57 protein-coding genes and 1 pseudogene (2 of these 58 running past the window's edge) are annotated in these 57,671 nt (G+C 44.4%); 31 read left to right on the top strand and 27 right to left on the bottom strand.

Going from position 1 to position 57,671, the window contains the following annotated elements; translation table 11 throughout:
• On the bottom strand, positions 1-3,286 hold the 5' portion of the coding sequence (locus GJQ68_RS13425) for a hypothetical protein (RefSeq protein ID WP_162417760.1). The gene continues 203 nt to the left of window position 1, outside the view; only the first 3,286 of its 3,489 coding nucleotides appear in the window; its start codon is at positions 3,284-3,286; its stop codon lies off the left edge, out of view.
• 1,249 nt (positions 3,287-4,535) lie between these two features.
• Here GJQ68_RS13425 and GJQ68_RS13420 point away from each other — a divergent pair.
• From GJQ68_RS13420 to GJQ68_RS13385, 8 genes are all read left to right on the top strand, one after another.
• The gene (locus tag GJQ68_RS13420) at positions 4,536-4,754 is read left to right on the top strand and encodes a hypothetical protein (protein WP_162417759.1); all 219 of its coding nucleotides are present in this window, start codon (positions 4,536-4,538) and stop codon (positions 4,752-4,754) included.
• 396 nt (positions 4,755-5,150) lie between these two features.
• Complete coding sequence (locus tag GJQ68_RS13415) at positions 5,151-5,498, top strand: PadR family transcriptional regulator (protein ID WP_202927935.1); 348 nt, start codon at positions 5,151-5,153, stop codon at positions 5,496-5,498.
• Complete coding sequence (locus GJQ68_RS13410; RefSeq protein WP_162417758.1) at positions 5,495-6,106, top strand: hypothetical protein; 612 nt, start codon at positions 5,495-5,497, stop codon at positions 6,104-6,106. The genes GJQ68_RS13415 and GJQ68_RS13410 overlap by 4 nt, the downstream gene beginning before the upstream one ends.
• A gap of 51 nt (positions 6,107-6,157) precedes the next feature.
• On the top strand, positions 6,158-7,801 hold the full coding sequence (locus tag GJQ68_RS13405) for a serine hydrolase domain-containing protein (protein ID WP_162417757.1): 1,644 nt from the start codon (positions 6,158-6,160) through the stop codon (positions 7,799-7,801).
• Positions 7,802-8,074: 273 nt separating this feature from the next.
• Entirely contained in the window at positions 8,075-8,962 is an 888-nt protein-coding gene (locus tag GJQ68_RS13400) for a dienelactone hydrolase family protein (protein WP_162417756.1), read from the top strand.
• A gap of 440 nt (positions 8,963-9,402) precedes the next feature.
• On the top strand, positions 9,403-10,848 hold the full coding sequence (locus tag GJQ68_RS13395; protein ID WP_162417755.1) for an MltF family protein: 1,446 nt from the start codon (positions 9,403-9,405) through the stop codon (positions 10,846-10,848).
• A gap of 164 nt (positions 10,849-11,012) precedes the next feature.
• The gene (locus tag GJQ68_RS13390; protein WP_162417754.1) at positions 11,013-11,327 is read left to right on the top strand and encodes a hypothetical protein; all 315 of its coding nucleotides are present in this window, start codon (positions 11,013-11,015) and stop codon (positions 11,325-11,327) included.
• 43 nt (positions 11,328-11,370) lie between these two features.
• Positions 11,371-11,520 (top strand): hypothetical protein, encoded by a 150-nt coding sequence (locus GJQ68_RS13385; RefSeq protein WP_162417753.1) that lies wholly within the window; start codon positions 11,371-11,373, stop codon positions 11,518-11,520.
• Between the two features lie 505 nt (positions 11,521-12,025).
• Here the strand turns inward: GJQ68_RS13385 and GJQ68_RS13380 are convergent.
• A complete protein-coding gene (locus GJQ68_RS13380; protein WP_162417752.1) occupies positions 12,026-13,471 on the bottom strand; it encodes a M48 family metalloprotease in 1,446 nt (481 codons plus the stop codon).
• A gap of 287 nt (positions 13,472-13,758) precedes the next feature.
• Here GJQ68_RS13380 and GJQ68_RS13375 point away from each other — a divergent pair, with 287 nt between their 5' ends.
• Together GJQ68_RS13375 and GJQ68_RS13370 are read left to right on the top strand one after the other, a co-directional pair.
• Complete coding sequence (locus GJQ68_RS13375; RefSeq protein ID WP_202927940.1) at positions 13,759-15,078, top strand: M20/M25/M40 family metallo-hydrolase; 1,320 nt, start codon at positions 13,759-13,761, stop codon at positions 15,076-15,078.
• A gap of 200 nt (positions 15,079-15,278) precedes the next feature.
• The gene (locus tag GJQ68_RS13370) at positions 15,279-15,779 is read left to right on the top strand and encodes a tail fiber domain-containing protein (RefSeq protein ID WP_162417751.1); all 501 of its coding nucleotides are present in this window, start codon (positions 15,279-15,281) and stop codon (positions 15,777-15,779) included.
• Positions 15,780-15,838: 59 nt separating this feature from the next.
• Here the strand turns inward: GJQ68_RS13370 and GJQ68_RS13365 are convergent, their stop codons facing one another.
• Together GJQ68_RS13365 and GJQ68_RS13360 are read right to left on the bottom strand one after the other, a co-directional pair.
• The gene (locus GJQ68_RS13365; RefSeq protein ID WP_162417750.1) at positions 15,839-17,440 is read right to left on the bottom strand and encodes a S1 family peptidase; all 1,602 of its coding nucleotides are present in this window, start codon (positions 17,438-17,440) and stop codon (positions 15,839-15,841) included.
• Positions 17,433-18,299 carry a hypothetical protein gene (locus GJQ68_RS13360; protein ID WP_162417749.1) on the bottom strand — a complete coding sequence of 289 codons (867 nt, stop codon included), beginning with the start codon at positions 18,297-18,299 and terminating at the stop codon, positions 17,433-17,435. Before GJQ68_RS13360 ends, GJQ68_RS13365 begins: the two co-directional genes overlap by 8 nt.
• A gap of 218 nt (positions 18,300-18,517) precedes the next feature.
• On the opposite strand from GJQ68_RS13360, the gene GJQ68_RS13355 reads away from it, so the two are divergent.
• Complete coding sequence (locus GJQ68_RS13355; RefSeq protein WP_162417748.1) at positions 18,518-18,820, top strand: YciI-like protein; 303 nt, start codon at positions 18,518-18,520, stop codon at positions 18,818-18,820.
• 49 nt (positions 18,821-18,869) lie between these two features.
• On the top strand, positions 18,870-19,112 hold the full coding sequence (locus tag GJQ68_RS13350; protein WP_162417747.1) for a hypothetical protein: 243 nt from the start codon (positions 18,870-18,872) through the stop codon (positions 19,110-19,112).
• A 40-nt stretch (positions 19,113-19,152) separates the two neighbouring features.
• Here GJQ68_RS13350 and GJQ68_RS13345 read toward each other — a convergent pair whose 3' ends face one another.
• The 8 genes from GJQ68_RS13345 to GJQ68_RS13310 all read right to left on the bottom strand — a co-directional run bounded on the left by GJQ68_RS13345 (position 19,153) and on the right by GJQ68_RS13310 (position 25,706).
• Positions 19,153-19,776, bottom strand: coding sequence for an MCP four helix bundle domain-containing protein (locus GJQ68_RS13345; protein ID WP_162417746.1), 624 nt, complete (start codon positions 19,774-19,776; stop codon positions 19,153-19,155).
• Between the two features lie 33 nt (positions 19,777-19,809).
• On the bottom strand, positions 19,810-20,202 hold the full coding sequence (locus tag GJQ68_RS13340; protein ID WP_162417745.1) for a GreA/GreB family elongation factor: 393 nt from the start codon (positions 20,200-20,202) through the stop codon (positions 19,810-19,812).
• A gap of 434 nt (positions 20,203-20,636) precedes the next feature.
• Positions 20,637-21,881 carry a hypothetical protein gene (locus GJQ68_RS13335; RefSeq protein ID WP_162417744.1) on the bottom strand — a complete coding sequence of 415 codons (1,245 nt, stop codon included), beginning with the start codon at positions 21,879-21,881 and terminating at the stop codon, positions 20,637-20,639.
• 28 nt (positions 21,882-21,909) lie between these two features.
• The gene (locus GJQ68_RS13330; protein ID WP_162417743.1) at positions 21,910-22,215 is read right to left on the bottom strand and encodes a winged helix-turn-helix domain-containing protein; all 306 of its coding nucleotides are present in this window, start codon (positions 22,213-22,215) and stop codon (positions 21,910-21,912) included.
• The gene (locus GJQ68_RS13325; protein ID WP_162417742.1) at positions 22,212-22,838 is read right to left on the bottom strand and encodes a hypothetical protein; all 627 of its coding nucleotides are present in this window, start codon (positions 22,836-22,838) and stop codon (positions 22,212-22,214) included. The genes GJQ68_RS13330 and GJQ68_RS13325 overlap by 4 nt, the downstream gene beginning before the upstream one ends.
• Before the next feature lie 145 nt (positions 22,839-22,983).
• Entirely contained in the window at positions 22,984-23,937 is a 954-nt protein-coding gene (locus GJQ68_RS13320) for an NAD(P)-dependent alcohol dehydrogenase (protein WP_162417741.1), read from the bottom strand.
• 54 nt (positions 23,938-23,991) lie between these two features.
• Entirely contained in the window at positions 23,992-25,347 is a 1,356-nt protein-coding gene (locus GJQ68_RS13315) for a M56 family metallopeptidase (RefSeq protein WP_162417740.1), read from the bottom strand.
• Positions 25,348-25,349: 2 nt separating this feature from the next.
• The gene (locus tag GJQ68_RS13310; protein WP_162417739.1) at positions 25,350-25,706 is read right to left on the bottom strand and encodes a BlaI/MecI/CopY family transcriptional regulator; all 357 of its coding nucleotides are present in this window, start codon (positions 25,704-25,706) and stop codon (positions 25,350-25,352) included.
• A gap of 531 nt (positions 25,707-26,237) precedes the next feature.
• Between GJQ68_RS13310 and GJQ68_RS13305 the strand changes: the two genes are divergently transcribed.
• Positions 26,238-26,486 carry a DUF6364 family protein gene (locus tag GJQ68_RS13305; RefSeq protein ID WP_162417738.1) on the top strand — a complete coding sequence of 83 codons (249 nt, stop codon included), beginning with the start codon at positions 26,238-26,240 and terminating at the stop codon, positions 26,484-26,486.
• Between the two features lie 8 nt (positions 26,487-26,494).
• Positions 26,495-26,917, top strand: a complete 423-nt coding sequence (locus GJQ68_RS13300) for a type II toxin-antitoxin system VapC family toxin (protein WP_162417737.1) — start codon at positions 26,495-26,497, stop codon at positions 26,915-26,917.
• 44 nt (positions 26,918-26,961) lie between these two features.
• Here GJQ68_RS13300 and GJQ68_RS13295 read toward each other — a convergent pair whose 3' ends face one another.
• The 4 genes from GJQ68_RS13295 to GJQ68_RS13280 form a co-directional block, all read right to left on the bottom strand.
• Positions 26,962-30,465 carry a sulfatase-like hydrolase/transferase gene (locus GJQ68_RS13295; protein ID WP_162417736.1) on the bottom strand — a complete coding sequence of 1,168 codons (3,504 nt, stop codon included), beginning with the start codon at positions 30,463-30,465 and terminating at the stop codon, positions 26,962-26,964.
• Positions 30,466-30,582: 117 nt separating this feature from the next.
• Entirely contained in the window at positions 30,583-31,614 is a 1,032-nt protein-coding gene (locus tag GJQ68_RS13290) for a Kelch repeat-containing protein (RefSeq protein ID WP_162417735.1), read from the bottom strand.
• 8 nt (positions 31,615-31,622) lie between these two features.
• Positions 31,623-33,035 (bottom strand): sulfatase, encoded by a 1,413-nt coding sequence (locus GJQ68_RS13285; protein WP_162417734.1) that lies wholly within the window; start codon positions 33,033-33,035, stop codon positions 31,623-31,625.
• An 80-nt stretch (positions 33,036-33,115) separates the two neighbouring features.
• Positions 33,116-33,862, bottom strand: coding sequence for a DUF6250 domain-containing protein (locus tag GJQ68_RS13280; RefSeq protein ID WP_162417733.1), 747 nt, complete (start codon positions 33,860-33,862; stop codon positions 33,116-33,118).
• 421 nt (positions 33,863-34,283) lie between these two features.
• On the opposite strand from GJQ68_RS13280, the pseudogene GJQ68_RS23675 reads away from it, so the two are divergent.
• Positions 34,284-34,502, top strand: a pseudogene (locus GJQ68_RS23675) (Uma2 family endonuclease); the annotation flags it as partial.
• Positions 34,503-34,896: 394 nt separating this feature from the next.
• Here the strand turns inward: GJQ68_RS23675 and GJQ68_RS13270 are convergent.
• The 5 genes from GJQ68_RS13270 to GJQ68_RS13250 form a co-directional block, all read right to left on the bottom strand.
• Complete coding sequence (locus GJQ68_RS13270) at positions 34,897-35,109, bottom strand: hypothetical protein (RefSeq protein WP_162417732.1); 213 nt, start codon at positions 35,107-35,109, stop codon at positions 34,897-34,899.
• Between the two features lie 134 nt (positions 35,110-35,243).
• Positions 35,244-35,591, bottom strand: a complete 348-nt coding sequence (locus tag GJQ68_RS13265; RefSeq protein ID WP_162417731.1) for a type II toxin-antitoxin system PemK/MazF family toxin — start codon at positions 35,589-35,591, stop codon at positions 35,244-35,246.
• Entirely contained in the window at positions 35,578-35,790 is a 213-nt protein-coding gene (locus tag GJQ68_RS13260) for a hypothetical protein (protein WP_162417730.1), read from the bottom strand. Before GJQ68_RS13260 ends, GJQ68_RS13265 begins: the two co-directional genes overlap by 14 nt.
• A gap of 48 nt (positions 35,791-35,838) precedes the next feature.
• The gene (locus GJQ68_RS13255) at positions 35,839-36,996 is read right to left on the bottom strand and encodes a hypothetical protein (protein WP_162417729.1); all 1,158 of its coding nucleotides are present in this window, start codon (positions 36,994-36,996) and stop codon (positions 35,839-35,841) included.
• Positions 36,997-37,353: 357 nt separating this feature from the next.
• Positions 37,354-37,791: a PH domain-containing protein gene (locus GJQ68_RS13250; protein WP_162417728.1), complete on the bottom strand. Its 438-nt coding sequence runs from the start codon at positions 37,789-37,791 to the stop codon at positions 37,354-37,356.
• Between the two features lie 265 nt (positions 37,792-38,056).
• On the opposite strand from GJQ68_RS13250, the gene GJQ68_RS13245 reads away from it, so the two are divergent.
• From GJQ68_RS13245 to GJQ68_RS23325, 7 genes are all read left to right on the top strand, one after another.
• On the top strand, positions 38,057-38,830 hold the full coding sequence (locus tag GJQ68_RS13245; protein WP_162417780.1) for an ATP-binding protein: 774 nt from the start codon (positions 38,057-38,059) through the stop codon (positions 38,828-38,830).
• A gap of 414 nt (positions 38,831-39,244) precedes the next feature.
• The gene (locus GJQ68_RS13240) at positions 39,245-39,844 is read left to right on the top strand and encodes an XRE family transcriptional regulator (protein ID WP_161993983.1); all 600 of its coding nucleotides are present in this window, start codon (positions 39,245-39,247) and stop codon (positions 39,842-39,844) included.
• Complete coding sequence (locus GJQ68_RS13235; protein ID WP_162417727.1) at positions 39,822-40,169, top strand: HepT-like ribonuclease domain-containing protein; 348 nt, start codon at positions 39,822-39,824, stop codon at positions 40,167-40,169. The genes GJQ68_RS13240 and GJQ68_RS13235 overlap by 23 nt, the downstream gene beginning before the upstream one ends.
• 321 nt (positions 40,170-40,490) lie before the next feature.
• On the top strand, positions 40,491-41,096 hold the full coding sequence (locus GJQ68_RS13230) for a Uma2 family endonuclease (protein ID WP_162417726.1): 606 nt from the start codon (positions 40,491-40,493) through the stop codon (positions 41,094-41,096).
• 917 nt (positions 41,097-42,013) lie between these two features.
• The gene (locus tag GJQ68_RS13225; protein WP_162417725.1) at positions 42,014-42,226 is read left to right on the top strand and encodes a hypothetical protein; all 213 of its coding nucleotides are present in this window, start codon (positions 42,014-42,016) and stop codon (positions 42,224-42,226) included.
• A 36-nt stretch (positions 42,227-42,262) separates the two neighbouring features.
• The gene (locus tag GJQ68_RS13220) at positions 42,263-43,384 is read left to right on the top strand and encodes a 6-bladed beta-propeller (RefSeq protein ID WP_202927933.1); all 1,122 of its coding nucleotides are present in this window, start codon (positions 42,263-42,265) and stop codon (positions 43,382-43,384) included.
• Positions 43,385-43,844: 460 nt separating this feature from the next.
• The gene (locus GJQ68_RS23325) at positions 43,845-44,024 is read left to right on the top strand and encodes a cysteine peptidase family C39 domain-containing protein (RefSeq protein WP_262888114.1); all 180 of its coding nucleotides are present in this window, start codon (positions 43,845-43,847) and stop codon (positions 44,022-44,024) included.
• Between the two features lie 122 nt (positions 44,025-44,146).
• On the opposite strand, the gene GJQ68_RS13210 is transcribed toward GJQ68_RS23325, so the two are convergent.
• A complete protein-coding gene (locus GJQ68_RS13210) occupies positions 44,147-44,938 on the bottom strand; it encodes an ATP-binding protein (protein WP_235941490.1) in 792 nt (263 codons plus the stop codon).
• Positions 44,939-45,525: 587 nt separating this feature from the next.
• On the opposite strand from GJQ68_RS13210, the gene GJQ68_RS13205 reads away from it, so the two are divergent.
• The 8 genes from GJQ68_RS13205 to GJQ68_RS13170 all read left to right on the top strand — a co-directional run bounded on the left by GJQ68_RS13205 (position 45,526) and on the right by GJQ68_RS13170 (position 53,893).
• The gene (locus GJQ68_RS13205) at positions 45,526-46,638 is read left to right on the top strand and encodes a BF3164 family lipoprotein (RefSeq protein ID WP_235941488.1); all 1,113 of its coding nucleotides are present in this window, start codon (positions 45,526-45,528) and stop codon (positions 46,636-46,638) included.
• A gap of 7 nt (positions 46,639-46,645) precedes the next feature.
• Complete coding sequence (locus tag GJQ68_RS13200) at positions 46,646-47,158, top strand: DUF3405 domain-containing protein (protein ID WP_162417724.1); 513 nt, start codon at positions 46,646-46,648, stop codon at positions 47,156-47,158.
• Positions 47,142-48,275 carry a 6-bladed beta-propeller gene (locus GJQ68_RS13195; protein ID WP_162417723.1) on the top strand — a complete coding sequence of 378 codons (1,134 nt, stop codon included), beginning with the start codon at positions 47,142-47,144 and terminating at the stop codon, positions 48,273-48,275. Before GJQ68_RS13200 ends, GJQ68_RS13195 begins: the two co-directional genes overlap by 17 nt.
• A complete protein-coding gene (locus tag GJQ68_RS13190) occupies positions 48,272-49,141 on the top strand; it encodes a carboxypeptidase-like regulatory domain-containing protein (RefSeq protein WP_235941486.1) in 870 nt (289 codons plus the stop codon). The genes GJQ68_RS13195 and GJQ68_RS13190 overlap by 4 nt, the downstream gene beginning before the upstream one ends.
• 334 nt (positions 49,142-49,475) lie before the next feature.
• A complete protein-coding gene (locus GJQ68_RS23670) occupies positions 49,476-49,745 on the top strand; it encodes a LytTR family transcriptional regulator DNA-binding domain-containing protein (protein WP_394351313.1) in 270 nt (89 codons plus the stop codon).
• A 335-nt stretch (positions 49,746-50,080) separates the two neighbouring features.
• Positions 50,081-51,247, top strand: a complete 1,167-nt coding sequence (locus GJQ68_RS13180) for a hypothetical protein (protein WP_235941483.1) — start codon at positions 50,081-50,083, stop codon at positions 51,245-51,247.
• Between the two features lie 230 nt (positions 51,248-51,477).
• Positions 51,478-52,581, top strand: a complete 1,104-nt coding sequence (locus GJQ68_RS13175) for a BF3164 family lipoprotein (RefSeq protein ID WP_162417719.1) — start codon at positions 51,478-51,480, stop codon at positions 52,579-52,581.
• A gap of 160 nt (positions 52,582-52,741) precedes the next feature.
• On the top strand, positions 52,742-53,893 hold the full coding sequence (locus tag GJQ68_RS13170) for an alpha/beta fold hydrolase (RefSeq protein ID WP_162417718.1): 1,152 nt from the start codon (positions 52,742-52,744) through the stop codon (positions 53,891-53,893).
• A gap of 230 nt (positions 53,894-54,123) precedes the next feature.
• Here GJQ68_RS13170 and GJQ68_RS13165 read toward each other — a convergent pair whose 3' ends face one another.
• From GJQ68_RS13165 to rpmB, 5 genes are all read right to left on the bottom strand, one after another.
• Complete coding sequence (locus GJQ68_RS13165) at positions 54,124-54,681, bottom strand: transposase (RefSeq protein ID WP_162417717.1); 558 nt, start codon at positions 54,679-54,681, stop codon at positions 54,124-54,126.
• A 553-nt stretch (positions 54,682-55,234) separates the two neighbouring features.
• A complete protein-coding gene (gene ftsY / locus GJQ68_RS13160) occupies positions 55,235-56,194 on the bottom strand; it encodes a signal recognition particle-docking protein FtsY (RefSeq protein WP_162417716.1) in 960 nt (319 codons plus the stop codon).
• A gap of 90 nt (positions 56,195-56,284) precedes the next feature.
• On the bottom strand, positions 56,285-56,437 hold the full coding sequence (locus GJQ68_RS13155) for a DUF4295 domain-containing protein (RefSeq protein ID WP_162341906.1): 153 nt from the start codon (positions 56,435-56,437) through the stop codon (positions 56,285-56,287).
• Positions 56,438-56,467: 30 nt separating this feature from the next.
• Complete coding sequence (gene rpmG, locus GJQ68_RS13150) at positions 56,468-56,650, bottom strand: 50S ribosomal protein L33 (protein WP_092174477.1); 183 nt, start codon at positions 56,648-56,650, stop codon at positions 56,468-56,470.
• A gap of 37 nt (positions 56,651-56,687) precedes the next feature.
• Positions 56,688-56,930, bottom strand: coding sequence for a 50S ribosomal protein L28 (rpmB, locus tag GJQ68_RS13145; RefSeq protein ID WP_162341904.1), 243 nt, complete (start codon positions 56,928-56,930; stop codon positions 56,688-56,690).
• A 219-nt stretch (positions 56,931-57,149) separates the two neighbouring features.
• On the opposite strand from rpmB, the gene rocD reads away from it, so the two are divergent.
• Positions 57,150-57,671, top strand: partial view of an ornithine--oxo-acid transaminase gene (gene rocD / locus GJQ68_RS13140; protein ID WP_317174434.1) — the beginning only. It continues 768 nt past the right edge of the window; the window shows 522 of its 1,290 coding nt (coding positions 1-522); the start codon lies at positions 57,150-57,152; its stop codon lies beyond the right edge, outside the window.

The following is a 57,671-nucleotide window of genomic DNA, read 5'->3' as shown; positions in this document are numbered from 1 at the left end:
GTAGTTCGTCGATCAAAACACCCTGCCCGGAAAGGGTAAGCTTGTCGCGGGTCACTTCTCTTTGAATCAATTGCCATTCATCGGTCAGCAGTACGGTTTCCCCCATAAAGCTCCAGTTCGCTGAAGTCCGGCTACTCGCTTTTTTTGCCCAAAAGGAAAGTAGAAATACATGATCTGGACTTGCCGGTATCTCCGTTTTGCTAATGGCTCCCCTTCCCAGATGGTACAGGTTTACTCCGGTTTTGGCACCTTTGCTTGTATAGGGTTCACCGGTGAAAGTCCATCCTCCTTTATCAGCCGTTTCAAATGAAGTATAGGCCATTTCCGGTGCCCCCGCATTTTGGACAGCGGCCGCCATCCACCTCCCCTCTTCAAACCAGAGAAAACTTTGCCTGGGCCCGGTCCGGGGCTTTTGCTCCAGAATATTCCCGAAGGAATCATAGGACAAAATGTGGAGGTCCTGGTATGCGGGATGGTCAGCGTGCTTTTTGAACAGTCCTGCCAGCAAAATTTTCCCATGGTACCTTTTCATTTGGACCTGTTGCTGCTCAACCTGTTGCCCGGCCATTTTTTTCACCTGGGCCAGGCTGGGAGTAATCCTATTGGCATCCATCAGGCTTGCAAGCACGGACCGGTCTCCGGAAGCATTCAAGGCCGAAGGAAGGTTGAAAGGGTAATAATAATATTCTTCCAGGCTAGTGTTTTGGGATAGGGAATGGGTCTGCTTTATCGGCAATAGGTAGTTCTCATCATAGCTTGTTGTGCTGGTTTTTTCAAAGCCCGCACCGGTCTGGATATCGAACCGAATCTCCTTTATTTCAATGCGAGGATTCCAGACCGTGGTATTGAAATATTTCAGGTACCGGATATCCTGACATCCTCCGGGCCCGTAACCCATGCAGGAAAAAACAACGTTTTCATGGGAAGCCCTTTCCGATGCTCGATAGGTATAGATCAATTCCCGGGATTTTTGGAAACCCTCTTTGGTTTGAACAAAATAAATCACTCCGGCGGGCACACCCCTTTTGGCTTCTGCGCTTCGTACGATTCCGAAAGGAGCCACATAGCGGGATTGATCCGGAAAATGCTTTGGGGATAGGTATTGATAATCTGTGCGCAGAATTTCCCCTTCCGCGTTTTCCCTGATCTCTTTGATGTTGGCATAGCCAAAGAAATCCGCACCCGAGGATAGCGGCAGCTGAGAATAAGACCGTAATTCAAATTTCAAACAATGGTCCACAGAAATATCATTTCTACCCGGAACCTTTTGGGTGACCGTATTGAAATGGATAAAGTCGTATTTTGGAAAGGTCGCCAGCGAGCCCGAGGAAATGTTTTCCTCCGCTTGCTCATAGCGATATTGGATCGTTTCGGTTTGGTGGCCAAAATCCTTGGTGATGGATTGGACCCGCAAGCCTCCCGTAGGAACTTCTATCTGACCGGTATCCTCCTGTTTTGGTGGATTTTTTCTACCTGAAACGGTAGCGGTCACTCCTGCCGTCACGCTGGCAGGACCCTCTACATGCAGTTGGTATTGGATGCCTGCTTTCAGCCAAATATCGCCGGTAATGCTCCCCTTTTTGATCGTATTGGAAAGCAAACTTACAAAGGACCTGTCTGCAGGGGAGTACAGGTATACATCCAGGGAGCCACGGCAATCTTTGCCTCGTGCATCACAATCCTTCAAATTACTCAGATGAACCGTATATTGGATCAATTTGTGTGTATCCTCCGTGGATTCCTGGGGTTCCACTTGGAAATAGGCTTTGGGGCGTTTGCTGTTTACCGACGCGGAATATAGAGGTTGATCCTTTTCCAGGACTACCGGACTAAAATAATTGTAATAATCATCTGAACGGACCACTGCGGTATTGCTTTCCATTTCATAGGTAATGGTCCCTCCGGTCGGATAGGAGATTTTTTTTAAGCAACCCATTGCGGCCTTTTCCGGAACGACCAGCCGGTTGGCGTTGGCTTGCCGGAATTTCATATACTGGGGAATAAGGCTCCGGTTGTCCTCTCCATTGTAAAAACCCCAATGGTCCTGGGCATTGGAAAACAAATGCGGTAAGGTATTGCCGTTATATTCCAGGAAATATTCCAGTTCCTGCTTTGTCGTATTTTCGGTGACTTTCGAAAGACGAAGCCGTTTCCTGGGCGTCGCCCTGGCTATGAAATCCGGAAGCTGTATGTGTCCGTTTGACAGGGTGGATTGGTAATAATCATGATCAAACGTAAACGATTTAATGAGCCGATCCCTATTATTAAACACCTTGATGCCTGATAGTCTTTTGGATGTAGCATCTTGCCGGTCATCTTTGCTTTCGATCAGTACTTTACCCAAACCAAATTGGATTGCTTGCAACTGTTTTCCCCGGATGGTCATTTCAGAAAATCCATTGGTCATTCTGTTGGTGCCGCAGACACCCCTTCCGGAACTTCCACTTAAAAAATAGGAAGCAGATTGGGTTGATCTGGAATAATAGGATTCGGTATAGTTTTCGTAAAGGAAGGTTATTTCCCTGCCACTATAAGTAATGATTTTACTCAGGTGCCAGGCCGAATGATAAATGGAACGGAAGAGTGCTGATTTGCCTTCGGAGATTGCTTCTGTGATGGTTCGTTCCGGGTCTTCAAAAATATACTGGTTGCCGCTTCCGTCCCATACCTTCCATCGGACAATGTTCCTGTTTACCTGATCAAATTGAATTTTTAAGTTGCTGGCATTCAGGAAGGCAACTTCACCATTTTTATCAAGCACAAATTTTCCGGAAAAATTGGCGAATGCAAAGTGAAAAATATCCTGCTCAAAATCGATGACTGCACTTTGTGTGCGGTTATAATAGTCCGCCAATTGACTGGTAGACAGTTTATCAGGTACCACATCATGCTGGATATAGCCACTGCTTGATTGGTTATGCTCATCCGGAAGCCCCTTCATGGTTCTGCTGATACTTCCACCTGCGATCAGGGCCCAACCCAGTCCTGCCCAGCCCGCACGCTCTTCCACGCGGATTCCACCAGCATGGTAACGTAGCAGCACCGGAATTTCCAGGTCTTGTTCTGCAATGGTATACAGGGGGATGGTGATATCCGGTAGCCCGGAATAATGGGATATGCGCGTGTCGGCAAATTTGGCCAGGGCACTCACCTCGGGAGAGGGTGGGGTGACCTGGGCTCTGAATGCCATTTCCTGCCCTAATGTGATTGCAGGCATCAGATTCATTTGCAGGTAGATGGCTACCCAAAGCCAACCGTGTGGGTTGCGTTTATAGATGGTTTTCATAGTAAAATTAATGAGGTTTTAAAAATTAAATTGGATTACTAACCGGTTACCGGACCGCTGGCATCATCGGCGATGGAGCCGTTTTTATGTTCCTTATTTTTGTCTCTAGCGAGGTGATTCTGTTCTTCGCACCGGATCAGGTAAAGGGTCAGGGCCCCTACCTTTTCCGGCTGTAGCCGGGTGGTTTCGACCAGGGGGATTCCACTTTATTGAAAAGGGGAGGCGGCTTGGATTGATTTTTTCCCGGGCATACGGTGGTTCCAGGCACAGTAATGGCAGCCCTGCTAGTAGGAATGAAAAAGGTTTCATAAGAAAAAAGGCATTCGTAGGTTAACACATAGTAATGCCGTAACCTGTTTACATGGTAAACACAAGCTCGATGAAACGAAAACCTTTAAGCATTAGGGTATTCAAAAAGTCACCAGGGACTGCGACGACACCTAAAGGTTGATAAGTAGGTAGATTTGTTTTTGAAAAAAGCTGTATACTGTCAACAGTTTTCGGCTTTGCAGTTGATTGAAAAACCTTTTTGCTCCAAAGTTCAACGGCATTGGAATCAAAAAGGACCCTTGACAAAACACTATGTCGGCAAAGAAAACGAAGTAGTTAAAATAGTGGTGTTGGTTTTTATGATAGTGAAGTTAATTAATTCGTGTAATTATCCAAATTTTTTTATGGATAAATTTTTGTTTGGGCTAAAATTTTGGGGAGTAGTAGAAAATTTCGCTGCCTTCCCCTCGATGGAATCAATGGGAATAACGATAACATAATCCAACCAATAGCTTCCTAACGGATACGAACGAAATTTTCCGATAAAGGAATGGGGGGGGGATTTTTGGTTCGATAAATCTAGTCTTAATCGTACTTTCAATCGAATCCGGTTCGTGTCTAGGGGGCAGCCAACGTTTTTCGCACCGGGGGCAGGACGCAGATGGAACTAAAACAGGCCTGTAGCTACTCCAGCAAGTACGGATACCGGCAAATTCGTCGTTCGGTACTCCTCCCATCCGATCGAAATAGAAACTATTTCGAGAACGTGTTGCATCCAAATCGGAAAATTTTGCTAGTTTTAGCAGCCTTCGGTTGGTGAGAAAGGAGGTAATGCAGGAGGTGGTTACGGGTAGGGTGCGCTCGGTACCGGCCGGTCGCCCGGAATGCCGATACAGAGGCGGGGAGCTGTGGCGTTTCCTTTGTCCTCCCTTACTTCTCCCGTTCAGAAAAGGCCTTAATTAAAAAACAGACCATTCCTATGAAAACAGTTGGATTAATCCTTGGCGTACTGGCCGCCTTGGGTATGTTGCTGGGATTTATTCCGCTTTTAGGATGGTTTAATTGGATCAATATCCCTTTCGCCATTCTCGGCTTGATCATCAGTGCTATCGGGAAATCCAATGAAGGCATGGTGCTCTGTGGCATCGCCGTGCTGGTGGGACTTATTCGATTGGTGTTGGGGGGAGGGATCCTTTAGAAAGGCGATCGCTTGGTAACATCCCTTATCCGGAAAAATCGGTAGTTTCGAAGGAAGTAGCCGAAGCAAAATTGCGCGGTTAACATCAAACTAAGAAACCGAAAGGAAAGCGCGATCAATCCCATGGTTTCCCCCTTCCTTTTGGAGTGCTTATGGGAAACCCATTTCATCAGAGGAATTACTGGACGACCTATTTGGAGAATTACCCAAGTTGTTTATCGAATTTCAGGAGCACCTGTACAATCAAAGCGTGGCCTTAGTTTCCGCTTCCATCTCTAGCCAATATACCACTCGCGATAACCAACTAAATCCCCTTTAGACGCAACGCACGGTTAAAGGGTGTAATAAACCATGCCTTTTGTTTTGATACATCGTATTATGATGTATATTTACCCTATGTATTCAAAAGAATTGTTAAAGGGCACCCTGGGGGTCATCATATTAAAGCTCCTGGAAGAAAACGGAAAAATGTACGGGTACGAAATCTGCCAGAAGGTAAAGGGCATTTCGGAAGGTAAAATCCTGATCAAAGACGGAAGCCTCTACCCGATCCTGCACAAGCTGCTAAGCGACGGGATGGTCACGACGGAAGAAGTCACCCTCGGGAAAAGGGTACGAAAATACTATACCCTGACACCCAAAGGCAAAGGCGAGCAGAAAATGGCCGTGCAGGAGTTGGCCGACTTTATGGACACGCTACACAAAATCATCTTTACCGACACGAAAACCACTCCAGCGGTATGATTTCCGAGCAACAATTTGAAATCATCAGCCGGGCCGTTCGGCACAGTGAAATTGCCGACAAAGCATTGCAGGATGACCTGATCGACCATTTTTGTTGCGTGGTTGAGGCGGAAATGCAAAGCGGGCAATCCTTTGAAAACGCCTTTCAAGCCGCCTATGCGCAAATCACGCCCAATGGATTTGGCGAAATACAGCAGGAAACCCTTTACCTACTCAACTATAAAAAGCGCCTGCGCCTAAACCAATGCACCTACCTTTCCGGCTATGTGTTTGCCCTTTCGGCTACCCTCGGCACCTTTTTTAAAATCATGTCTTTGCCGGGGGGCACTTCCTTACTGTATGCCGGAATGCTGGGCTTTGCCTTTGTTTTCCTGCCCTTGTTATTGGTAAACAAACTCAAAAACAGGCTGTTTTTACACCTTTCCGGAAAACTCCAATGGCTGTTGGGCTCCCTGAGTGGTATGGTATTGATTGCGGCATGCCTTTTCAAATTACTCCATTTACAAGGGGCCGGTGTATTGCTTGCGCTGGGCTTTTTGCTCTTTGGCCTGGGCTTTCTCCCCTTTTTCTTCTTCCGAATGTTTAAAGCAAGTCAGTCAGCAACCTAATACCTGCCTGGATTCCTCCCTTCTTAGAAAACCAGCTAAACACCTACCAAAATGAAATCCTTCTACCTCTTATTATGGATATTTACGGCTGTTCAGGTACATGCCCAGAACCCTGTGAAAAACAGCATCGATGCGCTGTTGTTGGAAGCAGTACCGGAGGAATCACATCCCGGAGTAACCGTTGGCCTGGTAAAAGACGGCCAAGTACTCTACCATGGCAGCAGGGGCAATATGAACCTGGAATACCAGCTCCCATTCAATGATTCCACGGTCTTTGGGCTGGCCTCGGTTACCAAACAATTTACTGCCGCCTGCATCCGTCTATTGGAAAAGCAGGGTAAATTATCCGTACAGGAAGATGTAAGGAAGTACATCCCGGAATTGGCGTTTTATGGGGACACGATCCGGATAAAGCATTTGCTCAACCATAGCAGTGGGATCCGAAACCACAACGTGCTACTGGATTTAAAAGGCTTTGACTACAGCCATCGGGGCTATACCAATGAAATGATTCAGGCGCTGATGTTCCGGCAAAAAGGGACCAATAACGCCCCGGGCGAAAAGATGCTTTATTCCAACACCAACTATGTTTTACTGGCCTTGATCGTGGAAAGGGTATCCGGGATGGGTCTTCATGAATTTTCAAAAAAGGAACTTTTCGACCCCCTGGATATGGAACAAACATTTTTTATCCAGGACCTGGAAACCCTTGTCCCCAACCGGGCCTATCCCTACTTTGCCACGGACAAGGGATACAAACAACCCAAATCGCTGACCCTTTGCGTCGGGGCCGGGGGCATGGAAAGTACCATTCCCGATATGCTCCGCTGGTCGGAACTATTCCTAAACCCTGCTCCTGAATATGCCTACCTGAAAGATTTCCTCACGGAACGGGATACCTTGAATAATGGCGAACGGATGAGCTATGGTAGGGGACTATTTGTTTCTCCCTATAAGACGCTCACCACCTACCATCACAGCGGACGAGATCGGGGCATGCGCAGCCAATTTATCGCCGTGCCGGCACTGAATTTGGCGGTGGTGGTATATGCAAACGACGAAAATATCAATGCGGTCAATTTCTCCTACCAGATTCTGGACCTGTTTGTACAGGAACCAACGGAAGCCGGTCAAAAGGCAACTTTTTCCCCTCATATGGCAGCGGAATTAAAGGCCTTTACCGGAACCTACCAGGAATTAAACAGCGATTTGCGCATGGCGATTTATGTGGAGAACGATACCTTGAAAGCGGTCAGCAGTAGGGGCAATACGGGGACACCCCTCCTTCCGGAAGGCCCGAATCGATTCTCCAGAATCGACAATCCGTATACTACCTACGCCTTTGGACAAGAAGATGCGGATGATGACCTACAGGTAGATTTTGGCGGTGCCATTTTCTATTTTGAGAGGATCCAGCTAGCGGATCAGCCCAATCAGCATCTGGAAGCCTATGCAGGTACCTACTATTCCAAAGAACTGGATGTAACCTATGTGCTAGAAGTAATCGATCAGCAACTGGTTTTAACGTACCCCAATAATCGCCTGGTCCTCAGCGAGGGGCAAAAGGGAGTATTTGGGGCGAATAGAAGAACGAAATACAGTTTTCATGGAAAAACGAAGGAGGACATCATGTATTTTGAGGTGGCATCGGAGGGCACGGTGAAAAATATTCTTTTTGAAAGAGCAGCGGAATAAAACTTCACCAATAAAATGGTGACGTAAGAAATGGAAAGACCAAGGTTATAAAATCCCCTCCTATTTTCCCCAGTGAATTTTCCAAGGCATCCCTCCCTAAAAGAAAAGTTTCGCCGGCTTTTTATCTAATTTTCGGAAAAATAGGGTACCTTATAACCTTAACTACTAATCCTTTTTACCCATGAAATCGAGCATGACGTAAGCAACCCACGGAGGAATGATTATAAAGCATGCGAGATTCCATATGGCCATTTAAAAGCAAATTATAATCATATGAAACCAATTGATAAAAAAGACCTGGACCAGGAAGTTTTTGACCTGTACGACGATTATGCACATAGCCGCATCGAGCGCAGGGATTTTGTACAGCGCCTTTCCAAGTTTGCCGTAGGCGGGCTGACCGTATCGGCCATTATGGGCTATCTGATGCCCAATTACGCCGCTGCCCGGCGCTATACCCAGGACGATCCCCGGCTGATCTCGGAATACGTGAGCTACTCTTCGCCCAAAGGCGCTGGTACCATGAAAGGCCTGCTCACCCGTCCCAAAGACCAAAGCGGGCCCCTTCCGGGCATATTGGTGGTGCATGAAAACCGCGGGCTGAATCCCTATATAGAAGACACCGCCCATCAGGCGGCGCTGGATGGCTTTATCGCCTTTGCCCCGGATGCATTGACCCCTTTGGGCGGTTACCCGGGATCGGATGACGAGGGCCGTACCATGCAGTCCAAACGGGATCGGGAAGACATGCTGCAGGATTTTATTGCCGGCTACGAAATGCTAAAGGGGCACGAGCACTGCACGGGCAAAGCCGGTGTGGTTGGGTTCTGCTTTGGAGGCTGGATTTCCAATATGATGGCCGTGCGCGTGCCGGACCTGGGAGCTTCGGTCCCTTTCTATGGTGGACAGCCCACCGCAGAAGAAGTGCCACAGATACAGGCACCGCTGATGCTACACTTTGCGGGGTTGGACACGCGGGTAAATGCCGGTTGGCCGGAATACGAAAAGGAGCTGAAAGCCCATGACAAGGAATACCAGGCCTTTATGTATGCAGACGTAAATCACGGGTTTCACAACCATTCCACGCCCCGCTACGACGAAGCTGCGGCCAAACTGGCCTGGGGACGGACCATTGATTTCTTTAAAGAGAAATTGGGCTAGTGCCTGAGCAGATACCTGCTGATTGTCAGTTTAAATGCCGAAATAAGGTAAGAAGGAGAAGCGAAAGCCTCTCCTTCCTGGCTTTTAGTCAGGTTTGCAAATGATCTGAATAGTAAGGTGGAGAAGCCATCAGAATTCCGTGAACAAATTCCCCCTTTTTAAGGGGGCAAGGGGGATTTTTTTGAGTATTTTAAATTTGTTATAATTTAATGATAGTTACGTGCTAAAATCCCTCCCAACTCCTGGTCGGGTCAGGATCTTACCTACTTGGTAAGAGGGATTTGAACTCGCCCAGATTAAGGATTATCGAACCCAGGAGTAAAAAATCAGCTCATAAACAGCATTTGCACCCTAAATCCCCAGCCTTATCCGGGTCAAAAAATGCAATGAATTAAACAATTCCTTGCTTCATTCATTTATTTCCATATATTGTATAGCTTATGGACCTACGAAAGAATACTTTATTTATTGTCGTGTTACTGATTTTGGCTGCCTGTTCCCAAAGCCCCGGTGAAAGTGAGCAGGTGATGGAGGCCGAGCTTGTACCTTATAACGTTTCAAAAGACCTGGAAAGCATCAAAGAAGATGGAGTGCTGCACGCCATCACCATTTACAGCTCTACGAGCTATTTTTTGTATAAAGGGATGCCCATGGGTTTTGAGTACGAGTTATTGTCTCGCCTGGCAGCGCACCTGGATCTGGAGCTGAAAATTACCGTCGCCGAGGACATCGATGATCTGTTTGATATGTTGAACAATGGGGAGGGTGACTTGATTGCCTATGGACTGACGATCACGGAGCCGAGAAAACAGTTAGTGAGTTTCACCGAAAATCATTACGTGACCCACCAGGCCCTGGTACAGCGGATGCCCGACAACTGGCGCTCCCTGCCCGGCTACAAAATCGATAAGGAAGTTATTTCAAATACGCTGGAATTGGAAGATGACACCGTTTGGGTGCGGGAAAACACCTCTTATTCGCAACGGCTTCAAAACCTGCAGGATGAGATCGGTGCTGACATTCCGATTAAACGGATCGATGGTAACGTACCTACCGACGAAATCATCCGAATGGTGGTAGATGGGGAAATCGACCGAACGGTGGCTGATTACAACATCGCAGCGATCAACAAAACCTATTATCCGATCCTCCATATAGATACCCGGATTTCCTTTTCCCAACGCATTGCCTGGGCGGTAAGGCAGAATTCTCCGGAATTGCTTCAGGCCATCAACGAATGGATAGCAGAAGAGAAAAAGAGCGATGATTATTACGTGATTTACAATAAGTATTTCAAAAATACCAAATCCTTCCGGGGCAGGATTCAAAGCGAGTTATACAGCAAAAACGGCAATAAAATCAGCCAATACGACGAGATCATAAAGGCCAATGCCCCCAAAATCGGATGGGACTGGCGTTTCCTCTGTTCCCAGGTGTATCAGGAGTCACGATTTGATCCCTGGGCCCAATCCTGGGTAGGAGCTAGCGGATTGATCCAACTCATGCCGGCCACGGCAAAAGAAGTCGGCGTTAGCAATAGCTTCAATCCGGAGCAAAATGTAAGTGGCGGGGTGAAGTATTTGGGCAAGATGCGTGATTATTTTGAAGCGGTAGAAGATTCTGTTCAGCAAGTAAAATTTACGCTGGCTGCCTTCAACTGCGGAGCAGGACATGTATTTGATGCCATGCGTTTGGCGGAAAAGCACGGCAAAGACCCGAATGTATGGGATGATAATGTAGAAGAGTATATTTTGAAGCTGGCCGATAAACAGTACTACCATGATGAGGTGGTGCGAAATGGCTTTGTGAGGGGAGCAGAACCCTACCATTACGTAAGGGATATGTTTTTACGGTACGAACATTATAAACAGTTTATAGAGCTATAAACGCCATGTACAAAAATGAGGGGCATATCGAGGAGATGAGCTTAAATCCGGTTGGTTATTTTTCCTAAAAAGAACAATACTACAAATGGAATCTTTCTCCGAAATCCTTAATTTTGCAGCGCTTAGAAAAGAGAATGAATACCTACCGCTCAAAGACTCAAATTATGTACAGAAAGCCGCTTACTTACCTATTCGTACTGACCTTAGCATTTTCCTCCTGTGCACCGGGTATTTTTTCTTCGCTCCGCAGTAATGATATGGAAGCACTGGAATTGGGGATGTCACGGGAGCATGTGACCGGGATATTGGGAAACGCTTATACCATCGCAGAGAAACGGATGGAAGACGGCATCCTTGTCGAAATCCTATCTTACCGAAACTTTCCAAATGACGACGAGTTTTACCTCTTTGTATTTAAAGATAATCGGTTGGAGGAATGGTATCGGGAATTATTGCCTCAATATGAATTCAGGGAATAAAAAAACTTCGTAAATTGGTATTGTACCTTTAATACATACTCCCATGAATGAAGAAAAAATAATGACCCTTCATCCTCAAGGGAAAAAAGGGGTAAACATCCAGCGTATTTTAATGCCCTTTTCTCGAACTCCTTACATCAACACTCCGAATCAGATTGCTTCGCTATCACTCGCAATGACGACGTTGGAGTAACCGCGACCCGTTTCCGTCACTCGCAATGACGCGGTGTGCTCACTGCAAACGCGACCCGTCACTGCGAGGGTGCTAATCTGACTCCAATCGTATTTCATCAACCGCCCTAGCACCCGCGGCAGTCTGTTGGAAGGCGTACACCTCTATCGTATCTAACTGACCTTCTCTTGAGCTCCTTACATCAACGCCCCGATTCAGATTGCTTCGCTATCGCTACCCATGACGTATTTTCACCACCCCCCGGGCCCCCTCCTGAAAACAGGAGGGGGCCCGGGGGGAGGTGATTTGATTGCCATTCTTTATTTTTTTAACATATTGATTTTTAGACTATTAAAACAAATACCGTCATCCCGATTTCTGCGTTTTTTTAAAATGTTAAGTCTCGCAATGACGACATCATCATTTCGACTTATCATCAAAAACCGCAGACCGGAGCACATCCCGACAGACTTCCACAAGGTACCGGATTGGAACCCTTTGAATTAAAGGGTAATTTTCAGTCTTCCTATTTTGGTACCTTAATTAAGGTTCCCGCACTGAGGGATTCGTTTAGGTCCATTCCGTTTAGGATGGCCAGTTCTTCCAGGCGGTCATCGGAAAAACCTTGCGCTTTCAAGGCTTGCTCCAGGCTGGTACTTCGGGAAAGGGTCACGATGCGCAGTCTTTCGGGTTGCCGGTTGAGTTTGTCCGCTTCTTTCAGTTCCCTGAAATTTTTCATGGTAGAAAGGAAGGCAGATTCATAGGTAGTATAGTTGGCTGATTGGGCCAATCCCATTAACTGGTAGCTAACATCACCTTGTTGGATAAAATAAACCAACAAGCGGATACCGGAACCGTTTTCCTGTTTTTGCTCCGCCAGCAGTTGAAGGGAAGTCAGACCGTTGACTTTTTCTTCGCTGACAGAAAGTACGTCTAGTTTGTATTGTTCCACCATCTGCTCCGCCATCTCCCGGAAATTATTGCCGGAAGCCAGCGTCATCGTGAGGACGGCTTCCCCGCTTTTGGGAGCCATCTGTACCTGCTGTGGGGAGTTTTGGAGGTTCCAGTCACCGGGTACCGGAAAACGAAATTTAAGTTCGGGATGGTAAAAGACACTGTTTTCTACAAATCCCTGGCGGGGATCTTCGCCGTACACCAAACCTTCTATCCGACGTAAATACGCTTCTCTGTTCACCTCGGTAGCTTCCAGGTTCAGCTTTTCCTTCCAGGTGGCGGCCAGTTGGGCTACGGTCTGGTTTCTCTCGGCCGGAGAGGGGTGGGTGGATAGGAATTCCGGTATTTCACTGCCACCGGCTTTTTCCTGCTTCCGTTCCAGGGTTTCAAAAAAACCGGCCATTTCGACGGCATCGTAACCGATTCTGGACGAATATTCCACACCCAATTCATCGGATTGACGCTCGGCATCCCTGCCAAAACTCAACAGTGCCAGTTGCATGCCCTGGGAAAGGGGCTCAATAAATTCCGACAACTGGGGCACGAGCACCACACCGGCGATCATTCCCAACTGCCCCAGCAGGTTGTTGCGCTGCTGTATGACCGAATGCCTGGCCGTCACATGGCCGATTTCATGGCCTAGCACGCCTGCAAATTCCGCCTCGTTGTTGAAGTGCGCCATGATACCCCGGGTAAAATACACAAATCCTCCAGGTACCGCAAAGGCGTTGATTACCGGTGAATCTACAATTTTGAATTCATAAGCCAGGTTGGGCCGGTGGGAAACGGCCGCCATTTCCTCACCCTTTTCGGTAATAAAAGCCTGCAAGTCCGGATCTTCGTACCTGCCAAAATAAGCCATAATTTCCGGGTCAGATTCCTTTCCCATTTGTATCTCCTGCTTTTCGGACATCAGGACCAGTTGCTTTTTACCCGTGACGGGGTTTCGTACACAACTTATCTGTATGAATACCAATCCAATCAGAAGAAAACGAACAAAAATCAAAAGATGCGGCATGGTAGTTTACGTTATAGGGTATAGAACTGGCTTACTTGATATCAAAACCTGTGCTAGAAAATAGGATTCCTGCTTATAGCTTGTTTCAGACAAAGAAGGTACTTCATTTGAGCTGCAAAAATAACTATCGGAATGGTAAAGAAAGCAGCCACCGGAGCTATTTTTTGAAGTAGATTTTCTAGCAATGGCTGCCAGAATCATTTTTCCATGGTTACTTTAGTAGCATGAAAAACCGAATCCACTTCTTTCCGATCATTTCTTTTGGCCTGCTATTCCAAGGCTTAGTTATGTTGTCAACCTTGCCGGGAATGGCTCAGGTTACTTCCATCCACCGGAAACCGGCACTTGAAGCAATGGTAAAAGCCGTTTCAAAAGACAGTTTGCAAAAATACCTGGAAGGCTTGGTGAGTTTTGGCACGCGTCATACGCTAAGCCAGGATCAGCAGGGACGTGGAATAGAAGCCGCCAGGCAATACGTCCTTTCCCGCTTTCGCTCGTTTGAGAGTACTTCCGGCGGCAGGCTGACAGCAGAGATCGATTATTTCCAGGTGGAAGCGGATGGCCGTCGGGTAGATCGGGATACCCGAATGGGCAATGTAATGGCTACGCTGAAAGGAGCGGATCCGGAGGATGACCGGATTTTTGTGGTGAGCGGGCACATCGACAGCCGGGTATCGGATATTATGAATGCCGAAGCCGATGCCCCGGGTGCCAATGACGACGGCTCCGGAGTAGTCGCGCTGATCGAAATGGTACGCATCATGAGCCAGCAATCCTTTCCTGCCACCATCATCTTTGTAGCTGTTTCCGGAGAAGAACAGGGCCTGATCGGGGCTGCCCACCTTGCCCGGAAAGCAAAAAACGAAAACTGGAACCTGGTGGCCATGATCAACAATGACATGATCGGAAACAGTACCTCCAGCGGCACGAATCTACGGGACAATACCAAGCTGCGCGTATTCAGTGAGGGCGTACCCCTTTTTGAAACCGAGCAGATGGCCTCTCTCCGGCGGTCTACCAATGCCGAAAATGACAGCAAATCCCGGCAACTGGCCCGTTACATTAAGGATGTGGGTGAGCGCTATGTGGATCAATTGGAAATTAAATTAATATACCGAAACGACCGCTTTTTAAGAGGCGGAGACCATACCCCCTTTTCCAGAGAAGGATTTACGGCCGTACGCTTGTGCGAAATGAATGAAAATTATTTCCATCAACACCAGGACATCCGGATGGAAGACGGGCAGCCATACGGAGATTTGATCGACTACATCGATTACGAATACCTCAGAAAAAACACCGCTGTAAATCTGGCAGTACTGACCAGCCTTGCCTCGGCCCCGGGGGTACCACAAGAGGTAGGCGTAGATATCAGCCGTTTGAGTAATGCCACCTTATTAAGGTGGAAAAGCCCTGCAAACGGCACCGCCAGCGGCTATTACGTGCTAATGCGGGAAACCAGCGATTCCATGTGGGAACGAAAGTTTTATACGGAGGAGCTGGAAATGGAGCTGCCTTACTCCAAGGATAATTACTTCTTTGCCGTACAGTCCGTGGGAGCCCATGGAGCAGAAAGCCTGCCCGTATTCCCCGGGCCGGTGCGCTAAAGGGCTAAACCGGGAGTTAAAAAACAAATCGGCAATTAAAAAAACAGTACTTCCTCGAATGGACACTGTTTTTCCGGTCATTTTTCAGTGGACGCTGCGGTGCATGAAAAAGGATCTAATAAAATAAAGGTAAAATCCTTTATTATAATAATATTTTTTATAAATTGGTTTTGTTTCAAAATAATAAAAGCGACTATGCCATGAAAACAAACATTCATTTTGTCCTTATCTTAATTCTATTTGTAAGTTTTTCCTCCTGCTCGTTAAACGATGATGACGGAGATATCAAAATAGAAATTTGTAACAATAATATCGACGACGATGGTGATGGACTGATCGATTGTGCTGACAGCGATTGCTCGGAAGATGATAATTGCATACAGGCTGGTTCAGATTACAGGCTAAAAGACAATATTTCTTTGCTTCCATATGGTCTTTCAGAAGCATTGCAATTGGATGCTAAAATCTACCACTACAAAGCTGATGCGTCATCAGAAAAACGGATGGGTTTTATGGCCCAGGATGTACAATTAATTATGCCAGAATTGGTTAGTATAGATAAATCTGACCAACATCTAAAACTGAAATACATGGATTTAATGGCCGTTCTGGTCAATGCAATTAAAGAACAACAAATGATAATTGAAGCCAACCAACAGCAAATAGAAATGCTTATTTGCGAACTTGAAAAGCAAGAGTAATCCAACCAATTAGAAAAACGTCAGCATCTTGATTTAATCAAGTGCCAACGGACCTGGTTTCAATACGCAAAATTAGCCAGGTGAGCGGCGGAAAAGGTCTGGAATACCTGATTGAAGTAGGTGCAATACTCGGCATAAATACCCGGGTTGTTGCAATCCAAGCCATACGTTAGTGCCATGGCCAACATTTCGACGGGAATCGGAATCGTAGCAATGGCCATAAAGGTTTTTTCTTCCGTCATCAGCAGGGTCATGTACACATAAAAGGCGTATTGGAGACCGTCCTGCCCCATCAGGTATTCGTTTCCCAGGGACAGAATCCAGGCTACTTTTCTTCCTCCGTCAAACTCGTCCCAAACGGAATATTCTTCGTCAACGGTAAACCCGCTCATGCCGTAGCGGTAAGCAAAATTTTGGTTGATTACCTCGCCCATTACCAGCAGCAATTCTTCAAAATCCGTTTCTGAAAAATCATTTTGCACCCCATAGAAATAAAGTTGCATGTCATTGCCATCGGTATTGACTACCTGAAAGGCTTCTTCCGCCGGATTGTATTCCAGGCTGCGTCCTTCAGGTACGGCCAGAACCACGCCGTTGTTGATATCTTCGTAGATATCATAGTACATCGCATCGTAATCGAGTTGGATGTTGAGATCCAATGCGAATTCATCCGATAACTTTTGAATGTTTTCCGGATCATCCGAAGTATTCATCATCTCACTGAGCGACCGGGTTTTGATAGGGTAAAACTCAAAACCCAACGCTTCAATCGATTCGGATTCAAAACCGTCGAAACTATTTTCCAGTAATTTTTCCATAACATACCGTTCGCTATCCCCGGCAGAAACGGATCCATTCGGAAATCCCGTCGCAGCAGCGACTACCTCCTCCGTAAATTCAATTTTGGCGGCAGCAGAAAAAAGTTGTACGAGGTTTTCGAATCCGGGAGGGAGACTGGTGGACGTAGAACGTTCCAGCTCTGAAAGGTAGTAGGCGGGTATGATCCAGCTCACGTTGCTGGCCCCCTTTTCCAATCCCCCATCCCCAATGCCAATCAGCCGGCCTTGGGGATCAAATACAGGGGCTCCCGAAAATCCCGGCAGCAGACTTCCCTCCAGATAAAGAATGTTTAAGTCCAGTGCCGGAAACCCAATTCGGGCCAGGGCATCCTTGTCTTTTTTGGGAATCAGGTTTGCCAGGGTTTCGGGGTCTACAAATCCTTTTTTCATCTGCCGGGACGAACTACCGATGGCACCTCCATTAAAACCCAACGCATACACGCTGGTGCCAAAACCCACTTTTTCAGGACTAAAGTTGCTCAAGGGTGTAATTCCTGCGGGAGGAGCGGGTTCTCCGGGTAACAATTCCAATAAAACCAGATCCGCCTTTTGCAGGACTTTCTTGATCCGGGCTTTTCTCCAGGCCTGTCCCGGATACAAGATACGTATGTCTCCCGTACGGCTCATGCCATGAAGGGAAGTAACCACCTGATTGGGGGATTTCCAGACAAAACCTGTCAACGCGTTCGAGCTGCGGTTATCGGCAGCCACCACCACCTTCACCAGGGCATTTTTCACCTTACCCGGGTCAAAGGACTGGGCTAAGGAAGGGAAAACCAAAAGAAAGGTTACCCAAAAAAGAAGTACGGGGAATTTATTCATCGTTAAATACTTGAAGTAGCGCAGCATAAGCTTTGGTCCGTATATCCGGAGTGAAGTTTTCTTCCAATGAATTGGAAATCCCCGGCCAGGGGGCTTCCAGAGAACGCAAGTGTTGTTCCAATGCGTCTAGACCTTGATCCGGGTTTTGGCTTAAGATACTTTCCGGAATGATCAGACGCTGTTCTCCTTCAGAGCTGCTGGAGCAAAACCCATCTCTCAGGGACAATAAGGCTGTTTTGGTCTGGGCTTCACTCAGGCTGTTTTGTAATGCAGGAACCAGTTTCGCCCATATTCCACCTGCTGTTTCGAAGGTATTAAACACCTCGGCCGCAGCAGTTGATTCCTCAGCATAGACAAGAAAATCACAAGCCGTAATACTCAGCTCAGTGCTGTAAAGCACATTGGCCTGACGTACGGCCAGGGAGGAATCCGCCCTGATAAAATCCGTCACCAGAAGCCTTGCCTCTTCCGGACTATAACCAATATCCAGGTATTCGTCCATTTTATCCGACAGGCTGGGTGCAAAGGGATCATTGGAGCGAATATAAAGTCCCAACAAAATCCCAACGGCAGAAAACAAGCCGAAAGAACCAATGCGCAGGCTTTTGACCGGATCCAGAAACTTTTCATTCAACCCGATCAAAACGGCGAGCAGCGAAGTAATGGTGCCAACCACGCCACTCACCACCGGCGATACCGACAAGCCCATCAGAAGCCCTAAAAACAACCCGATTCCAAGCCCGTTAAACACAGCCGTAATAGCTTGCAGCTTGTTTCCTGAATGGGCTGCATCCGGGAGCAATTCCTGAAAGGAAGGTTTTGTTTCCGGATCGGGACCTGTGGAGTCATTTTCTTCCATGGCAAATGCTGGTTTTTAGAGATAGCAGAATAGGGGGAATGCATAAATCTGCAATCAATATAGTAAAAATTCAAATTAAAAATACACTAGCAGGATATTTAAGTAAGTGAGACAAAGTATCTTATGGGGTATCTGCAAGCAGGAACAGCACTATTCTCCCTGTGAGGATTTCAAAATTTCATCCGTAATGAGTATTATTGAATAAACCATTGGTCAACATGAATCACTACCTTCTTATTTACACGGTTTCACCGGATTACCTGGAAAAAAGGGGCGCCTATCGCAAAGAACACCTGGAACTAGCCGAAAAGCTCCACGATGAAGGCCAACTATTGATGGGTGGGGCGCTGGCAGATCCTGCCGACCAGGCCATTCTCCTCTTTCGGGGAGAAAGTCCTGCCGCCGCGGAAGCGTTTGTGGCGGAGGATCCTTATGTAAAAAACGGGTTGGTTCTTTCCTGGGAAATCAGAAAATGGACAGTGGTGGTAGGCAATGTAGATGCCCCAGACAACCCATCCTGATGACAGATTGTAGCGTATCTGTCATTCTTCCCATAAAGGATTACACTCCGTGGAAAAAAGGCTGGGTCCCTTCAGGAAAAAAGGGCTGCATATTAGCGGATACCTGGCACTAAAAAAGGAGGAAAGGGAAGATAAAATTCCGGTTCGAATTCTGGAGGAAAAGGTTGAAGACCTAAAAGGAAAGGCCTTGATCCTGATATTGGTAGGAAACTTAAAAGGCAAAAAGTGGATACAGGGTTTTCTGGACAGGCATTCCTTTAAAGAAGGAAAAGATTACCTGTGGATGGTCTAAGAAGTTTTTTTAATACGAGGGATTGTAAATCTCCCAGCAATCAGTTGAGATGGTAGGGAATGCCCGTCTTCCTATTAAATACATCGGCGGAAAAAATCAAGGTCTGTACCAAGACCAGAATCAGAATTAATGCCACGATCTCCAATTGGGCAAACCGCTCTCCGGAGTGGAATATTTTTTCTGACTGAGAAAGGATCTGCTCTCCTTCTTCCAGTTGGATGCTGGATAGTTTTTGCAATTCATCCATAGCGGTAGCGAGCTGGGCTTCCATTTTAAGCTTAGAAACATCCTCCGTAAGTAAACTGCCGATCTTTTCAACGGTTCCTACCAGATGGCGGAGGTGCTGTTCCTCCGCCGTAGTCAGTTCAGTCTCCTGAAACAATCCGGTAAGCCGGTTTATCTGCTCCAGGTTCTTGGCCAGGGCAGGATGCTGTTGTTTCGGTTTCTCTTCCTGGAGTGCTGCCCTCATTTCAGACAGATTCAGGGATATATCGTAAATATAGCCTTCGACCAACAGCCGGTCTTGATAAATGGCAGCCATGGCTGTTCTCATTTTATCGGCATTGCTTCTTTCCTGAAAATGATTCAAGAGTACCACCCCTACTACTGCCAGTAACAGAAGGGAAAGCTTACGTTTATTGCGGATGCTGTATACCCATTTCATAGATCTGTGGAACGAAGTTTTGGAAAACACGTTTTAACTCACCGGCACTGCTTCGGGGTTTTTCACCTTAAGGATCTGGATAATCTTTCTCCCTACAGGCAAAGGCCATTCTATGCGATCCCCTTCCTTGTACCCGATCAGCGCAACGCCCAGAGGCGAAAACAGGGAAAGTTTAAAAGAATTCAAATCAGCATATTTTGGAAGCACCAGTGTCATTGCAATCACCTGATCTTGCTTTTCAAGTTTGACTTCAAAATAACTACCCAATTGAATGACTTTCCGGGGCATCGCGGCATCTGTCACTTTTTTTGCCTTTTGAATTTCGCTGACTAGCTGCCTAACCTCCTTTGTTTTTTCAGTAGGGCTTAAATGATTGATAAGATTAAAGATGCGGTCTGCATCACTAGTTTTAATGATTGGTAACATTATTTGAATTATTTAAATACGTATTTGAGGAATGTGTTGCCATTTTAAGGCACTTAGGTGATAAAAATGCGACCCTCCACCCTGATCTTCGGGATAGAGGGTTTAGCTGATGAAGGCTTTATTGTGGCCAATAAATAGCCTACCTGCTTTCATTGAAAAACAAAAGCAGGGAAGTAACAGGGCCCTATGATGGAAAAATACCAAAATCATGATCTTCGGTGAATGTACGAAAAAAATACTATCTTATCTGTTTTCCACGCAAGTATTTTTCAATAGCCGCAACTGAGTGGTCAACAGTCAGTAAAACAGTGCCAGGAAAAAACACGAACGGGCAATTTGGGCCGTCCGTAATTTTTCGGAGGATCGAAACCACCAGCCACAATTGTCCGACAGGAATTACCAAGGGGAGCCAGGGATTCCGCCGAAGCAGGGGCTTAGGCAAATCCAAAAAGAAACGGAAAGAGTAAGGTGACGAGAAGTGCCCAAATAAAGTAAACCGGCAAATAGGAAACCATGACTTTTTCTACTTTATACATTCCGGTTTTCTCCCTTAGAACCCCGATCAATTTCCAACTTACCAATAACAAATGAATGAGTATCCACACATTCCCTCCCAGAACTGCCATTCGGTTGGGAGTAATGCCCCATTCCGCCAATCGAAATACGATAGCCGACAGGGCCACCGCATTCACCAAAATGGTTACTCCAGCCAAAAGGGCAAGAATCCAAATTTCCAATTTCTTTTTGGATACCGACGAAAAGCCCGAGATCGAAAAGAAAATCAAGGCCAGCACACCTACCAACAAAGCATTGAACAGTATCAAAAAATCCCGATCATTGTATGGATCTTTTCCCGAATAAAGAATAGCTACCAGATAAATAACCAGCATCAGCAGTACAAGCGGGCTAAAAAGGGAAGCGATCACCTGAGATATTTTACCTACCACCTGTGGGTTGGTTTGGATCAGGTAGGTACTGATGATCGGAAGCGACGCCAGCCCGAAAATGAGAATGTACTCGGTATAAAATTTTTCGATATCCAAGCCAATCACTGAAAACAGGCCCAGTGTAATGCCGGTCAGAAGCCCTCCTGCAATGGCTATCGGAACGCCCATAACCAGTAAATCGCCATTAAATTTTAGAAAAGAAAGCCATCTTTCCCGTATCTTCTGTTCTCCACCTGCATGAGAATATCCGAAAACACCCCACAGAATGACAAGCAAATGAAGGTAAGCCAACACCAAGGTATCACTGGCCGGATTTTCGGGTAGCAAATTGATGTAGACAATACTACTTAAAGTAAGCAGGGCTATTGGAAGAACTTTTTCCTTTGGCAGCTGGTTTTTCCAGGAAAAATAGATGGTTAGCGTGGTAAACAGGGTAAATCCTACATTTCTAGGATAGAAAAAATCCTCACTTACCCCCAGAATTACCGGAAGCTTAGCGGAAATGCCGGCCAAAAGTGCCAGTAAGAACACTAACAGCCATTCCCTGCGGCCTCCCCAATGGATGCCCTCTCCTTTGTGCTGCAATCGTTCTTGCCAGAAAGTAGCCAGGGGGATATTCTGAAGCTCTGGATACAGGTCCCGGAATGCCTGGCGAAAGCCTGATTTGTCGGATCGGTACAGGGACTCCAGTTGCCCTGGTTCGTTGATGTGTCTGCGGATGGTCTCTTTCATAATGGGAGGACATGGAGATGTGGGTGATTTATTTTTGACTGACTTTTTTGATAAGTGCTTCCAGGGTATTCAGGTGTTCGGTGAATTTTTGCCTGCCCAGCTCCGTAGCCGCGTAACTGGTATTGGGCTTTTTGCCTACAAACTGCTTTTTAACCTGAATAAACCGGTGTTTTTCCAAGGCTGTTAGGTGACTGGCAAGGTTCCCATCCGTAAGGTCTAGCAATTGCTTAAACTCATTGAAATCCAGCTTTTGGTTGACCATCAGGGCGGACATAATGCCCAACCGAATCCGGCTTTCAAATACTTTATGTAGTCCGTGGATCGAAGTTTTCACTTTTCGTAGGTAACATGCATGTAAAGGCCAAACAGAATGTGAAGCAAGCCAAACCCGATGGCCCAGCACAAGAGTCCATAGGGAATAAAATGGGCGCAAAATAAGCCCAAGACGATCTGCAATAGACCAAGCGGCTTTAATTCGTCAAAGGCTGCGTGACCGGCATTGAAAATGGCCAATCCATAAAAAATCAGTGAAAGGGGCGCCAATAAACCCGTCATTCCTTTTCCAAGCACTATTAGCATCAAAACGCCTCCAGCGATCAAGGGAACAGCCATTTGGAGGACCAGCCGCCGGGCGGTAGGGCTCCAGGCGGTTTCCTTTCTCTTAGATGCTTTTTGATAGGATAGAAAAACGGTACTGCCTACTGCCAGCACTAAAACCAATACTGCGGTCATCAACGTTTTTGCCAGATTGGGGGAAATCCCTCCTGAAAGAAGAATGGGATCCATTATGCTGGTTGGATTAAAATCAAACATCCAATAAGCCAGGAAGGCACCTATCAACGCATAGCATCCAGCCAGAATGCCGGCCAGGCCGGAAAGGGAATAAAACCGGGAAGACCGCTCCATCAGGCTCCGAATTTCGGTAATATCTTTTAGGTAATCTTGTTCCTTTTTCATTTTAAAAGTACTTTGAATTGCAAAGTTAAATTTAAAATTCAATTTTGAAACAGGCAGGCTGCTAAAAATCTAGAATAGTAAGGTTTTTTTTACGTCTTAGCCGGAAAGAAAAAATGGAAACCAGGCCATTTCGGTTTGAAAATATTTAGCCTTCCTCCCAAACCATGGCCACTTTACCCCGTGTTCGCATGGCTTCTATATAGGCAATTGCCTTTGGAATGTCCCGGTAGGAATAGGTCTTTTCCAGATGGACACTGATTTTCCCCTCCTCTACCAGGGAGGCCAGCGTTTCGAGATCAGGGCTGTTGGCCGCCGCGGTGAACTGTGTCATGGGAAATTTACCAAGGGCTCCTCGCAACATCAAGACTGCCAAGTGTTTCATGTTGGTAAAGCCGATTACCACACCCCGCTTCCCCATACGGGTAAAGTCCCGGTAAAACAGGTTACCGTGGGTATCCAAAACAAGGTCGTGTTTCCCCGGATGGCCATGAATGTTTTCCTCATCGTAGGCGATGACCGCATCCGCTCCCAGAGACAGCACAAAATCCCGGTTTTTTTCTGAGCAAACTCCAGTCACTCGCGCTCCATACGCCTTTGCGATTTGTACGGCCAAATGACCTACGCCACCGGAGGCACCGTTGATAAGGACCGATTCCCCACTTTGAAGCTTGCCATGAGTAATTAGGGCTTGCAAAGCCGTAAGCCCTGCAACTGGCATGCTTGCCATGGTCGCAAAACTGCTGCCCTCCGGCATCTGGGCACAAGCAGTCGCGGGAACCACTGCATATTCGGCAAAAGTACCTCCTTTTAGATCCTCCCCAAATACCCGTTCTCCTACCTGAAACTGGCCTGCATCTTCCCCTACTTCTTCCACCGTCCCCGCAAAATCAGCTCCCAGTAGTTTGTTTTTGGGAGTTATCAATCCAAAAGCCAACCGGGCTAACACGGGTGTTCCTCGTAAAATATGCCAGTCGGCGGGATTAGCCGAATTTGCCGCTGTCTTTACCAGTAAGTGGCCTTTCTTAACGGTAGGCTTTGCCACCCTGCCCAAGTGCAGCACCTCCGGTCCCCCATAGCGTGTTCTAAGATAAGCTTTCATTTTCATGTTAAGGTTGATAAAGCGGATAAACTTACTTTAAAACAATTCCCGATTTCATTTTGAGATCAGGTCTATTGTTTCCTGGTCTATATCCCGTTCCCATATTTTGCTCCTGTCATCTGGCGAACGTAAGTCGAATCTAAAAGTAAACTGAACCAGTTTCCCCTGAAAGTCGGTAATTTCCAATTTTGGAAGGGATTCAACCACCCTTTTTCCCTCTGCCAAAAGGGTTTGGTGTCGGTAGGATTTGGTTTTTTTTAAATTTTCAGAACGCTCTCCCATATACCCAATAATGACGACTTCATCATATGCCACATATTCCTCATCAGGTTTCACGTCCAGGACCTCCTGTATAACTCCATCGGGGCTGACCCTGGCATAAAGTTTTACCGATCCTATTAACCCGGCTGACCTTGCATCATTGGGGTATTTTAAGTTTTTTGACAGGTACTTATTTATCCCTTCAATTGAATTTATGGAATCGGAAGGATTTTCCTGCACCTGCTGACTTAATTTCTCCATACCTGACCCGCTATCGCTTATCGCTACCGTTTCCTTCCCGGAAAGGGATACCAGTAGCAGGACAAATACGGGCAGAATGGCCAACCTGCTAAGGCTGACAAATCGGTTTTTATTTTTGGCGTTCATCATGATCATTCGTTTTTGAAGGTTACTTGAATTAATGGCTGTAAATAATGGGGAGTTGATGCTGTTCAGGGCCATGGCGAGCATGGTGTACTGATATTCCTGTTTATCCGAAACGCTGATCACCCTGTCATCCGCCCGGAACTCCAGGTTGTTCCGTATGGCCTGGGCATGAAACCTGGCAAAAGGATTGAACCACTGCAGGGCCAAAAGCAATTCGGCCAGGATGATGTCGTAGAAATGCCGTTCACGGGAATGTACGCCCTCATGCTGCAAAACCATTTCCAAAGCCGGATGACCGCATAAATTTCTCCCTATTATGACCTTGTCAAGAAAGGTGAACGCCAGGTCATTTTCTTCAGCTATACAGACTTTCATTCCACCTATACATGCTTCCTTACAACTTTTGCTTATCCTGGCAGCCACTATATAGCCAAAGATCAGCCTGGCCAAACAAATTACCAGTCCAATCACATAGAGGTAAATTAATATTGCTGCTACACTAGGGTAGCTTTCAGTGCCTGTGGATGGTGCCGACCATCCCGTGGTACCGACACTCTCCGAAAAATAGGTGCTTGCCTGCGAAAGCTGGACTTCAGTGGAGAAAGAAATTAGGGGAATGATAAAAGCTGCCAGAAAAGACCCGGACAAATAGAAGCGGTTAAATACAAACCCTTTGCTTTTCCGAAAGAGAAAAAAGTAGGTTGCATAGAAAACAGTTGTTCCCACGGAAACTTTTAAAAGGTAATATAGAATCGATTCCATGGCTATTTGGATTTGATAAGTTTTAGAATTTCGTCAATCTCTTTCTGATCAAGATGCTCTTCTTCTATAAAAGCGGCCACCGCTTTGGAAAAAGAATTATCAAAATAATCACTGACAAAGGCCTTCATGAATCGTTTCCGGTATGCTTCCTTAGAGAGCAAGGGGAAATACTCATAAGTATTTCCGTATTGCTTATAGTCCACAATACCTTTTTCCTGCAGGATCCTGACGATGGACGAGATGGTATTGTATGGGGGTTTGGGGTCAGGAAACTCTGCCAGGATGTCTTTAACGAAGCCTTTTTGGAGCTTCCAAAGGATCTTCATGACCTCTTCTTCTTTTTTGGTGAGTTTATCCATGAGTATTTATCTTTCAAACTTAATATTTAAATATACACCTGTTTTACCAATAATGCAATTGATTTATCAGTTATGATGCAAATTATATCTGCGTATCAGGTTTATCTGCAGGTCGGAAAAGGCTGAAATGGAACGAAATTTATTCTGAAATGGTCCAAATTATGGCCCATCAAACAGTATCAAAACCACTTCAATAGGAATGCAACTTTAGCCAAAATGGATGAAAGTTGGATGGGAAAGGTTAAGGATATAGGATTTGGCTAAAGCCAACGATACGCACAAATCCCAATTGCCTATAGCTAAAGCAGTAGGCAATTGATCCAAAGAATCCTCTCTTGAAACTCAATAGGGAGAAAAGCTATTACCCTATAAATGGCACTTTCCTGCCCAAATAGACTGTTTTATAGAAGTGGATACCTGCCTTATTTCTCTCCTGAAATAATACAGGCAGCTTTCGCAGGCATCTAGTAACTATTTTGAAACGTTTAATATTATACGTATGTTTATTGGCATTAATGAATTTATACACGTATGGAAAAATTAACTTTAAGCATAAAGGATAAAGAAAAGATTAAATGGGCAAAGTCATTCGCCAAAGAAAAAAACACGAATGTCTCGCGCTTGTTTGAAAGCTTTCTGGAATCGCTCATGTCTTTTGAACAGAAAGAAGTGATCCTAAGCAAAAACCTTCAAAATCTCAGGCAACCGGGTAGTCGACCCAATCAAAAACAGATTGAAAACCATTTGAACAAAAGAAGGAATCGTCAAACTACAAAATAACATTTGCTGTGAAGCATCTTTTTTTAGATACCAATGTTATCCTTTCTTTCCACTTCGCCGATGCGGAAAAGCACCAACAAAAGGCCATTGATTATATTTTTAATGAAATAGAGCGAAAAAGATGGACAGGCCACATTAGCCTTATCACTTTTTATCAATTGCTTTATTTCATTGACCGAAAAATCAACAATCCCAAAACAGCTGCTCAGCGTGCTTATGCCTATCTTGCTATTCTTCAGATTACTCCATTCAATCCCTCGTTTCTTTCTGCATTAAATTTTGACCTTTGGCCGGATTACGAAGATGGCCTGCAATACTGCTGTGCACAAAGCGGGGCCTGCGAAATTATTATAACCACAAATAGCCCTGATTTCTTCGCCTCAGACCTTCCTGTCATCGATCCTCTCAATTTCGTCTTGCAGCATCAATAGTCTGGGGCAAACAATACCCTTTCTACCATTTTTCACCTGTAATTTCAAAAAGAATTCACCTGCAACTCAATTTCGTTCTGTCCCGGAGATAGCCGTATGGAACCAAACTGGGTGTTGACTTTTTCTCCATTGAGCGAAACCGCATCGTTAGGGCCAAATTCCAAAAACAAATCGGCAGATACATTGGCAGGCAAATCAAACGCATAGCGCTGCAGGCGATTGTTTACCCTTTTGTAGGAAGCATTCACCTTGCCGGTAAGGAAAGGCACGGTGATAGCCGTCTCCGTCAGCCTGCTCAGCTGGGGCCGGATCTCCAGCAAACCAGCTCCCGGTGTTTTGGGCAGGATGCCCCACATTTTCCGGGCCACGATATTACCGGGCACGGCTCCCCAGGCGTGGTTCCAGTCGGCATTGGGCTTGTATTTCATGTCCCAGGCCTCCAGGGTGATGGTGGAGCCGATGGCGATCATATTCCACCAGCTGCGGTCATGGGTGGCTGTCATCAGGTCCAGCGCATAGTCTGCCTCCCCGGCATTGTAAAGGCCATCCATCAGGTATTGGGATCCATAGACGCTGCAGGCCATACCCCTGGATTTGATAAATTCCACCACAGCCGGAATGTTTTCGTCGGGCACCATATTAAAGGCCAGCGGCATCATGTTGGCATGCAGGGAGGAATGTCCGGCTCCTTCCCCATCCAGGTAAATGCCGGTTTCGGGATCCATTAATTTCTCCGTAACGGCTTTCTTCACCTTAGCAGCCATTAGTTCGTACTCCATGGCTTCCCCGGTTTTACCCATGATCCGGGCAAATTCTCCCATGATTTCCAGGTTGCGGAAATACAAAGCGTTGATGACGGTATTGATGGGAGTAAACACAAATCCGTCCCGTTCGCCTTCTTCCGTGGCCAACTCCCAACCGGTGTCTTTCTGTGCTGGTGGCCAGTCCACAATGTCTCTCATCTTCACATCGGGATCCTTAAAGCCAAGCTTTTTCATAAATTCAGGTGTAGCCCTCGACGAACTGATCAGCCCGTCTTCCCGAGCCAACTCCATCAGGGTTTTGTGCTTCAGTTCCTCGTAGTATTTTTCAATCAGCTCGGTATTGCCCGTATACAGGTAATCCTCGTAAAACATCAGCGCCACATGCAGCTGCCATTCGGTGGGCCAGGTGGGGTTTTCCATAAAGTATTCGATGCTCCTGCGCGCAATGGGGTATTCCCAATCCACCGCATAATGGCTGAGTTGGTTGATATAGGCATCCGCCTCATAGGGAATGCGCTCCCGGTCCCCATCCACATAGATACCGGCAAAGGAAGTGGCCTTCATCGAATACTTACACAGGTCCCATACCTGATTCAGTATGGTGTCTGAACTACTGAAATGGCTTTGGTCGCCCTCAAAATAGCCAAAATAGGCCTGCTGGGTAAGTGTTTCCGGCTGCTTTTGGGCTACGATTTCGGCATAGCGAAAAGGCAGCAGTACCGGAAATGAATCCGGCAGGGCCACTGCCGCCGGGCCTGTATTCCGCTCATCAGGCGGCAACTGAAGCACATACTGATCTTTTTCAGGACTGACTGCCACCTCCACTTCCTGAAAGCGGATATGGCCCTGCGGGTCCCGGTTGATCCTCCCTCCTTCCAGCTGCTCACCCAGGCGAACGGTCAGGGTTTCCGGTTTATCTGCCTGGTAGCGGAAAGCCAGGTTGGCAAAAGCGGCTTTACCAAAATCAGCCATCCAGGTATCCCCTGATACTTTTTCCAGCGTTTGAGGCAGGATATCTTCCTTTAAAAATCCATTTGCCGTGGTCAGGTATCCCCCATTTTCCGCCACCTGGAATTCCTGGCTCGCAGCATACCGGCCGGTACGGTTGTCTCCATCCCAAAGCCTTGCCTTCCAATAATAGGTTTTGTTATCCTCCAGGGCATCCCCTCCATAGGCAAGGTTAAAGGATTGATTTCCTTGTACTTTGCCACTGTCCCAGACATCTCCCATATTCTGGTTGATTTTTTCTTCTGAGCTGCTCACCAGGATCTGATAGGCGGACTGAAAAACCAGGCCTTCCGGCACCTGCCAGCCAAATTCAGGTCTGGTATCCTTCAATGTCAACCCTGAAGGATTACGGATCATTTCTACATGAAGATTTTCAGGGGCAGCGGTGCTTGCATCAGAGAGTGCTTCACCCATGCTGTCCAGCTTTTTTCGAAAAGCTGCTAGCCTGGTAGCATGCTGCGGATCTTTAGCCAGGTTATGGGTTTCTTTTGGATCGTCCTTAAGGTGGTACAATTCTTCAATGGATTTGTCATTGATATAGCGAAAATACTTCCATTCTGCCGTGCGCAGGCCTTCACTTGGCGGGATATTTTCAAAATCCCAAAGGTGCTCGATCAATACGGTATCCCTATTGAGCCGCTCTCCCTTCACCACCGGCATCAGGCTCTTGCCCTGGTAGGCTTCAGGTACCTGGACCCCAGCCAAATCCAAAATGGTGGCGGGTACATCCACATTGGCTGCCATCTCTTCTGAATCCACGTGATTGGTAAGCCTGGGATCGTAGACCATTAATGGCACCCGGATAGAATTGTCATACATCAGCCATTTGCCGGCCAATTGCCTTTCTCCGAGAAAGTACCCATTATCTCCCATCAGGATAATGACCGTATTCTGGTCCAAACCTTTGGCCTTGAGTTGTTGCCTGATTTTGGCGATTTCCAGGTCTATGCCCGACAGCATGCGGTAATAGCCTTTTACACTGTGCTGGTATTTTTCGGGGGTATCGTAGCGCCAGGTCCAGCGCAGACGGTTAAAGCCGGACTTGACGATCTCTGGCTGGGCTTCAAAGTAGCGGTCCTCGGATAGGTCAGCATCCGGAACGGTAATGCCCTGCAACAGCGGGTCCACTTCCTGCTGCCAAAAATACTGGTCTTCGGCCGGGTCGTGGGCATGAGGGGCACTGAAGGACAGGGAAAGACAAAACGGTTCATCGGGCTTCGCCTGGTCGATAAAGTCCAGGGCCTGCTGTCCGGTGTAGCGCGTCAGGTGGACGGTATCGCTTCCGATTGTTTTATAAAAATAGCCCCTTCGATCTTTAAATTGCCCGTTTCTGTCATAGGAGTCGTATACATCGAATTGCCCGGCAAGGTCCTTGTGGTTGACCCCATATTTGCCGTAGAATCCCACCCTATAACCTGCTTTCTTCAGCAGTTTGGGATAGGACGTTTCCATGTATTCGGCTTTGATGGGACCGGTCTGAAAAGTGTAGGCATGAGTTCGTTCATACAGTCCGGTGAAAATGGTGGCTCGGCTGGCCGCACAAATGGGCGTGGTGACCAGGGCATTTTTAAAGTAAGCGCCTTCTTCCGCCAGGCGGTCCATTTCCGGAGTATGAATCAGCTCGTTCCCGGCATGCCCCAGGGCATCCCAGCGCTGGTCATCGGTCAGGATAAAGATAATGTTGGGTTTTTGGTTCGGTTGGTTGGTGGATTGGGCCTGACAAATAAAGGGGGTGAAAGCCATCCATACAAGGATGGTAGAAATCGATTTAAGCATGTAACAGGTTATTTTTCTATCAATGTTAAGAAAAAGAAATACTAAAAGTACTCCTTTTTTCTAAATTTACCATTAATAAATAGGGATATTGGTGAGGGCTGGCAATTATTAGAAAATTTACTCTTCCCCATACCGCTCAATGGTGTCCAACTCCGGGCTTCCACCCCGGTTGCCACTGCCTGCAGCGATATAGATGGCATCCTGGTAAACTATGGCCTGAGAACCGTGTCGTCCCCTGACCAATGGATCAAGGCTTTTCCAGGTTTTGGTACCGGTATGGTAAGCTTCTACTTCGCTATGTGCCACTTCCTGGTTGCCACTCTCTCCTCCGATAATAATGAGCTGCTGCCCCAAAAAGGCACTTGAAGTACCTGCCCTTTCGGTAGGCAAAGGCTGTTCCTCAGGCAGGGAACTCCAGGAATTTTCGGCCATGTCATAAACATCTACCTCGGGGATGGTCAATTCAAAGGATTGATTGGTTTTGGCAGAGGAATTCCTACCGCCTGCAGCATAAATCTTCCCCTCATTTACTGTTGCATGGAAGTGGTCTCTGGGCCGGGGAGCATCTGCCAGTACGGTCCATTCGCCCGTCTTAAAGTCATACTGGTCTGTCCAGGCCACATGCCCGGCCCAATGACCATCAATGATCCCACTCAGAATGATGGCCTTGTCACCATCTACGACCACTCCTGCAGATCCCCTGCGCCTTTCTTCCGGAATAGGATCTCCCATTTCCCAGGTATCATTGGCCGGATCATAAATCAGGATATTTTCCAGGGGGTTTTCACGGGGATAAGGTCCTGTCATGGCTCCGATAATATAAATCTTACCGGCATAGGCCACTGCCTGGAAATGATGCACTTCTACTGGTGGCTCAGCCCCGGAAGTCCAGGTGCTGCTTGCCGGATCGAAGATATTTACGGGCTTGATACCCCTTCCTCCCAATAAATAAAATTTGTCGCTTACTTCCACAAAGCTGTTCTCATGTCTGGCGTTTGGGCTGCCCTCGCATTCCAGAATTTCCCAGCTTTTTTCCTTTGGATTGTCCTGATCCTGATCGCTTCCTTCAGGTTTGTTTTCCACACAAAACTGCAAAGCGAAAACCCCTGAAATCAACGCTGCCCGAATGAAATATTGCTTTATCTTCATTTGCTTTATTACTTACCTTTGCTTAGAAAATCCTTGCCCCATCGCTCTCTCAATTCCTTTGATAATTCATCCACTTTGGATTGGTATTTCTCCTTTTCGGCCAGGTTATCCAGTTCCAAGGGGTCGGTATTATGATCGAAGAGCATCCTTTCATAGGCTTTACCCTGATCATCGGTCCATTCGGTATACTGAAATGATCCCTTCACCAGGGTTACGCCATCATGGAATTTTGAAACGGCATGGTCTTTTTCCCGTGTCCCGATTTCCATCAGCGAAACAAAACTGTCTCCTTCCAGGTGATCCGGCTTTTCGATACCTGCCAGCTCACAAAGGCTGGGGTACAGGTCGATCGTCTCGGTGATAAAATGGGTGTGCTGTCCATTGGTTTTTCCCGGGACTTTGACGAGCATGGGGACCCGGAGGGAGGAGTTGAAGTTGGCGTGCTTGCACCAAAGCTTGTGGTCTCCCAGATTCCAGCCATGATCCCCCCAGAGGACCACGATGGTGTTTTCTGCCAGGCCCAGTCGCTCCAATTCGTCCAGGACCAGGCCGATCTGGGCATCGGTATAGCTGACGCAGGCATAATAGCCGTGTATCAGCTCCTTTGCCTGTTCCTCCGGCAAATGACCTTCCTCGGGTATGGTTTCGTAATTTCTGAGTTCCCCGTAATTGTGATAGGCCTTGCGGGGGGTGGTTTCCGGTTGCCGGTAATTTTCAGGAAGCTCGATTTCCTCCCGGCGATATTGGTCCCAGTATTTTTTGGGAGCGGCAAAAGGCAGGTGCGGCTTGTAAAAACCCAGTGCCAGAAAGAACGGTTGGTTTCCCTCCTTGAGTTTGTTCAGGTCAGCTATGGCTTTTAACGCCAACTTACCGTCTCTGTAAGCAGAATCGGGCACATCGGCATTTTCCATGGGCATGCCGCGAAAGGTATTTGCACGTATTTCCCTATATTCCTCGGTGGCGTAGTTATACCTTACATCCGGATGCCAAATCTCATCCCAGGCCAGGGAATCGTCCTTGGCGTGGTGATACACTTTCCCATTGGAAACGGTGGTGTACCCGTTGTTTTTAAAATGCATGGGCAGGGATTCTGCCTCCGGATAGTCTGCATCCTTTAAGGTTTTGTAGTCAATAAATCGGTTGCGTGTAGGCCTGGCTCCCGTCAGCAAGCTGGCGCGGGATGCCCCGCAAACCGGCACATTGCAAAAGGCCCGGTTGAATATGAGACTTTGGCTGGCCAGTTTATCCAGATGAGGGGACTGAATGTGATCTGCCCCATAAAAATTGAGCTCCGGCCGCAAATCGTCCACGGCGATAAAGAGGATATTGGGTTGCCTGGCTTCCCCTTCCTGTTGCTTTTCTGTGCAGGAAATCAGGAAAACGCCAAATAGTAGGAAGGCCCCAGTGATGTATTCTTTCATTTTTGCACTATATAAATGATTGTTTTCGATCTTTATTTCAAAGTGTTAGTACTATCCACTTCGTTTTTTCTTTTATGGTTCTAAGGAACATCCATTTTTGAAAGCTCATACACGTTAAAATCATCAATAAAAAGGTGATTATTCACCGTTCGAAAGGCAAAATAGCCGGAATCATACGGTGACGCATCGTATACATTAAAAATCAGTTGTTCATTTCTCCAGTATTGGATCGTAGTAGTAAACACGATAATGCGTATCCGGTTAGGGACATTCGGGACGATCAGGTATGCTTCATCTGAAAGATCGTGTGCCGGGAGTAGCGGCTTTTGCCCATCTCCCGAATACCTGCGAAACCTCGTCTTGGTGTTATTATGACCGCCGAGCCCCACGTAATAGAGCTTTAAGCTATCATACTGACTAAATTTACCCGCTCTATGTGGATGCGCATCCCCAAAAAAATTCGTGTGCCAGGGATCGGTAGCCAACCAAAAACAGTTTAAGTCTGACACCCGGTCCTGCGGCCCTCCTTCATCAATCACAGTAGCGGTAAACTCGATCATAACAGGTTGATGCAACTGCTTATCGAACCAGACGGTACAACCTGCCTTGTCTTCGATTTCCAATCTACCCCCGTTTAAAACAACCGTTCCTCCGGGTTGTTGCTCGGCTTTCCAATGGTCCAGGTCATTGAATTCTTCCCGATGAATCAATGAGTAGTTTACTTCCAACGTATCATTCAATGTCAAACGGCCCTGCTGCTCTCTGGCAACTAAAAGGTTGTGTAAACCAAAGATGAGTAAGAGCGGTAAAAATACCAATCGCTTCATAGGCTATTAAGTTAGGTATTTAATTTCTATTTTCATTAATAAAAAAGGAATAGGCAGCAGCAAATTAGAAGGTTATCCTACAGCAGGAGTTTTGGTCATCACGGGTTTTGACTTATTACGACTAAAGTACCAACTATTTTGTCATTCAGTAGCTTAAACCCTAATAATTTGTCTCTATTAAAAATCCACTGGTTACTCATAGTAAAGCGTACGTCGTCATCGCGAGCACCGCGAAGCGATCTGAATCGAAGCGGAAACGTAAGCGATTTAAACTTAAATTTTGAATGCGTAACGAAAGTATCGCAATTAGCGAGTTCAATTGTGATGCCCTTTGGACGTGCCTTTTTATCATTTACAGAGGCAAAATGGTTGGTTAAAACCAGCAATTAAGGCTATTTTTGCTTGATACAATAACCAAAAAGAACTCAAGCAAAAATACGGCATTTACGAAGAGCGTGGGGTTAACGAATACCGGATCATTTTCCCCGATGAACAGACCTCCTTGGTCTTCCGGTTAATTATTGGCGCCTATCAACCTACCCGTTTACTTACTCATGGAGGTACGATCGATTCCCAGGTAATTTCAGGTTTCAAATTAAACCTTTCTGATCTATTTGAAAACCCGGAGCACAAAAATTAGGATCATCGATTTTAACTGAAAAGGTTAACAATTATTACAGTAAAAACCGTACACATTTAAACGCATTGCAGGTCTAAATAAAACTGTAAACCTATAGCAGTATTTAAACAATATTCTGTAAACTTTTTTTAGGACGAGTCATATAATCAAACCACCAATTTGTGCAGGGTGAAATTTGCAATTTCTCCCTGATAGCTACGAAAATGCGTTTTGGAAAACCATATATTAAAAGGCCATTTGCAGTGGCCAAGCGTAAATGAAATTTGGTTATTTCTTCATAAAACCATGAAATCGTTTGAAATCACGTAAGCAGGATTACAAATCCTGTTAATCTGGGTTCGGAATTGCAAATTCCGAACAGCATGTGCCATCAGCTCATTAAACCACCGGATCATCAAATAATTATATCATCAGTGCCATTGTCCATCCCAAGAAACTGGTCGCTTGAATGGTCGTAGTCATAAAGAAACAGATTCCCCTGATAATCCACCTGAATGGAATCGGTTACCATCAATTGATAAGCAAAATCATCCTCGCTTTTTTTACCGTTATTGCTACACCCATAAAGGATCAAAGCTGAAAAGGAGAAACATAGCCATTTTTTCATGTGTCCAAGTTCCACAAAAGGAAATGGTATCCCTACCTAAAAAACGTTAAATTTTTCGGACCTGGCGCATTTTTTAAATTGATTGTAGTTTCTATTTCTCCGAATGACAATAAAGTTTGATCCATGTCGGATATTTAATCGATGTCAATAGATAAGACTTTTGATAAGCCAACCCTGATTTGTTCCCCGATGCTTTCCGAAACAAGCCCTACCTTTTTTACAAATCTCTCCTCGGAAACTGAGCGGATTTGAAAAGTATCGGCTGCAGACACTTTTGTTAATCCATTTTCGCTGTCTGGTATTAATTTTATCATCCAAGGGGCTATTTGGTACCTATCTTTCCAGTCGGTAACCGGAACAATGATTCTCAATGGTAATTTTCCCAATGTATCGTCATTCACAATTATAGCCGGCCTTGTCTTTTTTATCTCAGCCCCAATAGTTGGGTCAAGGTTTAGTAACCATATTTCACCTTGGTTCATAAAAATTCTCAAAATCAAGGTCAGTAAATGCAGTCAACTCTTCGTCTGCCACATAGTCTTCGTACAATAAATCAACGGCTTTTTTCATCTGACTTTCGTCCTGCTGTTTTCGAATCAGTTGCATGGATCGCTCTATGATATAAAACTGCTCGCTGACAGGCAATTTCTGGATTTCTTTTATTAGGTCCCTGGTCTTCATTCTGGTAACGTTTTACTTAATAAAGGTACAAATTTTGACGCAAACTAGTTACTCTTCACCAAAATCCAAGCTGTATTGATACAAGGTATGAAAATCCTCTTCCACGCCTGCCTGTTCCTGGTCTTTAAGTGCCACGATTTGCCCTTCCTTGTCCACCATGGCCTCAAAAGGAACCATGCTTTTCGGAATGGGCAGGTCCGTTTCGCGCAGACCAAACCCCGAATCAAAAACGGCAAATTCCATGGGAAAGGAGTACACCAATTCCCGCCGCTGTGCGGGATCCGACACATCGTAGGCGGCTTTCGATTCGGGAGAAACACCCTTGCTGTAAAAGGCAATAAAATGATCCTTCAGTGGTAAAAACCGGTGGATCTGGGGGATACGGTAGACAAGCCCATTTTTTTCGAAAAAAGTATCCATCTGCTCCAATGGCACGGGCTGGTCCGGGAAGGCGTTCTTCGCCGGAATTTTTACCGTCTGCTCAAAAAGCAACTGTTGTTCCTCTTCGCTATAAACATGAAACTCCAGGGCATTATTGACCGAAAGATACCATTGGGAGCCGCTATTTTGAATAAGTGGCGTCGGATACCCGTAAAAGAGCCCCGCTTCAAAGGCATCCGTTTCCGGGAAATGCATGGTAGGGTAATGATCACCGCTTAGGGTATCCAATACCTCCATCATGGGCCCTCCGTCCAGCATGCGTTGGTAGGCTGCCTGCCGGTCCTGCCCCTCTTCCGCCGATTCAGGTTTATGGTACAGCAACTTATCCCCCAGCGAAGAGGCTGCTATATGTGCGCCCCCCACGATCCAGAAATAGGGATAGGGTATCTCCGTCCGGTTCAGCAGCTTTCCCTCTCGGCTCAGGGTATAGATTTTATCACCAAAGATACAGATGTTTCCTGCCGAGAAGGTGGGGTTCAGCCCATAGCCGCTGATGGCCTCCGGGCCGTCGTCTTGCAGGATAAACGTATGTTGGATAGCTCCTGAGGCATCAAAAATCAAGACTTCCCTTTTTTGTTGGTTATAGGCCAGGTAGCGGTTGGTTTCCGGATCGTAATCCTTTAGTTCCAGGCTACCCATATAATCGATGCGAACGGAGTCCACCAATTGAAGGGAATAGCTGCCAGCACCGGAAGTTTCCTTTTGGGAGCGGGAGCAGGAAAGCAGGCAAGTTGCTAGTAGTGTTATTAGGCGAAGATTCGACATGGTTAAAAGTAAAACTATTGGTTTAAAAAAACAAAGCAAAGCTTCCTACTTGCTGCTGTTAGGGGAATTTTTTTCAGTCCGTTTAAATGGCATTTATTCAGCTTTAGTTGGTTAACTGTCCATTAGATTTACATGCACTAGTGGACCGCTAGCGCTTTCGGGTAGTGTAACTAAAATCCCTCCGCGGCGGAGGGCGCAGGGGGATTTTTTTGTACCCATCCCATCTATGCATTTTACGATTTTGATACGATTTTCGTACGTAAATCCCCCTGCCCCCTTTGAAAGGGGGATTTAACTTTTTCAAAATTTGCAAGTACGTTCCTGGATTTCGATATGCTCAACACTTTTTTATGCCCCTTAGGGATCTTTCCCGGGTGGGATCACCTGAATGCTGGGGTTGATGGTGAGCAGGTCGGCAATCAGGGCATCACTGTCTTCCGGGGCAATGTACACATCGTCGTACCGGTTGTATTTTACAATCAAGCCTCCGGTAGCCAGTGCAGGCTTCACTCCCACCCAGCGGGTTTTGCCTTTAAGAATGGTCCGGATGCTACCTATGTCAATTTCTCCCTTGATATAGCCTGACTTGTAGTTAAAGCTATGACCCCGGATCTGATACCGGGTGGCAACATAGGGCCAGATAATAAATAGGGCCGGAGCGGTCAGGGGGATGATCCTTCGCAACTTTTCCTTCCACGGTTTGGTACCCAAAAACCCGTATGCCAGTGGCAATACCAACATGGCGAGCAGAATACCCTGCATCAGGGGTCCTTTTTTGGCTTTGTATGTTTTCATTTTAAGTGGCGGCATCCCGTTATTTTTACTACTAAAAATAGCGAAGATTTAAGATTATTTAAAAATATCAAGGTAATTTTCAATGGAATCCAACACTCTCAGGGCTAAAGGGTCGGGAGGGTTTTGGATTGTTCAGACCTGATTTTTTGTCATTGGAATTGCTTTGAGTAGGAAAAGAGGTGATTAAGGTTTACTGTTTAATTTTATGTAATTTGAAAGTTTTATTTTCAAATTACATACTTTCTGGTTAATTTAAAAAAACCTACTGAATTTAAGTAATAATGATCCTTCGGAATTCAACTATGAGAAACTCTGGTTTAGAGGAGGGTTTCCAGATAGCTATCTGGCCGAAACGGATAGTGACAGTTGGGATTGGAGATACGATTTTATCACTACCTACGTAGAACGGGACATACCCTTATTTGGAGCCCAGGTTTCAGCTACCCGCATGAAACGATTTTGGTCCATGCTGGCGCATTACCATGGCCAACAAGCCGTGCTTAGCGAAATAGCTAAAAGTCTGGAAGTCAGTCACACCACCATTCGGACTTATTTGGACATTCTTCAGGATTTCTTTATGGTGAGGCAGTTGCAACCCTGGTCTGGGAATACCAGAAAAAGATTGGTCAAGTCCCCGAAGATTTATATTCGGGATACGGGTTTGTTACACAGTCTATTAACGATCCCCAGTTTCGAACAATTGATGGGATACCCCTTGGTTGGCGCTAGCTGGGAAGGGTTTGTTATAGAAAATATCAGTAAGCTCCTGACCCCCGATTGGGTCAGCAGCTATTATAAATCAAGCAATCAAAGTGAAATAGACTTGGTTTTGGAAGGACCTGCCCGGGAGGTTTGGGCGATAGAAATAAAAAAATCGGTTTCCCCAACCTTGAGTTCAGGATTTTACCATGCTTGTGAAGACATCCAAGCCACAAGAAAGCTTGTGATTTATTCCGGTTCCGACCAATTCCCTATGAAAGGCGGTATTGAAGTAATAGGATTGGTGGCATTTTTGAAAATGATTAGGGAAAAAAATTAGGACAAATCCGAAATCGAACCATTTGCACATTAGCAAATCAATTTATCAGCCAATCATTCAGCAAACCATTGTACCATCATATAATCAGATGATCAATTTGTGCTGGGTGAAATTTGCAATTTCTCCCAGATATTTACGACAATACATTTTGGAAAACCATATTCCAAAAGGCCATTTGAAATCGCCAAACGTAAATGAAATTTAGTTATTTTTTCATAAAACCATGTAATCGTTTGAAATCACGTAATCAGGATTATAAATCCTGCTAATCCGGGTTCGGAATTGCAAATTCCGAACAGCACGATTTACCAATAAAATGCAGATAATTACTAGGAACCTTTGTTTTTTTCAAATCACTCTTTGATTTTTTGACAAATTTTGTCAAATTTTAAGTATCCAAAATCCAAAAATTGTATGCGTAGTCTAGGAGAAACCATCAGGGAATTAAGGAATGAAAGGGAACTTCCACTTCGGACGGTGGCTGATCATCTCGGTATTGACCAGGCTATTTTGAGTAAGATCGAACGCGGACTCCGAAGACCAAAGCGGGAGCTGGTAGTCAGACTGGCTGCTTATTTTCAAATTTCCGAAAAAGATTTATTGCTGGCCTGGTTAGCAGACAAAATAACGTATGAGCTTGGTGATGAAGAGCTCGCTTTGGAAGCATTGCAAATGGCTGAAGAAAGGGCAGCTTATGCCGCATTTCAGAAAATTGACAGGGATCGGATCCTGAGAAAAATACAAAATGGAATCAGCAAATTCAAGCAGGTAAAAAAGGCCTGGATATATGGATCATTTGCCAGGCAAGAAGATGGGCCGAAAAGCGATGTGGACATTGCGGTTCAAGCTGATCCCACTTTCTCCTATTTTGATCTGGTGGATATCCAATATGCCTTGGAAAAAACCATCGACCGCAAGGTGGATATAGGATTTATCGATTCATTTAAACCTTATATTTTTGAGCAGGTAAAAAAGGACCTAAAATTGATATATGAAAGAGAAGCATTGGGATAGCCAGAGGAGATTAGCGCAAATCCTTAAAGCCATAATTACCATCGACCGATATGTAGAAGGGTTGGATCGGATTGCTTTCTGCAAAAACGGGCTTGTTCAGGATGCTGTATTGATGCAATTTATTATTATCGGGGAGTCAATCGACTACGTGGAAAACGAAAAATTAGTTAAATATGACTATCCATGGTATAAGGTTAAGTCCTTTAGAAATTTGATAGCCCATGAATATTTCAACATCAAAATGACAGCCGTAAGGGAAATTATCCAAAAAGACTTACCCCGTTTAAGATCAATGGTTTCCGTAATTTTACAATCGGAGTTTTGACTTTTCGTATGCCGGATTGTACTCGTTTGCGGTAGCCAAGGTGGTGGTTAGGGTTAAAGGGCCGGAAACTCTTTGGAAGCTGACAAAAATAGGGATATTCTGTGTTTCTTTTACGGCAATTTGATAGGACGGGTAGGAAAAGGGTTTTTTAGGTTTCGTCAGATGATATTGGCTTGGGCAGCAAAGTACCCTGGCAGCCTTTTGGGGTTTTGTATCGAACTCCAGGCATTCAGTCCATGTTTTCATTACCGATAGGTATTTCTCGCGGAATTGATTGGTTTTTATTATTTTTATAAATCATTCAAGTGTTTTGTAAGCCCTATGGAAACGCAACCTGAAAAAAACATAGCCAAAGAACCTGACTTTGCATACGGCTCCTATACGTATGCGGATTATCTTACCTGGGAGATAGATGAAATGGTAGAACTGATCCGTGGAAAGGTGTTTCGACAGGCAGCCGCACCACGAGTGATACACCAACGGATTTCCGGAAAAATTTTCTACTCGCTGTACGATTTTCTAAAGGGTAAGCCTTGTGAAGTATTCTCAGCAGCTTTCGATGTACGACTGCCGGTGGCTTCTAAAAAGAATGAAGATATCGATACGGTGGTCCAACCGGACTTATGTGTCGTATGTGATGCAGGGAAGATAGACGAACGTGGCTGTCTTGGTGCACCAGACTTGATCATAGAAATACTTTCTCCCGGTAACAATCGAAAAGACTTGAAGTTGAAATACGACGTTTATGAGGATTCGGGAGTGAAAGAATACTGGGTCATCCATCCGGATGAGCGAACGCTTCTTATTTATACCCTGGATAAGCGGAAATACCGCGCCTCCCGTTTATTCACCTTGGGTGACAGGGTAATTTCTGAAGCCCTGCCTGGATTTGAGCTGGAGCTGGATCATGTTTTTGGAGGATTATAGTTTGGTCTCTGGCTTGGGATTCCCAGGCACAAAAAAGAATACTAAAACAGTATCATATACGGAGCCAGTATTTCGGACTACAGTAGAATAACAACTAGCCTATTATAGGGTGAATCAAAAAGAACATTGTGTTATGTCCTGATTACAATATCCTCCAAGATCCCTCAAGCGCTTGTATTGGAACAATATGTTATTTTTTTGCCATACCTGCGTATCAAAGAAACGAAAGACAGCATTTGCTATCCAGTTATTCAAACCCAAGCACTGAAGGTGCGTAATACCCAAACACAGGGTGTAGCCCACATCAATCCATAGAAAAAAATATGCCGCCCATACAGGGCTCAGAGCAATCGGGGATTCTCATGTCGATGGGCTACACCCATCGCTGAGGTATCCCGCCCATTCAGGGCTTGGATGAATGAAAACCGAACCGAATCCCAAGCACTGAAGGTGCTTAATACCAAAGCACAGGGTGCAGCCCTGTGTCTAAAGCCGAAACCTAAACCCCAGTCCTGTAAGGGTGAAATATGTTTGGCAGACCACACATCTACACAAAAGAATATGCCGCCCGTTCACGGGAAAAACAGGCCAATTCACGGGAAATACAATTATTCACTTATATTTTTTGATTTTATCCATTAGATTGGGCAGTAATAAAACCAAAAACATATATAGATTCCTACTTTTCTGGTAATCTACATACTATTAAACTGTTTGAACCGCATGAATAATTGTTTCCACAGCTCCGATAGGCTCCTCGAATGGCTGAAAATTCGCTATACCAGCGGTATATCCAGTGCAGACCTCAAGGAAATAAATACCTACCAGTAGGTATATAAACGAATTCTTTCGCGATGAATGGGCACAAATCCCAAGCTGGTCCGGGAAAACAATACAATTCATTAATCAAAAGAAAAATGAAAAAGTTGAATTTGGAAAAATTAAAGCTGGCGGCAGCGGATGTGCTACAACGAAGTCAGATGGGGACCATTTATTGGGGATCTGGAGGTAGTACGAACTGCCAATGGGTATGCACCCGTGATGGTGGTGAACCTTTTTCCCTTTGGGATTGCTCCGGGGATCCAACCAAAATTTGTGAGGTAAATGGCCATTGTAGCGGACAAGATTAACAGTACAATTTGTGTTGCGAACTATTGACTAATGAAATGGAGGATCAGCAGATCCTCCATTATTTAAAACTTTACAACGCTATGTTAGGTAAAAATTCTATTCGTGTTTTTCTATTATTCGTTGCTTCCCCTTTTTTGATATTTGGTTGTAGTAAAACCCCAAAAACGGAACTTACATCGATACATGTCCCAAATAAAATAGATGAACCTGTTCTCCTTTCTGAACTAGCCATCACAGATAAGAAGATAAAATTAGAGACAAAAGATGGCGTTTTTCTTGGAAATATTGTTGATGTTAAATTATATAAAGACAGGTTATTTGTCTCTGATAAAAAAAGGGTTTCAATTTTTGATTTGGAAGGAAATTTTATTCAATTTTTGGGTGAGGAAGGCGAGGGTCCAGGAGAGTATAAATTGGTTACTTCTATGGATATCGATTCTGCTTCAGGTCTAATCTATATTTCATCATACAATAAGCTTTTGGTTTTTGGAGCTGACTTAGGGCTTGTCGAAGAAAGAAAATTGGGCTATCCTATAGGGTATTTGAAAGTTTTGGATGGAGACCTATGGATAGTTTCTGAGGAGATAGGGATAAAGGTTGGGAATAAAACTGCTAATCAGACCAACCTCTACAAGCTGGGTAATACTTTCGAGATTTCAGATACCATTCCCTTTAGGAGGGTGATTTTGGACAAAATACAAATAGGGGGCTATTGGTTTAGGCATTGGTTGTCAGCTACTGGAGAAGGAATATTTTTGTTCATGCCGGTTCTTACACCGGAAAATACGCTCCGGGACACTTTGTACCAGTTATCAGATGGGATGATAAAACCAGCTATTAAGTTCCATTTTGAACGAGCCCAATCCCTGAATGAGCAGGGGTACCAAACGCTTTTGTTGTATAACGTGATGAACAGTTCTTCATATTATATTTTAGAATATGCCCAAGATTGGGAACAATTCATGTTTCTGTATGACAAGAAAAACAAAATAGGATACAACCTTAGCAAGGGATTGACCGATGCTGATGGCGATCCTGTGTTTTTGAGACCGTTGGATTTGGATGCGGATCTCTTTTATTATACCAAAAAGAAAGCATTTAGCGACCCATCCACTGAGGAAGAAAATCCCGAAATTGGAATTGTTAAGTTAAGATAATCATCAAACCATCACATCATCGAATCATCACACCATTCCGGACAATCATTTCTTTAACGGCATAAAACCGCCCATTTACGGGGAAGATAATTACCCCTATTTGAATTATATCTTTAATTATTTTAATGCAAGCTGAGGTTTCTCCCCATTTCAGGGCGTGGATGACTGGAAAACGAACGGAATCCCAAGCACTGAATGTGCGCAATACCCAAACACAGGGTGCAGCCCTGTGTCTAAACCCGAAACGGGAACCCTAGCCCTGACGGGGCCAAATATGTTTGACCAACCCCGCATCCGATATAGAAAAAAATATACTGCCCGTTCACGGGAAAAACAGGCCAGTTCACGGGAAAAACAGGCCAGTTCACGGGAAATACAATTATTCACTTATGTTTTTTGATTTTATCCATTAGATTGGGAAGTAACAAGCTAAAAAGCATAGACAGATGACTTTAACCGGCTGAAACAGGCACAGCTTCCCCTGATCGCCCATTGGGATAAAAGGCACTTTGTGGTGGTGTACCGGATCAATATCTTCCTGGTAAATACATTCAATCAATGGATTAATTCCATCCAAGTGTTTTTCTCAAACCGAAATGCCATTTTTAGGTTTTCAGCGAAACTTATGACTTTCTGTTGAGTAATTTTACTCATTATATTGAGTAAATTATAAAATGACACCTTTAATGATTGATATTCTGCTATTTATAAAATAATTTTATCCCAGGTAAACCAATAAATGAAAGCCACAAGGTCTGCCATTTAAAACAAATCCAACACATTCGTTTGCAAAAATTCTTGCCAATGAATGCCAGCTTCCCCTATCAGCAGGGATTTTTCAGGTTTGAATTTTTTGTGAAAAGCCCCCAAGTCGGATAGCTTTCCTGTTTTCCCGGATTTCACTTCGAGCGCAATCACCCGATTGTTGTACACAACCACATAATCCACCTCATCATTGCCTTCCCGCCAGTAGTAGATCGTTAGCTTTTTGTTTTTGAATGCCTGATTGATCAGGTGAGCACCTACCGCAGATTCCACCCACCTTCCCCAGGCTTCATGGTTTTTTAATAAGGTGTCAAGACTTTCACTGGAAATCACGGATAGGATCGCTGTATTGTGAACCTGAAATTTGGGACTGGAAGCGCGTTTACGGATCATGTTGGGACTGTACTTTTCAATGCCCCCCAGCAGACCGGCATCATGGAGTAATTCCAGGTAATTGGCCAAGGTGGTGGTATTACCTGCCTCGGTTAGCTGTCCCATGATTTTGGTATAACTCAAAATCTGTCCGGAATAGGCCGAACCCAATTCAAACAAACGTTTCATCAGGGCAGGTTTATCCACCCGGGTTAGCATAAGGATGTCTTTGGAGATACTCGTTTCCAAAAGTGCATCCCGGACATAGCTTTTCCATCGTTCTTCATCTTCTCTTAGCGTAATGGCACCCGGATATCCTCCAAACCACACAAACTCCTCAGCTGTCAGACCAAAAGCATGCTGCTCCGAATCGGGGAACTTTGGATGCTGGAAAAACCAGACCAGGAGGTCGAGCACGATTATTTACGGTTATTTCGAGTGGTTCTAAAAATTGAAAGAGCAAAGGAATGTATAACCAAACCGCCAACGCTTTTTAGGGAACATCATAAATCCTAAATCATAAATCACCAGTTCTCCCTTTTCGTCTCTAAGTCCCTTCTTCTCCTACTCACTTTCTCTATCATCCCCTGATTCCCTTTACTTTAGGGCAAGCGATCATTCCGGTTACGGGAAAAAAGTGTCCACTCACGGGAAAAAGGTACCCGTTCACGGGAAATGCAAATTTTCCTATTTGAAATAAATTTTTAAATGGTTTAATTTATTTATCTTTTAACCATAAAACAAAAAAATCGCATGAAAAAGTAAATGACATAACAAAAAGCAACCCTGGCAGCAGGTGTGGTTGCCATGAGTGTTGGATTGTTCAATTCATTTAATGCAGAGGCCGATGGTGGATGTGAGTATGGCTACATGTGTTGCCCAGGTGATTCGTATTGCACGGATGAATCTGGAATAGTATGGACAGAGGACAAAGCAGTTGAAAGACGTTTTCCTGGTGATGTCTGTCACTAATAATCTATCGTAAATAGTAAATTAATACTGTTGTGACTTTAACTAAAAATACAAATCAGATTTTAATAAATGTAGCAATATTAATCGTTATACTATTACCCTTGACAAATTGTTCAGAAGACAAATTGAAATCCGATAATTTAAAAAGCTTTACGGAAAAAACGATACCTAGAACAATGAACCTGGTTGGCAACAAATACTTTTTCGAAAATATAAAAAACCCCCTAAAAATTTTCGTAAAAAACAATAAGTTAATCATTGGCGAAAGCAGAAGGATACCTGAAGAGTATCCTCCGATACATATCATAGATGCAAAAAACATGAAATATTTGCGGCCCTTCGGTAAAAGAGGCTTTGGACCTGGTGAAGTTTCTGACGTTTCAGGGATTGATTTGGGTGGAAAAGAAAATACTTTCTGGGTTTATAGCGCTATGTCAAAATATTTTTCAGAATTTACCCTAGATGATACCACAACTTTATCAAAAAATCAAATTAAACAAGAAGGAGACCTCTTTATGGCCATGGCCATGGCTTGGTCGTCAGATAGTACGGTAATGTGTCGTTTGGTAAATGACCCCCATCAGTTTGTAGAATTTTCGATTGATGGAAGGCGCTTAGCAAATTACGGAAAATGGCAAGATCATTTAGTCAGGGAGGATCTAACCAATTATATGATGTCTGATTTACATTTAGGTCGGTTTAAAGGAAATCAGCAAAATAATATTTACGCATCCGCTGGTTTTTACAGAGATAGGATTGAAATTTTAAACAAAGAAAGCGGGAGCATTTTCATTACAGATGGTCCCTTCAATTACATTCCCGAATTTACTATTGTTAATTCATCCGGCTCATCTGGTAAATTAATTGTAGATGCAGCTGAACCATCGGCCTATTATGATATTTCTATATCTAAAAACTATATTTTTGGGCTATATTCTGGTAAAACAGAAAAACAAAAAAGTGAAAGCAGTGAAATAGCCAATGATATTTATGTATTTGACCTGGAAGGTACTATTAAATCCAAATTTATATTGAATATTTCAATCAGAGGATTGACTGTGGACGAAGAAAACCAAAAAATATACGGTATCACAACAGATGAAAATCCTGGACTTGCTGTTTTTGATTTACCTAACCTAAAATGATAGCTCAATGGGCAAAATTACTTCGCCAACCCAATCTTTTTTAATCGTCACCAATAAAACCTCACTCCCTTTAATCCAAAAATACCAGGATCTGTTTACAGCTACTCAAGATATTGGGGATACTATCGTATTGTACCATTTATCAGAGGAAAGATCTGATCTTGAGCTAAATGGCCTGAATACTTTTACCTTTACCGATGAGGTATTAACCTCCCTGAACTATTTCCCCCTTGGCTTTTCCCTGGTTCCGGGCAGCAACCATTTCCCCTTGCTGAAATTTTACCTTTCTCATCCGCATTACGATTACTACTGGTGCATTGAGGACGATGTGGCGTTCTCGGGAGATTGGAGAGCCTTTTTTGAAGCTTTTTCCACCCTGGACACTGATTTTATCAGCAGTCATATCCGCCGCTATAAGGAGGAGCCGGAATGGCCCTGGTGGCCTATAAAGGAAAATGAAAAGTTTAACCAAATATGGTGGCATTTTATAAAATACAGTTCAAATGACGGTGAGAAATAATTGGCTTAACGGTATGTTTGTTATTACACTTTTATTTTCTTGTGAAACAGATAAGAACATAAGAGAAGGTGATCGATTAGACTTTTCCGAATTTACAAGTAGAAACTTCAATTTATTGGAACTGAGCACTGAAGTTGAAGGTCTACAACTTTCCTTGCCAGATTCGATTATTTTAGGAAAAATTGAATCAATAAGATATGTTCACCCATATTGGTTGATGCACGATCCAAATTTTTCTAAAGCCATCTATTTGTTTGATTCTGCCGGAAATTTCGTAAATAGCCTTCAAAAAGCAGGCGAGGGGCCTGAGGAATACCTTTCTTTATTTTCCTATCTGGTCTGGGACGAGGAGTTAATTGTTTATGATCGAAATTTGGGTAAAGCCAATTGGTACAGCTTTCCAGAATTTGATTATATAAAATCAAAAAATGTGGACTATTATATCATGGATTTAATTTTTTTAGAAAATCAGAAACAAGCTTTAGCTGTCTTTGATGACTGGCATACCGATGATTCGTATTTGGGTATAGTATTCCTTGATAAGGATTTGAGAATAGTTGAAAACTTCCCGAAGCCACCTGGGCTCATCGAGGCAACTCAAATTGGTAATTTATCTGATAACAATGGTTTTTGGTATTTTACAGAACCTCTTTCGGAAATGGTATACTTGTTAGGAAAATCGGAGATGCAACCTGTTTACTGGATAGACTTCGGTGAGTTTAAAATACCTGGCTTAAATTGGGGAATTGACGATGCGGATGATTTTCATGAACTATTACAAACCCGCGAATATGCCTTTGCCGTCCATAACTTCAATTTGCATGAAAACCTGATCAGTTTTAATTTTTATTTAGGTAATCCAGAAAACGTAAAACTGGGCCTTTATGATTTAAACGCAGATCAGGCAGTTGTAATTGGTGAGATAAGTACCGCAGACGATCTTTTTTTAAGACCATTGAATGTTTCAGCCGGATATAACCTCACCGTACTTTATCCTGATGAGTATAATGAAGAAATGCTGATGGAAATTGGCTTAAATTTAGAATGGATAAAGTCAATAGATATTGAAAACCCGTTGATGATAAAATACAGGTTTAATAAAATACCCAATTTATGAAATTTAAAATCTTCTTGTTCCTCCTGTCTATAAGCCCCTGTCTGTACGGACAGCAGGCGTGGCAGCTAATGTCCACCGAAGGAGATCCCGTCAGTTTTGCCAAAATTACTGTGCTAAACAGCGAGGATTGGTTTTCCTCGGATCAAAATGGAAAATTCAGTCTTAACCTGACCCAGTATGGAAAAAATGAGATTTTTAATATTTCAGCCACAGGCTATTTGGAAGGCACTTTTTCGTGGAATGACCTAAGAAAAGATACTGTCTTATACCTAAACACTCAATATTTCGATTTGGAAGAAGTTGTCGTGTTATCCAATAGCTTGAAGTCATACACTATAGGGAACAGGAGTCTCCCAATTTCAATATCTCGAAATAAGCGAGAAAAACGAAAAGCTGGCATAATGCGCTATGCCAGCTTTTTCGAAATGAAAGGTAACGAGACAAAGTTACTTTCCGGTTTAAGCCTATATTTATCCGAAAATGGTGACAAAAATATTGAATTTACCTTACGGGTAATGGTGTCTGATAAAGTACGAAATCTAAAAAAAGGAAAAATATATCAGGTAGCCGAATTTCAGGATTTATACAATAAACCCCTTTTGTGCAGACTCGAAAATTATGGCTGGACGAAAATAGATTTAGAGGACAAAGAAATTGTAATACCTGGAAGATATAAGGCCATTTTTTTGATTTTTGACCTGGTAAAGCCAAAAAATAAGAAAACGGAACTGTCCATGGTTATCCCCTTTCAAAGGGAATCGAATGAAAACCAATATCCTGGTTTTTACTTTCCTGGTGGCGCTATCGGTATTTTTGATACCAAAAAAGAGCATTTTGCTGTAGTTTTAAATTATTTAAGTGAATAATTGTTTTCCCTATTAATTGCGTTAAATATTCCAAGAAATTCATTTTCTTAACGTTTTTTTCTCTAGTGCCGTAAATTTGAAGGATTAGGTGATGGACATCAATTTTTGGTCACGCATACCACCTTTGAATTCATCAGGATTGCCATTAAATTTAACGGGCTCCTTTTATTTATCAGAAATAAAAACGTTGATCAAACTTTGCCGGATAATTTCCAATTTTTGAACAGCATGATCCAGTTCCCGAACCATCTATTCAGGAAAGTCAACACTAACTCTACTGGCGTTTAAACCAGTTAATCTGCAGTTGGCCACCCATCTTTCGGTAGATAATTATGTGCAAACCATTCATTGCCTGGATGGAAGCGGCCATTCCTGCTGCTGCCCCCTGAAAAGTATGCAAGATGAATTGACACTTGCTTTTAAAAAAATAAACAGAAGGTGTTTAGTCAGTTGTGTTTTAATCCAATCTATCCATGGAAAGAAAAGAGAAATAACGATACAAAACGATCTTCGTCAGCTGGTATCCAAATCCAAACGGACCAGCATCAAAAAGGAACTCGTTCCAACGCACCTCACAAAAAAGGCCATTCAGAACACATCCTGATCCCATTTCCGAAAATTTAGAAAAATTTTAGGATGACAGAAGGCCGGGTAAAAAGTGGAATGCTACCAGGGTAGGCTTCTTGCCACCTTTTGAGCGGTGGCCTTTGAAGGAGAGGGGAACTTTTTCCAAATTTCTAAAAACCTCTTTATCATTTCATAAAGCTGCTCTTTTTTACAACTATTTAATAGCATGGTTACTGACACTACGTAAGTAAGAGCCAATAATAAAATAAAAACCCGAATTTAAATTAAATTTTTTGATTGACTACCACTTATTTATTTGTTAATTTGAGTTAACTAAAATAAATTATACCAAATTCAATGGCTAAAATGTATATGAAGAATTTGATCTTCCTTTTTACCATACTCACATTTTTAAGTTCCTGTCAAAAAAAAGAACATACAGCATCCGAAAAAGCGGTTAATACCGTTTCACTTCAAAAGTTGGACAGCATACAGATTTACTATTTAGGTACTCCTATTGTACATGATGTTGACCCATTATCTGAAACGGTAGTCTTTATGGAACAAAAGGAGTTCTTGGCAAAAATCCTGGTAGCGGATTTTGACGGGAACATCTTACATTCCTATTTAAAATCCGGGGATGTTCCTGATAGCTACGGTGGCCTTATTTCTCCCCTCAAAATTGAAAGCGACAGCTCATTTATCGCCTATGGATACAATGGGTTTTTAAGATATGATTTTTCAGGAAAGCTTTTATCTCAGGTAGATCACCAAGATTTTCAACCTCCCATATTCAAACAACTTGCTATGCAGTTTGGGATGGAAAAAATTGGGGATCGTTATATTTTTGAGGAACAGGACTATCGCGGCGTAAACGTACGTGATAGTGATCATTATAAGGATTTATATTTGCTCTCTTGGCTTGACCCTGAAACAGGAGAGAGGGAACCGTTTCTTAAGATTCCAGAGACCAGTATCTTCCGAAACGGAAAATATTTCTTTGCTCATTCCTGGAAACCAATTTTCACAGTTTCAGAAGATCTAATATATGTAGCGTTTGGCATAGAACCCGTTATTTATGCTTTTAAAAGCGTAGCCCCCTACGCCTTGGTAAAGAAAATTCCACTTGATCTTGAGGAATATCGCTATTTTAAAGGTGGAAATGACTACTCTTCCGTTGCTAACTTCATGCATTTACGTAATAGAACCGGCAGAATAGAGGCCATTAATATTATCGATGGATATTATATTATTTCTTATTTTCCAGGATTTAATAGAGTGGATATTGAACAGGGTTTAATGAATAAATCACCAGAAGAGGCAACGTTTTTTAGAGAGCGCATGCAAGAAAAATACCCAAATAGAATTGCCATTTTTGATTCATTGGGTAATCGGTTAAACGATTTTGTTCCAAAGGGACTAGTGGCTGAGGAAATGCTACTCCGCAATGGCGAGCTATGGATGGTAGGAAAGGAAGACCCCAATACTGAAAAAGATTATTTCAAGTTATATAAACTAGTGCTTAAAAAAATGGAGTGATAAAAGATGATACTATTAAACGACTTAAGCCCCCCCAAATGAACAAAAAGCCGGGTAAACATTTTGCGAACGGTGGGAAAATCTGGATTTATGAGAATGGGAATGATGAAATGGGATTTTTCCGTTTGGAGATGAGTAAATTGTAAATGAAATTTAGAAGCCCTGAATAACAGATGTTATTTTTCTATATTATTTATATTAATTTAAAGCCAAACCCACCCCAAAAAACAATGATCTATCTTCGAGGCTTATCATTTTTACTAGCGATTCCATTTACGGTGTCTATACTAATTGTTTCTTGCACACCAGTTACAGAGCGGGCCAAAAACGAAAAAACCTTTTCCTTCGAAACGCTGCCAAAGTCGATCTCCCTTCAGGGTAAAAAAAAGTATTATCCTGAATTGAAAATGCCATATACCTTGTTCACAAACAATGATCTGTTGATTGTAGGAGAGAGCAAAAGAACCTATGACGAATTCCCTCCCATTCACCTTATTCACAGCCAAAAAATGGATTACCTGGGTGCTAAAGGAGTGATCGGATTTGGTCCTGGTGAACTTTCGGATGTTGCCGGAATGGATGCAGGTTCAAATGAAAATACATTTTGGGTGTACAGTGCCATGGAGAAGCGGTTTTCCGAATTCAGTCTGGAAGACACTACCTCCCTTTCTTCCAATCAAATCAAACAAGAGGGAGATTTTTTTATGGCAATGGCGATGAAGTTTTCTTCCGATAGCACGGTGATGTGCCGAATGGTCAACGATCCCTTTCGATTCGTAGAGTTTAGTTTGGATGGGCAGCGAATTAAAAATTATGGCAAATGGAAAGACATTTTGGTTCGAAAAGATTTTACTGATTACATGATGGCCGATCTGCACCTAGGCTATTTTCAGGGAAATCAACGTAACCAAACCTACGCATATGCCAGTGCATACCGGGACCGCCTGGAAATTTTAGATAAGAAATCGGAACAAATATATCTGGTAGATGGTCCATATAATTTTATTCCTGAGTTTACAGTAGCGACTTCCGGCGGTAAATCCAATGGTGTCATCGTAGACATCAACGAACCCATGGCTTATGCTGCCGTAGAGGTAAGCGATGATTACATTTATGGCCTCTATTGTGGCAGAACATTCAGGAAAGTACGTGAAGGCAGCGAATATGCGACTGAAATCTACGTATTTGATCTACTGGGTACTATTATATGTGAATTAAAACTGGATACGAGCATCCGGGCCCTTGCCGTAAATGAGCAGGCTGGCAAATTGTATGGTATCACCACAGATGAAGATCCTGGAATTGCTGTTTTTGATTTACCTTCGTTCGACTAACAAAAAAGGCACTATTTCACATCATTTAACGATATAGACTATATTCATAATTGGATTAGATTTTTAAACAAGCTATTTTCAACTACTGGACCCCATTCCTAGCTGAGTTTAAGGAGAAATTCTTTAGGCCTCCGATTGTAAACGTAAATCAAACGCTGTTTTGATAGCCTTTCTACAAATACTAAGTGTATTCTCATGTTTTATCCTGTCGCCTTCTGATACCAGTAGGTTTATATCCGTGCCCCTGGACCACCGGGATCCCTGCGGCAAGCAAATAACCATCAGCTATACCCTTTCCCAACCCTACGAAGAACAAAAAGAAACCATTTTGCTACTGGATGATCCCCTGGACAACTATTTTCAGCAAGGCATGGAGCTCCGGAAACTGGCGAATGAATTTAACCTGGTACAAATCAAAGGTCGCCATCAGTCCAAAGTCCTCCTGAATACCCTCCGGGCTACCGGGGAAACGGACTGGTCCAAAGCCTACCAGCTACTGAACGTGGACCAGCATGCCCGGGACCTGGAAAGGGTCCGGAAAGCCTTGCCCGGAGATCAGCCGGTGCATTTGGTGGGCTTTTCCGGTGCTGCTGCTTACCTGCACTACTACCTGAGCCTGTATCCCGAAAAAGTCAGTTCCCTGATTTCTTTTAACCCCCTACTCTTTGACCTTCAAAAAAACCTGAACTTCCGGGACCCGGCCCCCTGCCCGGAAGCGCAGGCCAACCGGTTTTGGTTCGCCTATTTATGGCAGGCACATGCCGAAAGGCTTTGTCCGGATACGGGTGATACCGATGATTTTCCTTTCTATGCCTTTTTACAGTGGGGATTTTTGGTGCCGGGCCTATGGGAAAATAGGGACGATGATGTGGCGGTAAAAGTACGGCTGTTTGAGCACAGCTATGATTTACTGGCAAACAGGCCCTACGAGCAGCCTCCTTCCAGGTTGGCAGCATGGATGAAACAGGAAAGCCAGCCCATCTGGAAAGCATTGGAAAAAGCTCCTTTTTCGGTTCATGGAGTGGATTACGACAAAGGCAGGCAGTTTGAAGGCAAGGTACTGATCGTGGGTGCTGTCCATGACAGATTGCTTTCCAGGTATTGTTACGATGTATTGGCGGAATTCTACCCCCATTCCAGCCTGATGCTGCTCCGGGATGGACACGCCCTGAGGAAGCTGAGGGCTACCGGATTGCACCGGAAGCTTATCAGCTCTTTTATTAAAGAGGATAAGCAGGAAAAAGTCGGCGTTTACCAATCGCTGCAGGAAGCCGGGCTGCTTTATGATAAAAGGGATAGGTATAACTTTTGAGGTCTTTTCGGACCTCGAAAGTTTTTTTCGTGAACGCTCCGAGTCAGACCTTCGGGGTTTTAGGAAACCCCAAAGGTCAATGTAGTCAAACCTTTGAGGTCTTTGAGACCTCGAAGGTTTTTTTCGTACTCGCTCCGCAAAGAATACGGGGTTCGGGAAACCCAAAGGTCAATGTGTCAAACCTTTGGGGTCTTTGAGACCCCGAAGGTTTTCACCGCAGATTTGTACAATCATTCCAAAGCAAACTCCTCAGAAATATAAAATTCCGTATTAGTTTGATGTGCAAGTTTAAACCCGTCCAACCCTCCAAACCACTCTAAAACCAATTCCCGATTTAGTTTGGACTTTGTTTTAGATAAATAACTTCGAAAAGAAGAATACTTCCAATCCAGAGGTTCCTTGGTCAGTTTATGTTTCATAGGATTGAGATGAATGTAAATAACAATTCTGCTTAAATAATCCTCCTTGTCAATTTTTTTGCGCTTAAATTTTCTTTGAAATAATGCACCGTTTCTTTTGAATGCTTTGTTTATACTTTTGCTGTAAGAATTCAGGAAATTAGAAAAAGCTTTGACGATTTTATCGTTGGTGACACCCCTATTTATTTTTATCAGAAAGTGAAAATGATTTGGAATAAGACAAAAAGCCAAGGTTTGCACATTTTCACCTAAAAAATGATCGTATTTTTCCAGGAAGTAGCCATAATTATCTTCTATTTGAAATAGCTTTTCATTTCCAATGGCCCTACTGTATACATGATACACACATTCAGCATCAAAAACATCCATCGTGAATATATCGTTTAGGCGAGTTAAAATAATCATTCTCTATGAAACCCGGAAAGAAATATACGGGTTTTTCCAGCCCAACGGTCAAAATCTATAACCTTTGAAGTCTTTGAGACCTCGAAGGTTTCAAACGTACACGTTCCAGGAAAGACCTTCGGGGTTGGAGAAACCCCAAAGGTCAATACGCATAACCTTTGAGGTCTTCGAGACCTCGAAGGTTTCTTTCGTACACGTTCCAGAAAAGATCTTCGGGGTTGAAGAAACCCCAAAGGTCAATGCCCGAAACCTTTGGGGTCTTTGAGACCTCGAAGGTTTCTTTCAGTACACGTTCCAGAAAAGACCTTCGGGGTTGAAGAAACCCCAAAGGTCAATGCCCGAAACCTTTGGGGTCTTCGAGACCCCGAAGGTTTTAAACGTTCACGTCCAGGAAAAGACCTTCGGGGTTATTGGAAACCCCAAAGGTCAATGCCTGTAACCGTTGAGGGTCCGTCTTCGTCCGCTGCCTTCGCTCAGGCACCGTATCATCACATCACCACATCACCAAATCATCAAATCACCTATTTTTCTTAAAAAGCGAATCCACAAATTCCCTTCGGTCAAAGACCTGCAAATCGGTCATCTTCTCTCCTACCCCAATATACTTAACCGGGATCTTGAATTGATCTGAAATGCCGATGACCACGCCTCCCTTGGCCGTGCCGTCCAGCTTGGTGATGGCCAGGGCACTGATCTCGGTGGCTTTGGTAAATTCCTTGGCCTGAATAAAGGCATTCTGACCGGTAGAGCCATCCAACACCAGCAAAATCTCGTGGGGTGCCTCGGGGATGAATTTTTGCATCACCCGCTTGATCTTGGTCAGTTCGTTCATCAGGTTGACCTTGGTATGCAGCCGGCCCGCCGTATCCACAATCACCACATCTGCCTTCATTTCCACGGCCTTTTTTACCGTGTCAAAGGCTACCGAAGCAGGGTCGGTGTTCATGCCATGGGAGATAACCGGCACGTCCACCCGTTCCCCCCAGAGGATAAGCTGGTCCACGGCAGCGGCACGGAAGGTATCCGCCGCTCCCAGCACCACTGACTTTCCGGCCTGCTTGAATTGGTGGGCCAATTTTCCGATCGTAGTCGTCTTGCCCACCCCGTTGACCCCTACTACCATGATGACGTAGGGCTTCTTGCCTTCCGGAAGGTCAAAGTCGCCCAAATCCTGGGTATTGTTCTCCTCCAACAGTCCGGACACCTCCTCCCGTAACAGCAGGTCCAGTTCGGCGGTATTCACGTATTTGTCTCGGGCCACCCGCTCTTCAATGCGCCGGATGATCTTGATGGTGGTATCCACACCTACATCGGAGGTGATCAGGATCTCTTCCAGCTCATCCAGTATGTCCTCATCCACTTTGGACTTGCCCACGATGGCTTTACCCAGCTTTGAAAAAAGGTTTTTGCTGGATTTCTCCAGCCCCTTGTCCAGACTCTCTTTTTCCTCTTTAGAAAAAAAACCAAATATTCCCATAAGTACGTTTCTATGACCCGAATATACGCAAAAATCCCTTTCGATAAGAACCGAAAGGGATGTATAAATGCGTGAATGGCGGGATAATCCTTATTTTTTAAGGGTCTCCTGAACCAAAGGACTGGGCACCATTTCCTCCTTGAAGGTATAGGCTCCGGTCTTCTCGGACCGAACCGCTTTGATCACTTTGGCATACGAGACACCACCTTCTTTTTTCAGTGTTGCTACTACTTTCTTAGCCATAATATTTCTGTTTTATCCCGAAGGAAGTGATTACTTGATTTCTTTATGAACCGTCACTTTTTTCAAAATGGGATTGAATTTTTTCAATTCCAAGCGCTCGGTAGTATTTTTTCTATTCTTGGTGGTGATGTACCGGGAAGTACCGGGCATACCACTTTGCTTGTGTTCCGTACATTCCAGGATTACCTGTACTCTGTTACCTTTCTTAGCCATTGCGTATTATGATTTAGTGTGGTTGGAAGTAGACACCTTATTTGATGACGATTTCTCCTTTTTTCTGCGCCTCTTTCAATACCGCACTGATTCCTTTTTTATTGATGGTCCTCAAAGCAGAAGAGGATACTTTCAACGTAATCCAGGCATCTTCCTCCGGGATGTAAAAGCTCTTCTTGTGCAGGTTGGGGTAAAATCTACGCTTGGTTTTGTTATTGGCGTGTGATACGTTATTTCCTACCTGAGGCCTTTTTCCAGTTATGTCACAAATTTTTGCCATGATATATATGTATCCGTGTTGTTTTTACTTTTTCAATTGGGTTTGCAAATATCGGAAGTTTTCATTAAATAACAAAAGTAGGTAACATAATTATTAAATAAATCCCTGCCTACCAACTTTTTGGTTTTGCCTCCGGTTTCCGGATCCCTTTTCTTATATTTGCCCCTTCGGAAAGAAATTGCTCCGAAACACCATTTAAAAGAATTAAACAGGAGATCCATGATGCAGGAGATCAGTTCAAGCAAGGAAGCGATACAATTAGAACATATCCACGGGGCCCACAATTACCATCCTTTGCCCGTTGTACTTACAAAAGGAGAAGGAGTATACCTTTGGGACGTGGAAGGAAAAAAATATTTTGACTTTCTTTCGGCCTATTCGGCCGTCAATCAGGGGCATTGCCATCCCCGGATAAAGGAGGCCCTTATCGCACAGGCCGGTACCCTCACCCTTACTTCCAGGGCATTTCACAATGACGTGCTGGGGCCCTATGAAAAATACATTACCGAATATTTCGGCTTCGACAAGGTGTTGCCCATGAATACCGGCGTAGAAGCAGTGGAGACCGCCATCAAAATCGCCCGGAAATGGGGCTATGAGAAAAAAGGAGTACCCGAGCAGCAGGCAAAAATCATCGTGGCCGAGGGCAACTTCCACGGCCGAACCACCACCGTCATTTCCTTTTCCAATGATGAAAATGCCCGGAAAAACTTCGGCCCCTATACCCCGGGGTTTATACGG

It is taken from the genome of Cyclobacterium roseum (assembly GCF_010119225.1).
In the GTDB taxonomy this organism is placed as follows: domain Bacteria; phylum Bacteroidota; class Bacteroidia; order Cytophagales; family Cyclobacteriaceae; genus Cyclobacterium; species Cyclobacterium roseum.
This window is presented reverse-complemented; position numbering and strand designations above follow the sequence as displayed.

Excerpts from the sequence above, each read along its gene's own strand:
- GJQ68_RS13240 (WP_161993983.1), top strand. The coding sequence starts at position 39,245 with ATGCGTAGTCTAGGAGAAACCATCAGGGAATTAAGGAATGAAAGGGAA.
- GJQ68_RS13290 (WP_162417735.1), bottom strand. The coding sequence starts at position 31,614 with ATGAAGATAAAGCAATATTTCATTCGGGCAGCGTTGATTTCAGGGGTT.
- GJQ68_RS13305 (WP_162417738.1), top strand. The coding sequence starts at position 26,238 with ATGGAAAAATTAACTTTAAGCATAAAGGATAAAGAAAAGATTAAATGG.
- GJQ68_RS13230 (WP_162417726.1), top strand. The coding sequence starts at position 40,491 with ATGGAAACGCAACCTGAAAAAAACATAGCCAAAGAACCTGACTTTGCA.
- GJQ68_RS13360 (WP_162417749.1), bottom strand. The coding sequence starts at position 18,299 with ATGGAAGAAAATGACTCCACAGGTCCCGATCCGGAAACAAAACCTTCC.
- GJQ68_RS13270 (WP_162417732.1), bottom strand. The coding sequence starts at position 35,109 with ATGAAAAAATGGCTATGTTTCTCCTTTTCAGCTTTGATCCTTTATGGG.
- GJQ68_RS13155 (WP_162341906.1), bottom strand. The coding sequence starts at position 56,437 with ATGGCTAAGAAAGTAGTAGCAACACTGAAAAAAGAAGGTGGTGTCTCG.
- GJQ68_RS13365 (WP_162417750.1), bottom strand. The coding sequence starts at position 17,440 with ATGAATAAATTCCCCGTACTTCTTTTTTGGGTAACCTTTCTTTTGGTT.
- GJQ68_RS13380 (WP_162417752.1), bottom strand. The coding sequence starts at position 13,471 with ATGCCGCATCTTTTGATTTTTGTTCGTTTTCTTCTGATTGGATTGGTA.
- GJQ68_RS13420 (WP_162417759.1), top strand. The coding sequence starts at position 4,536 with ATGAAAACAGTTGGATTAATCCTTGGCGTACTGGCCGCCTTGGGTATG.
- GJQ68_RS13295 (WP_162417736.1), bottom strand. The coding sequence starts at position 30,465 with ATGCTTAAATCGATTTCTACCATCCTTGTATGGATGGCTTTCACCCCC.
- GJQ68_RS13385 (WP_162417753.1), top strand. The coding sequence starts at position 11,371 with ATGAATGAAGAAAAAATAATGACCCTTCATCCTCAAGGGAAAAAAGGG.
- rpmG (WP_092174477.1), bottom strand. The coding sequence starts at position 56,650 with ATGGCTAAGAAAGGTAACAGAGTACAGGTAATCCTGGAATGTACGGAA.
- GJQ68_RS13190 (WP_235941486.1), top strand. The coding sequence starts at position 48,272 with ATGAAATTTAAAATCTTCTTGTTCCTCCTGTCTATAAGCCCCTGTCTG.
- GJQ68_RS13340 (WP_162417745.1), bottom strand. The coding sequence starts at position 20,202 with ATGTTACCAATCATTAAAACTAGTGATGCAGACCGCATCTTTAATCTT.
- GJQ68_RS13370 (WP_162417751.1), top strand. The coding sequence starts at position 15,279 with ATGAAAACAAACATTCATTTTGTCCTTATCTTAATTCTATTTGTAAGT.
- GJQ68_RS13180 (WP_235941483.1), top strand. The coding sequence starts at position 50,081 with ATGAAGAATTTGATCTTCCTTTTTACCATACTCACATTTTTAAGTTCC.
- GJQ68_RS13285 (WP_162417734.1), bottom strand. The coding sequence starts at position 33,035 with ATGAAAGAATACATCACTGGGGCCTTCCTACTATTTGGCGTTTTCCTG.
- GJQ68_RS13220 (WP_202927933.1), top strand. The coding sequence starts at position 42,263 with ATGGAGGATCAGCAGATCCTCCATTATTTAAAACTTTACAACGCTATG.
- GJQ68_RS13315 (WP_162417740.1), bottom strand. The coding sequence starts at position 25,347 with ATGGAATCGATTCTATATTACCTTTTAAAAGTTTCCGTGGGAACAACT.
- GJQ68_RS13405 (WP_162417757.1), top strand. The coding sequence starts at position 6,158 with ATGAAATCCTTCTACCTCTTATTATGGATATTTACGGCTGTTCAGGTA.
- GJQ68_RS13395 (WP_162417755.1), top strand. The coding sequence starts at position 9,403 with ATGGACCTACGAAAGAATACTTTATTTATTGTCGTGTTACTGATTTTG.
- rpmB (WP_162341904.1), bottom strand. The coding sequence starts at position 56,930 with ATGGCAAAAATTTGTGACATAACTGGAAAAAGGCCTCAGGTAGGAAAT.
- GJQ68_RS13320 (WP_162417741.1), bottom strand. The coding sequence starts at position 23,937 with ATGAAAGCTTATCTTAGAACACGCTATGGGGGACCGGAGGTGCTGCAC.
- GJQ68_RS13410 (WP_162417758.1), top strand. The coding sequence starts at position 5,495 with ATGATTTCCGAGCAACAATTTGAAATCATCAGCCGGGCCGTTCGGCAC.
- GJQ68_RS13250 (WP_162417728.1), bottom strand. The coding sequence starts at position 37,791 with ATGAAAACATACAAAGCCAAAAAAGGACCCCTGATGCAGGGTATTCTG.
- GJQ68_RS13335 (WP_162417744.1), bottom strand. The coding sequence starts at position 21,881 with ATGAAAGAGACCATCCGCAGACACATCAACGAACCAGGGCAACTGGAG.
- GJQ68_RS13235 (WP_162417727.1), top strand. The coding sequence starts at position 39,822 with ATGAAAGAGAAGCATTGGGATAGCCAGAGGAGATTAGCGCAAATCCTT.
- GJQ68_RS13165 (WP_162417717.1), bottom strand. The coding sequence starts at position 54,681 with ATGGATGTTTTTGATGCTGAATGTGTGTATCATGTATACAGTAGGGCC.
- GJQ68_RS13200 (WP_162417724.1), top strand. The coding sequence starts at position 46,646 with ATGGGCAAAATTACTTCGCCAACCCAATCTTTTTTAATCGTCACCAAT.
- GJQ68_RS13260 (WP_162417730.1), bottom strand. The coding sequence starts at position 35,790 with ATGAAGACCAGGGACCTAATAAAAGAAATCCAGAAATTGCCTGTCAGC.
- GJQ68_RS13355 (WP_162417748.1), top strand. The coding sequence starts at position 18,518 with ATGAATCACTACCTTCTTATTTACACGGTTTCACCGGATTACCTGGAA.
- GJQ68_RS13175 (WP_162417719.1), top strand. The coding sequence starts at position 51,478 with ATGATCTATCTTCGAGGCTTATCATTTTTACTAGCGATTCCATTTACG.
- GJQ68_RS13325 (WP_162417742.1), bottom strand. The coding sequence starts at position 22,838 with ATGAAAAAGGAACAAGATTACCTAAAAGATATTACCGAAATTCGGAGC.
- GJQ68_RS13345 (WP_162417746.1), bottom strand. The coding sequence starts at position 19,776 with ATGAAATGGGTATACAGCATCCGCAATAAACGTAAGCTTTCCCTTCTG.
- GJQ68_RS13310 (WP_162417739.1), bottom strand. The coding sequence starts at position 25,706 with ATGGATAAACTCACCAAAAAAGAAGAAGAGGTCATGAAGATCCTTTGG.
- GJQ68_RS13390 (WP_162417754.1), top strand. The coding sequence starts at position 11,013 with ATGTACAGAAAGCCGCTTACTTACCTATTCGTACTGACCTTAGCATTT.
- GJQ68_RS13265 (WP_162417731.1), bottom strand. The coding sequence starts at position 35,591 with ATGAACCAAGGTGAAATATGGTTACTAAACCTTGACCCAACTATTGGG.
- GJQ68_RS13375 (WP_202927940.1), top strand. The coding sequence starts at position 13,759 with ATGTTGTCAACCTTGCCGGGAATGGCTCAGGTTACTTCCATCCACCGG.
- GJQ68_RS13400 (WP_162417756.1), top strand. The coding sequence starts at position 8,075 with ATGAAACCAATTGATAAAAAAGACCTGGACCAGGAAGTTTTTGACCTG.
- GJQ68_RS13195 (WP_162417723.1), top strand. The coding sequence starts at position 47,142 with ATGACGGTGAGAAATAATTGGCTTAACGGTATGTTTGTTATTACACTT.
- ftsY (WP_162417716.1), bottom strand. The coding sequence starts at position 56,194 with ATGGGAATATTTGGTTTTTTTTCTAAAGAGGAAAAAGAGAGTCTGGAC.
- GJQ68_RS13255 (WP_162417729.1), bottom strand. The coding sequence starts at position 36,996 with ATGTCGAATCTTCGCCTAATAACACTACTAGCAACTTGCCTGCTTTCC.
- GJQ68_RS13280 (WP_162417733.1), bottom strand. The coding sequence starts at position 33,862 with ATGAAGCGATTGGTATTTTTACCGCTCTTACTCATCTTTGGTTTACAC.
- GJQ68_RS13415 (WP_202927935.1), top strand. The coding sequence starts at position 5,151 with ATGTATTCAAAAGAATTGTTAAAGGGCACCCTGGGGGTCATCATATTA.
- GJQ68_RS13225 (WP_162417725.1), top strand. The coding sequence starts at position 42,014 with ATGAAAAAGTTGAATTTGGAAAAATTAAAGCTGGCGGCAGCGGATGTG.